General features: G+C 42.7%; 54 protein-coding genes and 1 other annotated feature (1 of these 55 running past the window's edge). Of the genes, 36 read left to right on the forward strand and 18 right to left on the reverse strand.

Annotation, left to right across the window (positions count from 1 at the left end):
• A partial coding sequence (locus ACGF63_RS13080) for a DNA translocase FtsK 4TM domain-containing protein (protein ID WP_387631307.1) occupies positions 1–1,711 on the reverse strand: 1,711 nt, incomplete at its 3' end.
• Positions 1,712–1,844: 133 nt separating this feature from the next.
• Positions 1,845–2,339: a leucine-responsive transcriptional regulator Lrp gene (gene lrp, locus ACGF63_RS13085; protein ID WP_011145896.1), complete on the reverse strand. Its 495-nt coding sequence runs from the start codon at positions 2,337–2,339 to the stop codon at positions 1,845–1,847.
• Positions 2,340–2,848: 509 nt separating this feature from the next.
• Between lrp and trxB the strand changes: the two genes are divergently transcribed.
• From trxB to infA, 5 genes are all read left to right on the forward strand, one after another.
• Positions 2,849–3,808 (forward strand): thioredoxin-disulfide reductase, encoded by a 960-nt coding sequence (trxB, locus tag ACGF63_RS13090; protein WP_152962823.1) that lies wholly within the window; start codon positions 2,849–2,851, stop codon positions 3,806–3,808.
• A gap of 105 nt (positions 3,809–3,913) precedes the next feature.
• Positions 3,914–5,683, forward strand: a complete 1,770-nt coding sequence (gene cydD / locus ACGF63_RS13095) for a cysteine/glutathione ABC transporter permease/ATP-binding protein CydD (RefSeq protein ID WP_387631310.1) — start codon at positions 3,914–3,916, stop codon at positions 5,681–5,683.
• A gap of 2 nt (positions 5,684–5,685) precedes the next feature.
• Positions 5,686–7,437, forward strand: coding sequence for a cysteine/glutathione ABC transporter ATP-binding protein/permease CydC (gene cydC / locus ACGF63_RS13100; protein ID WP_387631313.1), 1,752 nt, complete (start codon positions 5,686–5,688; stop codon positions 7,435–7,437).
• Between the two features lie 6 nt (positions 7,438–7,443).
• On the forward strand, positions 7,444–8,136 hold the full coding sequence (gene aat, locus ACGF63_RS13105; protein ID WP_036850962.1) for a leucyl/phenylalanyl-tRNA--protein transferase: 693 nt from the start codon (positions 7,444–7,446) through the stop codon (positions 8,134–8,136).
• A gap of 157 nt (positions 8,137–8,293) precedes the next feature.
• Positions 8,294–8,512: a translation initiation factor IF-1 gene (gene infA / locus ACGF63_RS13110; RefSeq protein WP_002211347.1), complete on the forward strand. Its 219-nt coding sequence runs from the start codon at positions 8,294–8,296 to the stop codon at positions 8,510–8,512.
• Between the two features lie 68 nt (positions 8,513–8,580).
• Here the strand turns inward: infA and clpA are convergent, their stop codons facing one another.
• Positions 8,581–10,857 carry an ATP-dependent Clp protease ATP-binding subunit ClpA gene (gene clpA, locus ACGF63_RS13115; protein WP_152962820.1) on the reverse strand — a complete coding sequence of 759 codons (2,277 nt, stop codon included), beginning with the start codon at positions 10,855–10,857 and terminating at the stop codon, positions 8,581–8,583.
• Positions 10,858–10,888: 31 nt separating this feature from the next.
• A complete protein-coding gene (gene clpS / locus ACGF63_RS13120; RefSeq protein WP_036850957.1) occupies positions 10,889–11,209 on the reverse strand; it encodes an ATP-dependent Clp protease adapter ClpS in 321 nt (106 codons plus the stop codon).
• A gap of 343 nt (positions 11,210–11,552) precedes the next feature.
• On the opposite strand from clpS, the gene cspD reads away from it, so the two are divergent.
• On the forward strand, positions 11,553–11,783 hold the full coding sequence (cspD, locus tag ACGF63_RS13125; protein WP_152962819.1) for a cold shock-like protein CspD: 231 nt from the start codon (positions 11,553–11,555) through the stop codon (positions 11,781–11,783).
• Between the two features lie 76 nt (positions 11,784–11,859).
• Here cspD and macB read toward each other — a convergent pair whose 3' ends face one another.
• Together macB and macA are read right to left on the reverse strand one after the other, a co-directional pair.
• Complete coding sequence (gene macB / locus ACGF63_RS13130; protein WP_132352145.1) at positions 11,860–13,803, reverse strand: macrolide ABC transporter ATP-binding protein/permease MacB; 1,944 nt, start codon at positions 13,801–13,803, stop codon at positions 11,860–11,862.
• Positions 13,803–14,915: a macrolide transporter subunit MacA gene (macA, locus tag ACGF63_RS13135; RefSeq protein WP_387631319.1), complete on the reverse strand. Its 1,113-nt coding sequence runs from the start codon at positions 14,913–14,915 to the stop codon at positions 13,803–13,805. Before macA ends, macB begins: the two co-directional genes overlap by 1 nt.
• Before the next feature lie 308 nt (positions 14,916–15,223).
• On the opposite strand from macA, the gene ACGF63_RS13140 reads away from it, so the two are divergent.
• From ACGF63_RS13140 to artM, 5 genes are all read left to right on the forward strand, one after another.
• Positions 15,224–16,123 carry a lysine exporter LysO family protein gene (locus ACGF63_RS13140; protein WP_387631322.1) on the forward strand — a complete coding sequence of 300 codons (900 nt, stop codon included), beginning with the start codon at positions 15,224–15,226 and terminating at the stop codon, positions 16,121–16,123.
• A gap of 269 nt (positions 16,124–16,392) precedes the next feature.
• A complete protein-coding gene (gene artP / locus ACGF63_RS13145) occupies positions 16,393–17,121 on the forward strand; it encodes an arginine ABC transporter ATP-binding protein ArtP (protein WP_387631324.1) in 729 nt (242 codons plus the stop codon).
• Positions 17,122–17,139: 18 nt separating this feature from the next.
• Entirely contained in the window at positions 17,140–17,874 is a 735-nt protein-coding gene (artJ, locus tag ACGF63_RS13150) for an arginine ABC transporter substrate-binding protein (protein WP_036850937.1), read from the forward strand.
• A gap of 13 nt (positions 17,875–17,887) precedes the next feature.
• Positions 17,888–18,604 (forward strand): arginine ABC transporter permease ArtQ, encoded by a 717-nt coding sequence (gene artQ, locus ACGF63_RS13155; RefSeq protein WP_036850933.1) that lies wholly within the window; start codon positions 17,888–17,890, stop codon positions 18,602–18,604.
• Positions 18,604–19,272, forward strand: a complete 669-nt coding sequence (artM, locus tag ACGF63_RS13160) for an arginine ABC transporter permease ArtM (protein ID WP_036850930.1) — start codon at positions 18,604–18,606, stop codon at positions 19,270–19,272. The genes artQ and artM overlap by 1 nt, the downstream gene beginning before the upstream one ends.
• 43 nt (positions 19,273–19,315) lie before the next feature.
• Here artM and rlmC read toward each other — a convergent pair whose 3' ends face one another.
• From rlmC to ACGF63_RS13175, 3 genes are all read right to left on the reverse strand, one after another.
• Positions 19,316–20,449, reverse strand: coding sequence for a 23S rRNA (uracil(747)-C(5))-methyltransferase RlmC (gene rlmC / locus ACGF63_RS13165; RefSeq protein ID WP_152962815.1), 1,134 nt, complete (start codon positions 20,447–20,449; stop codon positions 19,316–19,318).
• 24 nt (positions 20,450–20,473) lie between these two features.
• On the reverse strand, positions 20,474–20,986 hold the full coding sequence (locus tag ACGF63_RS13170; RefSeq protein ID WP_152962814.1) for a YbjN domain-containing protein: 513 nt from the start codon (positions 20,984–20,986) through the stop codon (positions 20,474–20,476).
• A gap of 85 nt (positions 20,987–21,071) precedes the next feature.
• The gene (locus ACGF63_RS13175) at positions 21,072–21,410 is read right to left on the reverse strand and encodes a YbjC family protein (RefSeq protein WP_239002427.1); all 339 of its coding nucleotides are present in this window, start codon (positions 21,408–21,410) and stop codon (positions 21,072–21,074) included.
• A gap of 157 nt (positions 21,411–21,567) precedes the next feature.
• On the opposite strand from ACGF63_RS13175, the gene ACGF63_RS13180 reads away from it, so the two are divergent.
• The 3 genes from ACGF63_RS13180 to ACGF63_RS13190 all read left to right on the forward strand — a co-directional run bounded on the left by ACGF63_RS13180 (position 21,568) and on the right by ACGF63_RS13190 (position 25,244).
• On the forward strand, positions 21,568–21,828 hold the full coding sequence (locus ACGF63_RS13180) for a GrxA family glutaredoxin (protein WP_152962813.1): 261 nt from the start codon (positions 21,568–21,570) through the stop codon (positions 21,826–21,828).
• Positions 21,829–22,381: 553 nt separating this feature from the next.
• Positions 22,382–22,978, forward strand: coding sequence for an undecaprenyl-diphosphate phosphatase (ybjG, locus tag ACGF63_RS13185; protein WP_036850915.1), 597 nt, complete (start codon positions 22,382–22,384; stop codon positions 22,976–22,978).
• Positions 22,979–23,945: 967 nt separating this feature from the next.
• On the forward strand, positions 23,946–25,244 hold the full coding sequence (locus ACGF63_RS13190) for an HAAAP family serine/threonine permease (RefSeq protein WP_387631330.1): 1,299 nt from the start codon (positions 23,946–23,948) through the stop codon (positions 25,242–25,244).
• A 106-nt stretch (positions 25,245–25,350) separates the two neighbouring features.
• On the opposite strand, the gene ACGF63_RS13195 is transcribed toward ACGF63_RS13190, so the two are convergent.
• Complete coding sequence (locus ACGF63_RS13195; protein ID WP_387631333.1) at positions 25,351–26,172, reverse strand: hypothetical protein; 822 nt, start codon at positions 26,170–26,172, stop codon at positions 25,351–25,353.
• A 905-nt stretch (positions 26,173–27,077) separates the two neighbouring features.
• On the opposite strand from ACGF63_RS13195, the gene ACGF63_RS13200 reads away from it, so the two are divergent.
• From ACGF63_RS13200 to ACGF63_RS13210, 3 genes are all read left to right on the forward strand, one after another.
• Complete coding sequence (locus ACGF63_RS13200) at positions 27,078–27,392, forward strand: hypothetical protein (protein WP_036850908.1); 315 nt, start codon at positions 27,078–27,080, stop codon at positions 27,390–27,392.
• 815 nt (positions 27,393–28,207) lie between these two features.
• Entirely contained in the window at positions 28,208–28,537 is a 330-nt protein-coding gene (locus ACGF63_RS13205; protein WP_387631336.1) for a hypothetical protein, read from the forward strand.
• Positions 28,538–29,097: 560 nt separating this feature from the next.
• Complete coding sequence (locus ACGF63_RS13210; protein WP_166285544.1) at positions 29,098–29,952, forward strand: hypothetical protein; 855 nt, start codon at positions 29,098–29,100, stop codon at positions 29,950–29,952.
• Positions 29,953–30,066: 114 nt separating this feature from the next.
• Here ACGF63_RS13210 and ACGF63_RS13215 read toward each other — a convergent pair whose 3' ends face one another.
• Positions 30,067–31,269 (reverse strand): serine hydrolase, encoded by a 1,203-nt coding sequence (locus tag ACGF63_RS13215; protein WP_387631339.1) that lies wholly within the window; start codon positions 31,267–31,269, stop codon positions 30,067–30,069.
• Positions 31,270–31,424: 155 nt separating this feature from the next.
• On the opposite strand from ACGF63_RS13215, the gene ACGF63_RS13220 reads away from it, so the two are divergent.
• Positions 31,425–32,045, forward strand: a complete 621-nt coding sequence (locus ACGF63_RS13220) for a glutathione S-transferase family protein (RefSeq protein WP_036850902.1) — start codon at positions 31,425–31,427, stop codon at positions 32,043–32,045.
• 6 nt (positions 32,046–32,051) lie between these two features.
• Here ACGF63_RS13220 and ACGF63_RS13225 read toward each other — a convergent pair whose 3' ends face one another.
• A complete protein-coding gene (locus tag ACGF63_RS13225; protein WP_387631407.1) occupies positions 32,052–32,879 on the reverse strand; it encodes an SDR family oxidoreductase in 828 nt (275 codons plus the stop codon).
• Between the two features lie 314 nt (positions 32,880–33,193).
• Positions 33,194–33,318: a sequence feature (His leader region), on the forward strand.
• A gap of 26 nt (positions 33,319–33,344) precedes the next feature.
• On the opposite strand from ACGF63_RS13225, the gene hisG reads away from it, so the two are divergent.
• From hisG to ACGF63_RS13270, 9 genes are read left to right on the forward strand one after another with little or no spacing between them, the layout of a single operon-like run.
• Positions 33,345–34,244, forward strand: a complete 900-nt coding sequence (gene hisG, locus ACGF63_RS13230) for an ATP phosphoribosyltransferase (RefSeq protein WP_387631342.1) — start codon at positions 33,345–33,347, stop codon at positions 34,242–34,244.
• A 5-nt stretch (positions 34,245–34,249) separates the two neighbouring features.
• Positions 34,250–35,569, forward strand: a complete 1,320-nt coding sequence (gene hisD, locus ACGF63_RS13235) for a histidinol dehydrogenase (protein ID WP_387631345.1) — start codon at positions 34,250–34,252, stop codon at positions 35,567–35,569.
• 2 nt (positions 35,570–35,571) lie between these two features.
• A complete protein-coding gene (gene hisC, locus ACGF63_RS13240) occupies positions 35,572–36,675 on the forward strand; it encodes a histidinol-phosphate transaminase (RefSeq protein WP_387631348.1) in 1,104 nt (367 codons plus the stop codon).
• Positions 36,675–37,742 carry a bifunctional histidinol-phosphatase/imidazoleglycerol-phosphate dehydratase HisB gene (gene hisB / locus ACGF63_RS13245; protein WP_387631350.1) on the forward strand — a complete coding sequence of 356 codons (1,068 nt, stop codon included), beginning with the start codon at positions 36,675–36,677 and terminating at the stop codon, positions 37,740–37,742. The genes hisC and hisB overlap by 1 nt, the downstream gene beginning before the upstream one ends.
• Positions 37,742–38,347, forward strand: a complete 606-nt coding sequence (gene hisH / locus ACGF63_RS13250; protein ID WP_036850887.1) for an imidazole glycerol phosphate synthase subunit HisH — start codon at positions 37,742–37,744, stop codon at positions 38,345–38,347. Before hisB ends, hisH begins: the two co-directional genes overlap by 1 nt.
• Positions 38,348–38,352: 5 nt before the next feature.
• Positions 38,353–39,090, forward strand: coding sequence for a 1-(5-phosphoribosyl)-5-[(5-phosphoribosylamino)methylideneamino]imidazole-4-carboxamide isomerase (hisA, locus tag ACGF63_RS13255; protein WP_387631353.1), 738 nt, complete (start codon positions 38,353–38,355; stop codon positions 39,088–39,090).
• The gene (gene hisF, locus ACGF63_RS13260) at positions 39,072–39,848 is read left to right on the forward strand and encodes an imidazole glycerol phosphate synthase subunit HisF (protein ID WP_387631356.1); all 777 of its coding nucleotides are present in this window, start codon (positions 39,072–39,074) and stop codon (positions 39,846–39,848) included. Before hisA ends, hisF begins: the two co-directional genes overlap by 19 nt.
• Positions 39,842–40,456, forward strand: coding sequence for a bifunctional phosphoribosyl-AMP cyclohydrolase/phosphoribosyl-ATP diphosphatase HisIE (gene hisIE, locus ACGF63_RS13265; RefSeq protein WP_152962804.1), 615 nt, complete (start codon positions 39,842–39,844; stop codon positions 40,454–40,456). The genes hisF and hisIE overlap by 7 nt, the downstream gene beginning before the upstream one ends.
• 2 nt (positions 40,457–40,458) lie before the next feature.
• On the forward strand, positions 40,459–40,602 hold the full coding sequence (locus tag ACGF63_RS13270) for a hypothetical protein (RefSeq protein ID WP_152962803.1): 144 nt from the start codon (positions 40,459–40,461) through the stop codon (positions 40,600–40,602).
• A 34-nt stretch (positions 40,603–40,636) separates the two neighbouring features.
• Here the strand turns inward: ACGF63_RS13270 and yiaY are convergent, their stop codons facing one another.
• Positions 40,637–41,788: an L-threonine dehydrogenase gene (gene yiaY, locus ACGF63_RS13275; RefSeq protein WP_387631359.1), complete on the reverse strand. Its 1,152-nt coding sequence runs from the start codon at positions 41,786–41,788 to the stop codon at positions 40,637–40,639.
• 418 nt (positions 41,789–42,206) lie between these two features.
• Between yiaY and ACGF63_RS13280 the strand changes: the two genes are divergently transcribed.
• The 3 genes from ACGF63_RS13280 to ACGF63_RS13290 all read left to right on the forward strand — a co-directional run bounded on the left by ACGF63_RS13280 (position 42,207) and on the right by ACGF63_RS13290 (position 44,494).
• Positions 42,207–42,698 (forward strand): YbaK/prolyl-tRNA synthetase associated domain-containing protein, encoded by a 492-nt coding sequence (locus ACGF63_RS13280; protein ID WP_387631361.1) that lies wholly within the window; start codon positions 42,207–42,209, stop codon positions 42,696–42,698.
• Between the two features lie 582 nt (positions 42,699–43,280).
• The gene (locus ACGF63_RS13285; protein WP_036850869.1) at positions 43,281–43,901 is read left to right on the forward strand and encodes a beta/gamma crystallin domain-containing protein; all 621 of its coding nucleotides are present in this window, start codon (positions 43,281–43,283) and stop codon (positions 43,899–43,901) included.
• A gap of 284 nt (positions 43,902–44,185) precedes the next feature.
• On the forward strand, positions 44,186–44,494 hold the full coding sequence (locus ACGF63_RS13290) for a hypothetical protein (RefSeq protein WP_239002424.1): 309 nt from the start codon (positions 44,186–44,188) through the stop codon (positions 44,492–44,494).
• Between the two features lie 98 nt (positions 44,495–44,592).
• Here the strand turns inward: ACGF63_RS13290 and gndA are convergent, their stop codons facing one another.
• Positions 44,593–45,999, reverse strand: coding sequence for an NADP-dependent phosphogluconate dehydrogenase (gene gndA / locus ACGF63_RS13295; protein ID WP_152962800.1), 1,407 nt, complete (start codon positions 45,997–45,999; stop codon positions 44,593–44,595).
• Positions 46,000–46,245: 246 nt separating this feature from the next.
• Between gndA and ACGF63_RS13300 the strand changes: the two genes are divergently transcribed.
• Positions 46,246–47,817: a TerC family protein gene (locus ACGF63_RS13300; RefSeq protein WP_152962799.1), complete on the forward strand. Its 1,572-nt coding sequence runs from the start codon at positions 46,246–46,248 to the stop codon at positions 47,815–47,817.
• Between the two features lie 109 nt (positions 47,818–47,926).
• Here ACGF63_RS13300 and asmA read toward each other — a convergent pair whose 3' ends face one another.
• The 4 genes from asmA to apbC form a co-directional block, all read right to left on the reverse strand.
• Positions 47,927–49,774 (reverse strand): outer membrane assembly protein AsmA, encoded by a 1,848-nt coding sequence (gene asmA / locus ACGF63_RS13305; protein ID WP_387631364.1) that lies wholly within the window; start codon positions 49,772–49,774, stop codon positions 47,927–47,929.
• 54 nt (positions 49,775–49,828) lie between these two features.
• Positions 49,829–50,410 (reverse strand): dCTP deaminase, encoded by a 582-nt coding sequence (gene dcd / locus ACGF63_RS13310; RefSeq protein WP_036850859.1) that lies wholly within the window; start codon positions 50,408–50,410, stop codon positions 49,829–49,831.
• Positions 50,411–50,465: 55 nt separating this feature from the next.
• The gene (gene udk, locus ACGF63_RS13315; protein ID WP_036850856.1) at positions 50,466–51,107 is read right to left on the reverse strand and encodes a uridine kinase; all 642 of its coding nucleotides are present in this window, start codon (positions 51,105–51,107) and stop codon (positions 50,466–50,468) included.
• Between the two features lie 245 nt (positions 51,108–51,352).
• On the reverse strand, positions 51,353–52,465 hold the full coding sequence (apbC, locus tag ACGF63_RS13320; RefSeq protein WP_036850853.1) for an iron-sulfur cluster carrier protein ApbC: 1,113 nt from the start codon (positions 52,463–52,465) through the stop codon (positions 51,353–51,355).
• Positions 52,466–52,687: 222 nt separating this feature from the next.
• Here apbC and metG point away from each other — a divergent pair, with 222 nt between their 5' ends.
• The 5 genes from metG to ACGF63_RS13345 form a co-directional block, all read left to right on the forward strand.
• Complete coding sequence (gene metG / locus ACGF63_RS13325) at positions 52,688–54,715, forward strand: methionine--tRNA ligase (RefSeq protein ID WP_387631368.1); 2,028 nt, start codon at positions 52,688–52,690, stop codon at positions 54,713–54,715.
• Between the two features lie 132 nt (positions 54,716–54,847).
• Positions 54,848–55,276, forward strand: a complete 429-nt coding sequence (locus tag ACGF63_RS13330; RefSeq protein ID WP_152962794.1) for a CidA/LrgA family protein — start codon at positions 54,848–54,850, stop codon at positions 55,274–55,276.
• Between the two features lie 2 nt (positions 55,277–55,278).
• Positions 55,279–55,974: a CidB/LrgB family autolysis modulator gene (locus ACGF63_RS13335; RefSeq protein ID WP_387631371.1), complete on the forward strand. Its 696-nt coding sequence runs from the start codon at positions 55,279–55,281 to the stop codon at positions 55,972–55,974.
• Between the two features lie 140 nt (positions 55,975–56,114).
• Entirely contained in the window at positions 56,115–56,999 is an 885-nt protein-coding gene (cdd, locus tag ACGF63_RS13340) for a cytidine deaminase (protein ID WP_036850846.1), read from the forward strand.
• 340 nt (positions 57,000–57,339) lie between these two features.
• On the forward strand, positions 57,340–57,671 hold the beginning of the coding sequence (locus tag ACGF63_RS13345) for an NAD-dependent malic enzyme (protein ID WP_152962792.1). It continues 1,366 nt past the right edge of the window; 332 of the gene's 1,698 nt are visible here — the first part of the coding sequence; the start codon lies at positions 57,340–57,342; its stop codon lies beyond the right edge, outside the window.

Here is a 57,671-nt window from a genome sequence, read left to right on the forward strand (position 1 = left end):
CAACATTGTGTACAGACGCTGGTGTAAAAGCAATTTCTGTGGGCTGTTCTGATAAACTTTCCGGCACTGATTGAACAGAAGGCGTAAACAGCGGCTCTGCCGGCTCTTTTGCAACTAAATCGTCAACCGGTGAGAAGTTATTCAAGATCGATAAACTTTCCAGAGTAGAGAGTTCTTTTTCCTGCTGGTAATCCTGCACTTGATAACGCTCACGTTGCCACGACGCAACCGCCTGTTTAACAACCTCTGTCTGAACCGGTTCTTCCACTGGAAGTTGATTTTCCGGTTCCGGTTGATTCTGTACTATCTGAGGCTGAGTTGGGGCCTGCTCTTCGATATCCGCAGTGATACGGTAACGCTCATGCTGCTGTTCAAGAAACTGCTGGCGCAACAGCTCTTCCTGCTGTTTATCAGACTCAGTATCATCACAACTATCTATCTGTTGTCTGGCCTCTTCTTCACGCTGTTGCTGTTCTGCAAGACGCTGTGAAGGAACTTTGATGCCATACAGTTCACGGCGGGTTGGCAAACGGACTGGGTTAGGACGGGGCAGTTCTGGCCCGATCCCCCGTTTCACCTGAGAATTGCCTGTGATAACCGTTGCAGAAGCTGCTGCCGCAATATCTTTTGGCTCTGTTTCAGGCGTGAAAGTGAAGGTATCACTGCTGTTTTGCCCGTTGCCAGCTAACTCAAATATTGGAGCCGTTTCAACAGCAAGTTCAGATTCAGGTTTAAAATTATATTCAGAAGGAATTTCAAACATGTAACTAGCAGGTTTGTCACTGTTTTTTTCATGTTCTTCTGTTAATGACTGAGACCATAAAGTGTCATCAGATATACTGACCTGAATTTCAGGTTCAGCGTCAATATCAGCCATATTAATGGTTGGAATATCAGATTGCTGTTTTCCTTCAGCTTCTGCTTTCACTGATTCTGGTTCATCCAGTTCAGCTTTTGCCAATTCCGCGGCTGAAGGTGCCGTAAACAACACATCATCATGATCAACCGCTGTAAATTCGGGTTCTGTTTTACCATTGGTGGAACTCTCCAGCTCAATAGCCGTTTCATCATATAAAGTATATTCTTGCTCATGACGGCTGCGGTTGGTAATAAATCCTATCGCTCCCAGAATCACTGCCCCGGTTTTTTCAGCAATCGTCAACCATGACCAACCCGTAAATAACGTAAACCCAATTGCCCAAACACACAGTAAGACCAGAGTCGCGCCCAATTCATTAAACCAGGGCAACATGGCACTGCCAAACAGACTGCCAATAATACCGCCAGAAGCAAAGTAATGGAGATCATCAACATTCAGCGCGGCTAATCCACATGAAGTCAGGACAATTGCCAATGCACCAATAACGCGCAAAGCAAGCACAAAAAAATCGACATATTCTCTGTCATCATGTTGTCTGAAAGCAGTCCAGCAACCCAATATCATTAGTGGTGGGATGGCATAAGCCAGTATACCGAATGCAGAAAACAGCGTATCGGCCAACCATGCACCAACACCACCACCCAAATTATGGACCGGTTCATGCCACGCAGTCTGAGACCAGCTGGGATCAGAAGGGTTAAAACTGACAAGTGCGACCATCAGATAAGCCGCTAGGATAACAATGACAAGCAACACAGCTTCCAACAGCCTGCGCCCACTACTCAGTCTCTTCAACCTAATATTTTTATCTTCTGTATATTCCTGGCTCAAGAAAGGCTCTCCAGGTTTCCTGTTGATTTAACGGAACAACGCCGAGATAGCTCAGCGTTGAAACTGTATGCATAAACAGGAGTGTACCTAAGTTCTTCCAGTTTTGCACCTGTACATTTTTTTTGACAAGATTTCAGCGAGTCTTAATGACCAAACGGTTACTCTGCTTCACTTCTTCCATCACAACATATGTGCGAGTGTCATTAACACCTGGCAGACGCAGCAAAGTTTCGCCCAATAACTTACGATACGCTGACATATCTGGTACGCGGGTTTTCAATAAGTAATCGAAATCACCGGAAACCAAATGACATTCCTGAATCTCTTCCAATTTCTGCACAGCAGCATTGAATTGTTCAAAAACATCTGGTGCCCCACGGTTTAGGGTGATTTCAACAAACACCAGCAACGACGCATCCAGGTAATGAGGATTCAACAATGCGGTGTAGCCAGTAATAAACCCTTGACGCTCCAGGCGACGCACACGCTCCAAACAAGGAGTCGGCGACAATCCTACCCGTTTAGACAGTTCTACGTTAGAAATTCGACCATCTTTCTGCAATTCATTGAGGATATTACGATCTATACGATCAAGATCTTTTCCCGGACGTTTTTTATTATCTATCATCTTTTGATCTCTCTTTATTTTCCTACACCCATAACATTTTCCCCTATCTCTCTTGAGTCTGAGCTGGAAAAGATGTCTTTTAAAGTTAGAGCCTCGCTCTATTCAGAGTAAAGCAGCTCACAGGCCATTTTCTTCGTGCTGCACAGAGAAGATTATCCGCATATCGATTTGTCGATTTTTATAGAAACGAATTTAGCGAGGTGGATAATTATCTCTTACAGTGATGTTTTCGCAAATGCACAGCCGATTGTCAAAGTAAATGAACAAAAATCAGAACAACCTGTGGAACAAATTTTCAGTTAATCGTTTCGATAGCTCACCATTGATTAAAAATGAGCAAATGAACACCAAACAGTACTAAAAGAACGCTTTTCTCAGGTTAAAGTCATTGCCAGTTAATATCTATCGGTAAAATCGTTAGTAACATGAGTCTTTTAGCTTTTTTTACTCTCCTATTTCTCCTACAATCGCTCAATATACGATATGCGATAAATGGAAATGAGGTATTCATGAGCACCGCCAAACACCATAAACTCATTATTCTTGGCTCCGGCCCGGCAGGCTATACGGCCGCAGTTTATGCAGCCCGGGCAAATTTAAATCCGGTTCTTATTACCGGAGTTGAAAAAGGCGGTCAGTTGACTACAACCACGGAAGTCGAAAACTGGCCCGGTGATCCTGAAGGTCTGACCGGCCCAAGGTTAATGGAACGTATGCACCAACATGCTGAAAAATTCCAGACCAAAATTATTTTTGATCATATTCAAAAAGTTGACCTGCAAAACCGTCCTTTCCGTCTTTATGGTGATGAACAAGAATATACCTGTGACGCACTGATTATCGCAACAGGCGCTTCTGCACGTTATTTGGGTCTGCCTTCCGAAGATGCATTCAAAGGCCGGGGTATTTCAGCCTGTGCAACCTGTGATGGCTTCTTTTATCGTAACCAGAAAGTTGCCGTTGTCGGCGGCGGTAATACCGCTGTAGAAGAGGCTTTATATCTGGCAAATATTGCAGCAGAAGTTCACCTGATTCATCGCCGTGATACATTCCGTTCAGAAAAAATCCTGATTGGCCGTCTGATGGATAAAGTTAAAAACGGCAATATCATTCTGCACACTAATCGTACTCTGGATGAAGTGCTCGGTGATGAGATGGGGGTTACGGGTGTCCGTCTGCGCGATACCCACAGCGGCACAACAGAAGAATTAGCTGTTACCGGTGCATTCATTGCTATCGGCCATACTCCTAACACCGCTATCTTTGCAGGACAATTGGAACTGGAGAATGGTTACATTAAAGTTCAGTCCGGTTTACAAGGTAACGCTACTCAAACCTCAATTCCCGGTGTATTCGCCGCCGGTGATGTAATGGACCACACCTACCGCCAGGCAATTACATCCGCTGGTACAGGTTGTATGGCAGCCCTTGATGCAGAACGTTTTCTGGATGGGCTGGCAGCGAAATAAACTCTTTTTCTTTCAAGACGCTATTTCGGTAGCGTCTTTTCGCATGTAACATATCGGCAGGATGCTGACACTAGTCCAGCCTTTTTGATAATCAGAATTTTTCCTATGGACAAAACAAGACAGTATGAATTGGTTCGCTGGTTGAAGCAGCAAAGTGCTCCGGCCCGGCGCTGGCTCCGCCTGTCCATGCTATTTGGCTTAATCAGTGGTTTGTTGATTATCACTCAAGCCTGGTTACTGGCCTCGATTCTGCAAGCTTTAATCATGGATAACATTCCCCGCGAGTACATCATGGATAAATTCTGGATGCTGACGACAACTTTCGCTCTGCGGGCAATAATCAGTGTTATCCGGGAACGGATCGGTTTTATTTGTGGCAAAATCGTGCGCCAGAAAATCCGCGCGATGGTATTGGATAAGCTTGAACAACTTGGCCCAGTATGGGTTAAGGGCAAACCGACAGGTAGCTGGGCCACGATTATTCTTGAGCAGATAGAGGATATGCAGGATTACTACTCTCGCTATCTGCCACAGATGTATCTCGCCGTAATGATTCCTATTCTTATCCTGATCACCCTATTTCCTGTTAACTGGGCTGCCGCGCTGATTTTGTTCGCGACTGCTCCGCTTATTCCCCTGTTTATGGCACTGGTTGGTTTAGGCGCCGCAGATGCCAACCGGCGAAACTTTGTCGCTTTGGGGCGGTTGAGCGGTAATTTCCTTGATCGTCTGCGCGGGCTGGAAACGTTGCGCCTGTTTTATCGTGGCAAGGCAGAAGTACAACAAATCAGCGAATCTACGGAGGATTTCCGCCGCAAGACAATGGAAGTTCTGAGAATGGCGTTCCTCTCTTCAGCGGTGCTGGAATTCTTTGCTGCTGTTTCTATTGCCGTCGTTGCCGTCTATTTTGGTTTCTCCTATTTGGGTGAGCTTAATTTTGGCAGTTACGGTATGGGCGTGACCCTGTTTGCTGGTTTTCTGGTATTAATCCTCGCCCCGGAATTTTTCCAACCACTGCGTGATCTTGGTACTTATTATCACGCCAAAGCACAGGCGATTGGCGCAGCCGAATCATTGGTGACTTTGCTAAACAGTGAGGGTGAACATGCACCTGCGAGTGGCGATAAAACGCTAAGTAGCCAAAGTTCGCCGGCGATAATCGCTAATAATCTGGAAATTCTGGCTCACGATGGCAACCTGCTAGCTGGCCCGCTGAATTTTACTATAGAGAAAAATCAACGGGTCGCATTAGTTGGACAAAGCGGAGCAGGTAAAAGCTCACTCTTGAATTTATTGTTAGGGTTCCTGCCCTATCGTGGCTCAATACAAATCAATGGCACTGAGCTGCGTGAGTTAGATCCACCGAAATGGCGTGATCAACTGAGCTGGGTTGGGCAAAATCCACACCTGCCTGAGCAGACTTTGCTTGATAATCTTCGCCTGAACCAACCGGATGCAAATCAACAACAAATCTATCAGGTTATGGAACAGGCATACGTCACCGAATTTGTTAATGATTTACCTGATGGGCTGAATACCATCATTGGTGATAATGCAGCACGACTATCCGTTGGTCAGGCCCAGCGTATCGCTGTTGCCCGCGCCTTATTGAAACCTTGCCAATTATTATTACTGGATGAGCCTGTCGCCAGCCTGGATGCTCACAGCGAACAACGGGTTATGCAAACACTGAATCAGGCATCTCATCACCAAACGACCCTGTTAGTTACCCACCAATTGGAAGAAACGCTGGAATATGATCAGATCTGGGTTATGGAAAAAGGGTTAATCATTGAACAGGGAGATTACCAGATACTGAGCCAATCTCAGGGAGCATTCGCCCGTCTGTTATCTCATCGGAGTGAGGAGCTTTAGTTATGCGGGTATTGCTTCCTTTTCTGGCGCTCTATCGCCGCCATTGGTTTCTTATCAGTTTAGGTATGGTTCTGGCGATTGTTACGTTACTTGCCAGCATAGGCTTACTGACGCTGTCTGGTTGGTTCCTTGCCGGCACCGCGCTGGCAGGTTTTGCCGGACTTAATACATTCAACTATATGCTACCGGCCGCAGGTGTCCGTGGTGCCGCTATTCTTCGTACTGCCGGACGCTATGCTGAACGGCTGGTCAGCCATGATGCAACTTTTCGTGTACTGGCACATTTGCGGGTATTTGCCTTTCAGAAAATTTTGCCACTTTCACCGGGAGGAATCGCCCGTTTTCGCCAGGGTGAATTACTCAACCGGTTAGTTGCTGATGTTGAAACGTTGGACCACCTCTATTTACGGGTAATTTCACCGATATTCGCAGCCGTTATCGTTATCATCGTCCTCACTTTCGGCCTCGGTTTTCTGGATCTCACATTAGCCTATACCCTTGGCAGTATTATGCTGACTCTGCTGATCCTGCTGCCATTTGTATTTTATCACGCAGGTAAACCCATCGGTCGCGATCTGACCATTCTGCGTGGTCAATACCGCACCCAACTCACGGCGATATTGCAGGGGCAAGCCGAATTGATGGTATTCGGCGCTCTTGGACGATTCCGGGAATCGATGGCGGATGTTGAATCACGTTGGCTAAAGCGTCAACAACAGCAAGCTAATCTGACCGGCTTGTCACAGGCAATTATGATTTTTGCCACCGGTATGACCGTCACATTAATCCTGTGGATAGCCGCTAATGGTGTGGGAGATAATAGTCATCCAGGCGCTTTGATTGCTCTGTTTGTCTTCTGTTCGCTTGCAGCTTTTGAAACCCTGGGTCCTGTCGCGGTTGCATTCCAACATCTGGGACAAGTCATTACCTCTGCAACCCACGTTTCCCAATTGATGCAACAAGAACCGGAAGTGACTTTTCCGGCGTCAGGGCCGGAAAGTTCAGAGCAAGTCAGTATTAACATTAAAAATCTCAGTTTCACTTACCCCGGTCAGCCATTACCTGTCCTGAAAAATATTTCTCTCTGTTTGAAAACAGGAGAACATATCGCTCTGTTAGGAAAAACAGGTTGTGGTAAATCTACGTTGCTACAGTTACTAACCCGTGCCTGGGATGCTGATTCAGGCACTATCTGTCTGAACCAACATCCTATTACTGTTTATGACGAACTGGCTCTACGCAGTATGATATCGGTTGTTCCACAACGTGTTCATGTATTCAGCCATACGTTGCGTGAAAATTTATTATTGGCAAAACCAAATGCCGCCGATAATGAGCTGAAAACTGTACTGAAACAGGTAGGTTTAAGCAATCTGCTGGAAACGGATGAGGGGCTTAACTGCTGGATGGGCGAAGGTGGTCGTCAGTTATCCGGCGGTGAACAGCGCCGTCTGGGCATTGCCAGAGCGTTACTGCACTCAGCGCCACTCATGTTACTGGATGAACCAACGGAAGGACTTGATGCGGATACTGAACAACAAATTCTGTCCCTACTGCGCCAACGTTGCCAGCATAAGACATTGATTATTGTTACCCACCGTCTGTACGGTCTTGACCATATGGACCGTATTTATGTCATGGATGAAGGTGCCATTATTGAACAAGGACAGCATAATGAGTTACTGGCTCGACAAAGCCGCTATTATCAGTTTTATCAGCGGCAATATCAGATTCGTCCTGAATCGGAGCTGTAATACACCATGCCAATAATTCAACTGGATGATGATCCATATGACTTCCCTCACCCAGCAGAGGCATTAATGGAACCGAACGGCCTGCTGGCAGTGGGCGGAGATTTATCCCCTGAGCGGTTAAGCGCAGCTTATCATCAAGGAATTTTCCCCTGGTTTTTACCAAGTGAAATACCGCTTTGGTGGTCGCCTGATCCACGTGCGATAATCATGCCGGGTGAATTGCATACTGGCCGGACATTACGCCGGTTTCTGCGCAATCATCCATACCGCATTACGGTGAATCACGCTTTTGAACAGGTGATTCATTACTGCGCTCAACGGCAGGAAGGAACCTGGATAGGCAGGGATATCCAACAAGGTTATCAGGAGTTACACCAGACAGGAAAGGCGCATTCGGTAGAGGTCTGGTATGGTGAACATATTGTCGGCGGCCTGTATGGCGTCAGCGTTGGCACTTTATTTTGCGGTGAATCTATGTTCAGCCGAATGGAGAATGCATCCAAATGCGCTTTCGTTGCTTTCTATCACCATTTTCTGCGATACGGTGGTGAACTGCTTGATTGCCAGGTGCTAAATCATCACACTGCTTCACTGGGAGCAAAGGAAATATCCAGGAAAGAGTTTATTCAGTATCTTTATCAATTCAGAAACCGGTCATTAAAACCTGGCTGCTGGTTACAACAAGTACTAGAATTATAATCAACATTTTACCAACCAATGTTGATTATGGCGGGAATGCAACCATGAGTTATTTGCAAATATAGTGGTTTAAAAGACAACATTCCTTTACATAATGAGGGTTTTTCGGCATTATCTTGCCGGTTAAAAACGATGGTTATTAAACTTAGAGGATTAGATGGCCAAAGAAGACAATATTGAAATGCAAGGTACCGTGCTGGACACGCTGCCAAATACTATGTTCCGCGTTGAATTAGAAAACGGGCACGTAGTCACTGCTCACATCTCCGGTAAAATGCGTAAAAATTACATCCGCATCCTGACAGGCGACAAGGTTACAGTTGAGCTGACCCCATATGACCTGAGCAAAGGCCGTATCGTCTTCCGTAGCCGCTGATTCATTACCGTTTCAGGTATTACACCACAGGTAATAGCAACTTTGTATTCACCTGTGGTGTGACCCTATCAGTGCACTACGTCTTCCGGTTTCTGCTTATAAGCATTGCTGAAATCGTAAGTCAGTGCCCGTTTTGCCTTATCCAGATCAATACGAACCGAACCACCGTGAACTAATGAACCAAACAATAGTTCGTTGGCCAACGGTTTCTTCAGACTATCCTGAATAACCCGGGCCATTGGGCGGGCACCCATCGCTTTGTCATAGCCTTTATCACATAACCATTGACGGGCATCCGCACTGACCTCCAGTGAAACGCCTTTTTCATCCAATTGTGCTTGCAGTGCGACAATGAACTTATCGACTACCTGTTGAATAACTTCAATAGAAAGCGCATTAAACCAGATGATACCATCAAGGCGGTTACGGAATTCCGGTGTAAACACCTTCTTAATCTCTTCCATCGCATCAGAGCTGTTATCCTGCTGCTTAAATCCAATGGATGTGCGCTGAGTTTCACGTACGCCAGCATTCGTTGTCATAACGACAATAACGTTACGGAAATCCGCTTTACGGCCGTTGTTATCGGTCAGAGTACCGTTATCCATGACTTGCAATAACAGGTTAAAGACATCTGGATGTGCTTTTTCAATCTCATCAAGCAACAACACTGAATGAGGATGTTTAATCACCGCATCCGTGAGCAATCCCCCCTGATCAAAACCAACATATCCCGGTGGCGCACCAATCAAGCGACTGACGGTGTGGCGCTCCATATATTCCGACATATCAAAGCGCAATAACTTGATATTCAGTGCCCTGGCAAGCTGTATAGTGACTTCTGTTTTACCCACCCCTGTCGGGCCGGCAAGCAGGAAAGAACCCACTGGTTTATTATCCTGCCCTAATCCCGCACGACTCATCTTGATTGCTTCGGTTAATGCTGCAATCGCTGTATCCTGACCAAATACCAGCATCTTCAGCCGATCATCCAGCGTCTTCAATACATCCTTATCACTAGCCGAAACTGTTTTTTCAGGAATACGTGCAATACGCGCAACAATAAATTCAATATCCGACACATTGATCGTTTTCTTACGCCGGCTGATCGGCACCAAACGAGTGCGCGCCCCCGCTTCATCAATAACATCAATGGCCTTGTCTGGTAAGTGACGATCGGTAATATATTTCACTGATAAATCAACCGCAGCGCGGATAGCTTTCGTGGTATAGCGTACATCATGGTGTGCCTCATATTTTGGCCGCAACCCTTTAATAATCTGTACCGTCTCTTCTGGTGAAGGCTCAACAATATCAATCTTCTGAAAACGACGAGCCAGCGCCCGGTCTTTTTCAAAAATATTACTGAACTCATGATATGTCGTAGAACCAATCACCCTGATACGCCCACTAGATAACAGAGGTTTAATCAGATTAGCCGCATCAACCTGCCCCCCTGACGCCGCACCAGCTCCGATAATGGTATGGATCTCATCGATGAATAGAATACTTTTTCTATCCTGCTCAAGGTTTTTTAACAAGGCTTTGAAGCGTTTCTCAAAATCACCGCGATATTTAGTGCCTGCCAGCAATGAACCAATATCCAGTGAATAAATCGTACAGTTAGCCATCACTTCCGGTACGTCTTTTTGTACAATCCGCCATGCCAACCCTTCTGCAATAGCTGTTTTACCTACCCCCGATTCCCCTACCAATAGTGGGTTATTTTTCCGGCGACGGCACAGTACCTGAATCGTTCTTTCCAGCTCATCCTGGCGGCCAATCAATGGATCAATCTGCCCTCTTTGAGCAAGTTGATTAAGATTAGTTGTAAAATTCTCCAACCGATCTTCACCAACAGGCTGTTCTTCCGCAGATTGAGCACCTATCCCCTGATGATCCGATTCACTGTCTTCTTTCTGCGTTCCATGAGAAATAAAATTAACCACATCCAAACGACTAACATCATGTTTACGCAGCAAATAAGCAGCCTGAGACTCCTGTTCGCTGAAGATAGCCACCAACACATTAGCACCGGAAACTTCTGAACGCCCAGAGGACTGAACATGAAATACCGCGCGCTGAAGAACTCGTTGGAAGCTCAAAGTTGGCTGAGTCTCCCGTTCATCATTCTCAGGCAGCAACGGTGTTGTTTGTAAAATAAAATTCTCTAGCTCCTTACGCAATTGAGCCAGATCGACCTTGCACGCTTCCAATGCTTCACGCGCTGATGAATTGCTTAACAATGCCAGCAATAGGTGCTCCACGGTCATAAACTCGTGTCTGTTATCCCGCGCTTTAGCAAAGGCAATATTAAGACTAAGTTCAAGCTCTTGATTGAGCATAGGCACCTCCCCCTAAAATCAGTATACTTGGTCAGATTTTTTCCAGCGTACAAAGTAATGGATGCCCGTGCTCCCTGGCATACATGTTTACCTGAGCCGCTTTAGTTTCTGCCACCTCTGCGGTATAAACCCCACAAATAGCTTTACCCTGATAATGGACATCCAACATTAATTGCGTTGCCCGTTCAACATCATAAGAAAAGAACTTTCGTAATACGTCAACTACAAACTCCATCGGAGTGTAATCATCATTGTTAAGAATGACCTGATACATTGATGGCGGTTGCAATTTTTGCTGTTGCTCATCCTTAACCAATTCTTTACTTTTCAAACTATTATGATACTCGCTCATTGTTTTTCCAACAGGATTAATCGCTAATACCAGCCACTGCCAGCAAATAAATTACGTTCCCATTTATCTTATCATTATCTGGGCAACTCCGTTTACCACAGGTTATTCCCCTATAAAACCCCGGTATAAAAGTGAATGAACGAAACTCATATCGTTATCTATATCAAACTTTAGTCATTCAAAACAACCAGACATTTGTTCTGTGCTTGACGAGAATTTGATTTTCACTACAGTATGTTTTGTGAACAAACATAGATAATGTAACTGGTTACATGTAATTGTTTACGAATGTTATATTAACGACTCATCTCAACCGACATGATTAAACGAGGGATGTAAAAGTATGGAGACAGGTACTGTTAAGTGGTTCAATAATACTAAGGGCTTTGGGTTTATTTGTCCGGCAAGCGGCGGAGAAGATATATTTGTTCATTACTCAACCATTCAGATGGAGGGTTACCGGACGCTGAAAGCAGGCCAGAAGGTGCATTTCAGCGTTCATCAAGGCCCAAAGGGAAATCATGCCAGCATTATTGTTCCTCTTGAAAACAATCCCAAAGGCCAGATAACCTGACCTATGGGTAATAACCAGGTGTTACCTTTACACACCGCAGGCAATTTTGCCTGCGGTGTGACATGACTTCCACTTTCTATTCTCTCGCCAAAGCGTCTATCGGATCAAGACGGGCAGCATTACGGGCCGGTAAAAATCCAAATATCACACCAATTGCGGTAGAACAAGCGAAAGCACTAAGTAAAGCCACTGGCTGGAAAACAAAACTCCAGCCAGGCAGTGCCAGTTGAGCAATAAATGCAATCGTATAAGACAGTGCTATTCCCAAAACACCGCCTACCAGACAAACCAAAATAGCTTCTATCAGAAACTGCTGCATAACATCGCTGGTTCTGGCCCCTACGGCCATACGGATGCCAATCTCTCTCGTGCGTTCAGTCACCGAAACCAACATAATATTCATGACCCCGATACCACCAACGATCAGTGAGATTACCGCCACCATTGTCAAAAACAGCTGTAAAGTACGGGTCGTTTTTTCCACCGTTTTTATCAGCATATCCGTGTTATAGGTGAAAATATCCTTTTTCCCGTGGCGTAAAGTCAGCAATCGAACAATCTTCTGTTCTACTTCCTTAGAGCTGTGACCATCCTTGATTCTGACAACAATTGAATCCAGATAATTCCGGTTGAGCAGGCGACTGGTCATCGTGCTATAAGGTAACCAGACATGTAATGAACTATCACTGCCTAATGCCGATTTTCTTTCAGCTATCACCCCGACAATAGTGGCAGGCATATTACCCATTAGAATGACTTCACCAATCACATTTTTTTGATGAGGAAATAATTTACGCTGGGTATTTTTATCAATAACCACAACTTGCCCCTGACGGCGTACCATATCCGATGTAAAACTCATTCCCTGAGCAAAGTACAAAGCATAAACCTGAAAATATTCATCACCAATGCCGGAGACTCTCGCAGCAACATCAATGTTTCCTTTACGAAGGCGCGTCCCTCCCTCAATATCCGGTGAAACCGCCAGAATATAGGGTTGTGCTCTGATAGCGTCTACATCCGCGATTTTCAGCGCTTGCTTACTGACCGGATCGTCGCTGCCAAAATCTTCTCCCGGATAAATACTAATGGTATTCGTTGCAATCTCTTTAATATCGGATAACACCAATGCCTTGGCGGCATCGCCAATAACCAAAATAGTCACTACAGACGCGATACCAATAATAATCCCTAACATCGTCAACAAGGTCCGCATCTTGTTGACGACCATCGCCCGCCATGCCATCAATAAAGCTTCATTAAATCGGCCAAAAATCTGACGTATTGATGATATTTTTGATGTTATCGGTGGGGCTTCCGTCACGGTTTTACTCAATTGCGAGCCCGAGTCATTCATAATGTGACCGTCTTTGATCTCAATAATCCGCTGTGCCTGCGCTGCGATTTTTGGATCATGCGTGACAATAATAACGGTATGCCCCTGTTCACACAGTTGTTTGAGGATAGCCATCACCTCTTCACCAGAATGGCTATCCAGCGCCCCTGTTGGCTCATCAGCCAAAATAACCTGACCACCATTCATCAACGCCCTGGCGATACTGACCCTCTGCTGCTGTCCACCAGAGAGCTGCCCTGGCCGATAGTTGACTCTCTCGTCAAGCCCCAGACGACCAAGCAACTCTATTGCTCTCTGTCTGCGTACAGTTTTAGCCGCCCCGGCGTAAATCGCAGGAATTTCTACATTCTGTTCAGCAGTCAAATGGGTCAGCAAATGATAACGCTGAAAAATAAACCCAAAATGCTCCCGTCTCAGTGCCGCCAGTTCATCATTATTCAGTTCAGCAACATTCTGCCCCGCGACCCGGTATTCACCACGACTGGGTTTATCAAGACAGCCAAGGATATTCATCAGTGTCGATTTACCAGACCCGGAAGCGCCAATAATCGCAACCATCTCACCGGAGTGAATAGACAAGGTGACATCATCAAGTACTTTTATCTGTTGCTCGCCAGCGGAATAGCTGCGCTCTATGCCTCTCAGCTCAAGTAACGCATTCATTACTCATCCCCTGTTTCACCACGACCGGTAATCACCTGCTCATGTTCTTTCAAACCGGACAAAATCTGTACATTCACATCATTACGTACACCAATAACCACTTCCTGTTTCTCTTCTTTCCCCCCCTTCAGGATATCCACCTCATAGCGGGTTGGGGTAATCTGTTTACCCAGAGCAGAAAGCGGGAGCATTAACACGCCACGATGGGAATCGAGCTGGACTTTTACTTGAGCCGTCATTTGTAAACGCAAAAGTTGCTTAGGGTTAGGCACCTCAAAACGGGCATAAAAGAAAATTGCATCATTAATCTTTTCTGGCGTCGGCAAGATATCTTTCAACACACCAGTGAAATTTTTATCAGGTGCGCCTAATACGGTAAACGAAGCTTTCTGACCGGGTTTCAGGTCAATCACATCCGCCTCTGAAACTTCTGCTTTTACCAGCATCGTGCCAAGATCAGCCAATGTCAGAATAGTCGGGGCTTCCTGTGCCGCAATGACCGTTTGCCCCTGGAGTGTTTTAATATTGACAACAATACCCTCCATCGGCGCGGTAATACGGGTGTATTGTAAATTAGCCCGGGCAGTATCAAGGCTGGCCTGATTTTTACTGATTTGCGCCAGCAAAGTTTCTACCTTCGCTCTTTTCACTTCAACATCCGTTTTAACCTGATCCAATTCCTGGTGAGAGACTGCCTGCACTTTTGCCAGATTGTTCTGACGTTGTAATGTCAGCTGCGCCAGTTTCAATTGCGCCCTGGCCTCCATCAGATTAGCGTTTAATTCTTTAATCGTCGCTTCAACTTCTTTTACTTGGTTTTGAGCCGGTTTAGGATCGATCAATGCCAGTAATTGGCCTTTTGTCACCTTATCACCCACTTCAACATACAAGTTCTGCAACTGACCACTAACCTGTGCCCCTACATCTACTTTTCTGACAGCATCCAGCTTCCCTGTGGCCAGGACATTTTTCTCCAAATCGCCTTTAATAACAGATACAGTCTGATATTTAACCGTTTCTGGCCCATGCAGAAAATACCCCAGAAGCAATGCGATAACTGCCACAATAGCTAACAACCCCACCCATCGACGTTTCGAACGAATAAAATTCATTTAAATATCACCATCTTAAGCATTGGATAAAAGAAATGATAAAAAACAATGTTTCCTGTAATGCTACGAATAACCAGAAACTTCCACTCAATCCCAGAAAGATGTAGTCCCCATTCGATTTTTATACCCACTGAAAGTTCACCCACCTTAAGAATAAAAAATTCTTTGAGCAACAACATACTTCACCCTATCCTGGCTATTCTCTTAATGTAAAAAAATTGTTATCTTTATTTTTGTGGCCTTTAAGGCTGATTTTTATACGAAACTTGGATAAATAAAGACGTTAACCGTTTTAAAGGATGTTAATTATGTATTCTGGGCTGCTGATCATTCTTTTGCCGTTAACTCTAGGTTATCTTATCCGTTTGAATAATCAAACAGGGTTAAATGCTGTTCATCGTCTCCTTAATGCGATGGTCTATGTCATTCTGTTTTTAATGGGAATAAGTTTAGCTTTACTGGAAGATTTAAGCCGTAACCTCTTCTCTATTTTTCAATATGCCACTGTATTTTTCTTATGTATTTTCGCAGCCAATATGCTGGCATTATTCCTACTGGAAAAACGCGATCCTTGGATTACTAACTCGCATAAACAGGAAAAACCCCCTTCCCGTTTACATATGATTTTTGAATCACTGAAATTATGTGGTGTCCTGATTTTAGGTTTCCTGATTGGGCTTACCGGCTGGTCATGGTTACATTTCGCCAGTCGTGCCAGTGAAATTGCTCTGGTTGTTTTGCTGTTATTGGTAGGTATTCAATTACGTAACGGCGGTATGAACCTGAAACAGATATTACTAAACCGCCGGGGCACAACTATTGCGCTTGTTGTTGCGGTCAGTGCGCTCGCCGGTGGTGTGGTTGCAGCGCTTATTCTTGGGCTGCCAGTGAAAACTGGTTTAGCGTTGGCTTCCGGCTACGGCTGGTATTCTCTCTCTGGTATCTTACTTTCCGATGCTTACGGCCCCGTCATCGGCAGTGCCGCGTTCTTTAATGATCTGGCGCGTGAACTTGCAGCAATTATGCTCATTCCGGTTCTGGTCAATCGGTATCGGTCAAGCGCAATAGGGCTAAGCGGTGCAACTTCTATGGATTTCACTCTGCCGGTATTACAACGATGTGGTGGAGTCGGTATTGTTCCGGCAGCTATTGTTCACGGTTTTTTGTTGAGCTTACTGGCCCCTTTACTGATCGCATTCTTTACTTAATCAGAATTTAAGCCACAATGACACTTGATATTATTGATGATAATCTGAGCGCTTAATTACTAAGAAGTAAGCAATAACTATTCATCTCCCGCTGTATGGAAACAGAATAAGTAAGCTTTTGTTAACGAATTGTACAAAGCGCGAGTAGAACAGATTAATCAGACATGTAATTGAAATATCAATTAATAATATTCTATGCGTAAGATATTGCATAATTATGCCAACGGGTTTAGCATCGAGATAAACCACTGACTATTCAGAATTAAAGCATGAGTATTCAATTAAAAAGCATTGATTGCTATTACGGCGCACATCAGGCACTGTTTGATATTAATCTTAAGTGTTCTTCAGGGGAAACGATGGTTTTGCTAGGGCCAAGTGGCGCAGGTAAAAGCACGTTGTTGCGGGTATTAAACCTGCTGGAAATACCGCGATCCGGCCAGTTGACTGTTGCTAATCATCAATTCGATTTTTCACAAACACCAGGAATAAAGGAGATTCGTTCTCTACGCCAGAATGTCGGTATGGTTTTTCAGCAATATAATTTGTGGCCTCACCTCACTGTTATGGATAACCTGATCGAGGCACCTTGTCGTGTGCTCGGTTTATCCAAACAACAGGCTCAGGAAAAGGCGGATAAGCTACTTTCCCGTTTGCGCCTGGAAGATTTTGCTGGTCGCTTTCCACAACATTTATCCGGTGGGCAACAGCAGCGGGTCGCTATTGCACGGGCATTGATGATGGAACCACAGGTTTTATTATTTGATGAACCAACGGCAGCACTGGACCCGGAAATCACCGCCCAAGTGGTGAATATTATCCATGAATTATCCGCAACAGGTATTACACAGATTATCGTTACCCATGAAGTGGAAATCGCCCGTAAGGCCGCTAGCCATGTCGTCTATATGGAAAACGGCCGCATTATAGAACAAGGTGATATCAGCCATTTTACCCAACCACAAACCAAAGCCTTTGCTAATTATCTGTCACACTAACTATTATAGGATATAGCGATGAAAAAATTACTCCTTGCCGCCCTCCTGGGGACCGTTACTTTATCTGCAACCGCCACGGGAAAAGAAACCCTTCGTTTTGCCACGGAAGCCACTTATCCTCCTTTTGAATTCATTGATGCAAATAATAAAATTCAGGGTTTTGATATCGATCTGGCCAATGCTATCTGTGAGCAAATTAATGCGACATGTACTTTCACTAACCAATCATTTGACAGCCTGATCCCAAGCCTGAAATTCCGTCGCTTCGACGCTTTAGTGGCAGGTATGGATATCACCCCTGAACGCCAGAAACAGGTTGATTTTACTGACACTTATTACGATAACTCAGCGATATTTATCACAGTTAAAGACAAGGTTTCCAGCATCGCTGAACTGAAAGGCAAACAAGTGGGTATCCAGAATGGTACAACTCACCAAAAGTACCTGATGGAACAACGAAAAGAGATTAAAACCGTTCCCTATGACAGCTATCAGAATGCCATTCTGGATCTGAAAAATGGCCGTCTGGAAGCTGTCTTCGGTGACACCGCCGTTGTCAACGAGTGGCTGAAAAAAAATGAAAACCTAAGTACTGTGGGTAATAAAGTCACTGACAAAAATTACTTTGGTATCGGTTTAGGGATTGCAGTGCGTAAAGGCAACAAAGAGCTACAGGATAAACTGAACAAAGCACTGGCTGAAATCAAACGAGATGGCACTTATGACATCATCTATAAAAAATGGTTTGAATAATAACTGAATCTCAATGAATGAATTTCAATCTCTAGCAAGTGCCGCCGGCATCACCGTCGGCCTTGCCGTTTCTGCGTTAGTTCTAGGTCTGATTTTAGCCATGCTATTTGCTGCCTGGGAATCCGCGCGATGGAAACCTTTTGCCATGCTCGGCACCTGCTGGGTCACCCTTTTCCGGGGATTGCCCGAAATTTTAGTAGTGCTGTTCGTCTACTTCGGCGCATCACAACTTCTGATGACACTGGCGGACGGCTTTGATGTTTATCTTATCTTCTGGCATCCCAGAATTCAGATAGATATTCAGGATTTTTATGTCAGCCCATTCCTTTGTGGTGTCATTGCGCTTTCCCTGCTCTACTCTGCCTATGCATCCCAGACACTTCGGGGCGCGATAAAAGCCATTCCTGCCGGCCAATGGGAAGCGGGTCAGGCATTAGGTCTCGGCCGCACTGAAATATTTTTCCGCCTGATAATGCCTCAGATGTGGCGACATGCTCTGCCAGGGCTCGGTAACCAATGGCTGGTTTTACTGAAAGACACCGCATTGGTATCGCTTATCAGTGTTAATGATCTGATGCTGCAAACCAAAAGTATTGCGACACGAACTCAGGAGCCCTTTACCTGGTATATGATCGTGGCGCTTATCTATCTGATTATCACCCTGATCAGTCAGTTTATTCTGAAGAAAATTGAGATGCATACCACACGCTTTGATCGGAGTGCTTCCTGATGCTTGAGTATATTCAACAAATTCTGTCAGGGCTGCAAACCAGTCTGAGCCTGACCGTTGCGGCTCTTTTTACCGCTTTCATAATGTCCGTGCTGTTCACTATGGTTCTGACCATCAAATTACCGGTACTGACACAGCTGGTAAAAACCTACATTACTCTGTTTACTGGTACGCCTTTACTGGTGCAGTTCTTTCTGGTTTATTACGGGCCTGGGCAATTTCCATCGTTAAAAGAGTATCCGTGGCTTTGGCATTTACTGTCTGAACCCTGGCTGTGTGCAATGGTAACACTGGCGCTCAACAGTGCAGCCTATTCTACGCTGCTATTCTACGGCGCAGTAAAAGCCATTCCCGTAGGTCAGTGGCAATCCTGTCAGGCGCTGGGAATGTCTAAAGCGCAATCCATGCGGATCCTGCTGCCATATGCCTTCAAACGGGCGTTGTCTTCCTATTCCAACGAAGTTGTGTTGATTTTCAAGAGTACTTCTCTTGCAAGTACGATAACTTTGCTGGAGGTAATGGGATACAGTCAGCTTCTGTTTGGCCGTAATTATGATGTGATGGTTTTTGTTGCCGCAGGTATGATTTATCTGTGTGTTAACGGTATCCTGACTTTGCTGATGCGGATGATTGAACGCCGCGCGCTGGCTTTTGAGCATCGTAATTAAAAGGGATAGGCGTTCCTACCGGAATCCCAGGCACGTCTATCATTCAGTTTTGATTTAACACCAATAACGTCAACACTTCGTAATGCTCAGTATGAGGGAACATATCAAACAACTGCGTTTTTTCCACACGGTAGTTGACCAACTCACTGATATCTTTCGCCATTGTCTGAGCATTGCAGCTTGAATAAAGAATATAATCCGGTGCCATTCTACTGAGATAATCACACAGCTCTTTACCAATTCCCCGACGAGGTGGATTGACCAGAACCAATTGAGGAATGTGATCTTTTGCTACAGCAAAGTGCGTTGAATCCAAAGCCTGGAACTCAATGTTTTCCAAACCCAATGTTTTGGCCGAATCAGCGGCACAATCAATCGCTTCAGAGCTGATTTCAATTCCAGTTAAACGGGTATTTTTACCCGCACAATGAAGGCCAAAACCACCAACGCCACAGAACAGATCCCACATACTGCTGATTTTCAGTTCACGAACCCAACGCCCTGCCGTCGCATACAACTCAGAAGCAATTTCCGGGTTAGTCTGGAAAAAACTGCGTGGCCGAATATAAAGAGGAACGCCATTAAATTCTTCTTTTAGTGCTTTTTGCTCAGTAAACAGGATCTCCTTTTCACCTTCCAGGATCGCCATATGGATTGGCTGAATATTGGCAGAGATAACCTTAAGCTGTGGCAATTGCTCCCACAACCGGGGCAAAGCACGTTCCAGTTGAGCAATTTTCGTTTCAGAACGCAGTACAAAACGCAGCATCATTTCACCGCTATGACGGCTTTCCGTCAGTAACAGGTATTTCAGCTCACCCCGTTTACGGGCAACGTTATATGGCGTCAATCCAGCACAAGCAATGAAAGATTTAACGACATCAAATACAGGCTGAAAATGCGCTGGATAGAGAGGACAGTTACACAGATCAACAGCAATCCCATCGCGATGCAACATGCCCAGCAATGGACGCTCTACACTGCCACTGACGACCATTTTAGCTTTATTACGAAAGGCGTTTTGTTGACTGGCAATCGGAGGCAACCATTGATTCACGATGGTTTGGCAAAATAACTGTTTTAAATTCTGCTGCTTATCTTCTAACTGCTGAAAATAGGGTTTTTCGAGCCACTGACAGGAGTGACAATGCCCAGCGGAATACTGCGTACATTGCATTGTTGAATGACCGTGTTGGAAATATTAGTGCAAAGTAAAAGTCGGTGTTTTAACGGAAGTCTGTGACTCTTCTTCCTCTTCAATCTCACCCTCGATTTCGATATCACTGTTAATATACAACAAATTATTACTGTGAATTTCAAAAATCACACCCGCAACCTGTTCTTCGCTCTGCTGCAAAAAATGAGAAAATTGGGAAAAAGTCAGCCCGGCTGAAACAAGGAAAGATTGACATACCACTAACTTCGGTAAGTTTTCATCCTGAATATCAAGAAAAGCCTTAATCGTCAGCGAACTCGAGTTAATCTGACTTAGATTAGCCATCAGAGGAATAATTGCTGTTGGCTTCACCTCAGCCAAAGCAGAGAACAAAATTACATTGTCCAACAGATCAATTTTAGCATCGAATAAACCATCAATATTCTGCATATGAGGTAGATGCAATGCCAGGCATGAATCGCACTCAAAGTAGGAAATTTTGAGCTGATCCAACCACTCACGCAATACTGATAAGTCAGGAATGACAAGTGAACCCATCTAACAACCCCATACAACGGAAAATGAAAAAGCGCTATAGCTTACGAAATAATTCTTTATCGCGCTATCACCAATAGCTGATAAATTATTTTTCTTTACCGTTATCGCTCCCCTTTGTCTTATTTTTGCTCTCTTTTTTATCATCGATTCCCAAAAAAGAGAGGCAATATACTGCACGCCAGATAATGTTGACCGCAGCAGGAACCAAACAACCAATACCAACGAAAATCATAACAATATGCGCTACTGGCGTCATTAGTAGATCCGTTAAGATGACAATATCATTAACAGTCAAATATGCCAGTATCAGCCACCCGATGCCGATAATTTCCAGCAAGATAACCTGTTTTGGCATATCTACCAATGAACTCATACGGTCTTTATGACTCTTCATTGCACCCTCACTGACGACATTGTATTGCATTATACTACCGAAAGCCCGCAGCCAAAATTGGTATGATTAATTAAAACAAAAGGCAATTCCTGCTTTTTTTTGCTCATCTATACAGGCATAGTAGCGATAAACGAACATGAGCAATACAGCAAACAACACTATTTTAAGATAACCAAAAGGAGTTTATATGTTTACTGTGATTTTCGGCCGTCCTGGCTGCCCATACTGTGTCCACGCAAAAGAACTGGCTGAACGACTGAAAGAACAACGTGATGACTTTGACTTCCGTTATGTTGATATTCACGCAGAAGGCATCACTAAAGCGGATCTGGAAAAAACAGTCGGCAAACCCGTAGAAACTGTTCCACAGATTTTTGTTGATGAAAAACATATCGGTGGTTGCACAGATTTCGAAGCGTATGTAAAAAAACACCAACTGTTGCAATAATCAAACTTCACGCTTTACTTTGTTGCTGTAAAAATAACGCGGGATTATTAATAACCATTGACCAGGTTGACTTGTGCAAAAAATGTCATTTTCATCAAATCGAAAAAAAATTTGTCTTTTTTTCTTAATCACGAAGAACTTTTCTGCCAAATCGTAGTCTGACTTAATGCCACTGCTTTTCTTTGATATCCCCATATTGAGGAACCCGATAGTTCATCCATTTTGGTTCAAGACTATCGGGTTTTTTTATTGCCTGAAAAATATGACCTTCATCAACACATCACCATTCTACTGATGCTCAAGCTATCAGGCATGAGTACTATCACAGGGCCAAACCAGAGTATAATCTTATATATATCAATAAATTGATGATTTTTTATCATTATTACCACCTGATATTTTCTTGATGGAAATATAAACCAAAAATAAATAACACACATAATCAAGACAATTATTCTTTACTCACAAGCCAAGCAATTTTACTCTCTTGCGTCCAGCTGTCGTGATGTACATAAATAAATGACCATATGTGAGGCCCGATTTGTTAGAGCAAATGAACCATAATCTGTTTACTTTTTTCAATGCTACGCCTGAATCATCACCTGTCATGATTGCAACGGCTATTTTCATTGCGAAATACCTGGTTCTTATTTTCCCTCTGACATTGGCTGGTTTCTGGTTTTGGGGTTCAGAGCGCGCTCTTCCCCATCATCGGATTATCGTCAGTAAAACCACCATGTCTTCCTGTTTTGCGATGCTAGCCTCATACTGTATCGGTTTACTCTGTCCTCACGATCGCCCTTTCGTCGAAGGTTTTGGTTACAATTTTCTTCTCCACGCGCCAACAACCTCATTCCCAAGTGATCATGGGACAATTGTCTTCACTTTCGCTTTATCCTTTCTGTTCTGGTACAGAATCTTACCTAGCCTAGGTCTGATGACAACTGCACTGGCTATCGCATGGGCCAGAGTCTATTTAGGCGTTCATTGGCCGATGGATATGGTTGGGGCATTTCTCGTCAGCCTGATGGGGTGTGCTTTTACACAAATGGTATGGACTCTGTTCGGCGAAAATTTGCAAAAAAAATTACACAGCCTGTATCAGCGCAGCTGCTCTTTTCCTATCCGGAAAGGTTGGATAAAAAGCTAGCAACACACTGCCAATAAAAACCCAGGCTCACAAAAGTGCAGGTTTTTATGCCAGTACCGTGTTTTCAACAGACAATATACATGCAACTTAATTATCCCAGATAAGCAGATTTCCGTCTTAATCAAAATCTTTTTATTAGAAATTATTGGCTAATTTCATACGCAAAAATGAACATTAGTTAAACAACAGGATAATATCCCACATTCTATTTAACATTTATTTGCCTTTAAACTCAGCTCAACTCTTTCCATAAATCAAGAAAATCTGTACAAATCACTATGTAAATAAATACATAACGAAAGAGATTATTAAAACCTGATCAAAGAATGAATAGTACATATTTCATGCATATTATTGATGCTATCAATCTGATATTCTTATTTTATATATATTTTTCACAAAGATACAAACATCACACAAGATATACCTATTTTCATATCTGGTAACGAATTGATATTTATCAATTTATTAACTATTACTTCTATTTGTCGCTTGCATTTATTAATATGTAAACACAAGATAGAAAATAGCAAAAACATAAGAGAATAATGAGAGTTGAGTAATAGATAAATTGAGGTTATAATTTGACCTTATTAAAATTGGCAATATTCAGGTAACAATTACATTAAATTTCGTAACATGATGACTTTTCGGGATATATTACGCATTTGAGATGATGATCACAGTACTATTCACTAAAAATCGCTATCTTGCCGAAATCAAAATTTTAGCTTTAACATTCCCAAACTTTCTTTCAAAAGAGAAAGTAAAGCGAAAATTCTGGCTGACTAATTTAAAGTCTAATTTTCGACCAAGATGTTAATGTGGTAATAAAAACGTTTAAATAAAAACCAGAGATATTTAAAGAAATTATATTTATAAAGAAAGAGTTAGACCACACGCATTTACATGCCTGCGGCATTGTAGTTTTGTTTTTTAATTTACCGCGTTATTCTCGGAGATAACTATGGATATGACTCAAACAGGTACGATCGCTTCCCCGGCTACCAGCCCAAGCGATTATAAAACCTGGCGTAAATCAGATACAGTATGGATGCTTGGCTTATATGGTACCGCGATTGGTGCTGGTGTGCTGTTTCTACCCATCAACGCAGGTATTGGTGGTCTGCTGCCACTGCTGGTGATGGCACTACTGGCTTTCCCAATGACATTCTTTGCTCACCGAGGAATGTGTCGTTTCGTTCTGTCCGGCAAGAATCCAGGTGAAGATATTACCGAGGTGGTAGAAGAACACTTTGGCAACTTGGCAGGTAAATTGATCACCCTGCTCTACTTTTTCGCTATCTATCCGATTCTGCTGGTTTACAGTGTTGCGATTACCAACACCGTAGACAGTTTTATTGTTCATCAATTACATCTGCCCTCACCACCTCGTGCCTTGCTGGCTCTGATCTTAATTGTCGGTATAATGAGCATCGTTCGTTTCGGTGAACAAGCTATCGTTAAGGCGATGAGCGTACTGGTATTCCCATTTGCTGCAGTTTTGATGCTATTGGCGTTTTACCTGATCCCTAACTGGAACACCGCTATCTTCGAAAACATCACTGTTTCTACCGCGGGTGCAAGCCATGGACTGCTGATTACTCTGTGGCTAGCGATTCCAGTCATGGTGTTCTCCTTCAATCACTCACCAATCATCTCCGCGTTCGCGGTAGCAAAACGTGGAGAGTATGGCGAAAACGCTGAGAAAAAATGCTCCCGCATTCTGGCATACGCGCACATCATGATGGTTGCGACCGTCATGTTCTTCGTATTCAGTTGCGTATTGAGTCTGTCTTCAGAGAACCTGGCAGAAGCCAAAGCACAAAATATTTCTATTCTGTCTTATCTGGCTAATCACTTTAATACACCAGTGATTGCCTACATTGCTCCGTTTATTGCATTCATCGCAATTACCAAGTCTTTCCTTGGTCATTATTTGGGGGCTCGTGAAGGTTTTAACGGTATGGTTGTTAAGACACTGCGCGACCAGGGCAAAACCATTGAGCCTAAAAAGCTGAATCGTATCACGTCCATTTTCATGTTAGTAACCACATGGATAGTGGCTACCCTGAACCCAAGTATCCTGGAAATGATCGAAAGATTGGGTGGCCCGGTTATCGCAATGTTGCTGTTCATTATGCCAATGTATGCAATCCGTAAAGTACCTGCTATGCGCAAATATAGCGGCAAACTGAGCAACATATTTATCTTCTTCATGGGGCTGGTTGCTATCTCCGCCGTCCTTTACTCGCTATTTGCATAATAAACACCCGGTTGCTGCTCTCTTCTACGGGCAGCAACCGAATAATGACATGGGCCTCTGACTCTCAGTATCAGAACACCTGGATCAGCTAACGGAAAAATTTAAGCTATACCTCCCACTTCACCCAATCTCCTTTTTGTTCATCGTATTGCCATAGGTCATCTTCGTCAAAATGTCCGCGCTCTTCTATCGGTACCCCTTGCTGTTCCTCCTCTTCCCATTGTTGCCGCAACTTATCTGTTAAAATATAAGGCGTCTTGGTGACAACTTCTCCAGTAAAAGGAAATCTATTTCCGGTTTCCTCCAAGCGGATAAACTTGGCACCAGTGGGAATATTCGAGATGACCACAGCCTTAGTCGCTGAAGGGAAAAGAATATAACCATTAATCAAAGGGAAATATCGCGGTAAACCAGGCTTATGCGGTGGTGGAATGATATCAACGGCATTCCATGAAAGAAGGTAATCCAATCCCTCATCTTTATTAGGCCCCATTGGATAACCCTGGTAAAAATAACGATTTTGAACTGAATAACTACCCGTCAATACATATGCAATATAAAAATAGTAACTAACCAGATCTATTTCTTCTGTTCTGAACGTACCGAATATTGAATGCAAAGGAAACGTTCCCATGCCACCAAGGAGGCCAAGAACCTCAAACTGTTCATCGTGACCATACTGATCAATATATTTTCCCGTATTGATTTTCGATACCTGCATATCCGTCAAAATATTGTCGTGTCCATTACTTGAATTGAATCTATATCGACCGTAAAGAAAATGCAGGCTATCCTCATAAATGTAAGTGAATTGCTCTTGGTTAAGAGTACGGAGAGGATCGGGTTTATCTGTCCATCGCTTATCAGCGCCCAAATTATTGCGATTTCCGAAACGGATAGAAAGCTCTAGCGGATCAAGATATGACATATAACCACCTTTTCATCACAGAATAGTGGGCACATACGCCCATTAAAAAAACGATAATTATTACATTAACAAAAATTTAACTATATATTGTTATTAAAATTTACAACCTCCTGATCTGTATTATTATTACCCCCAAATGTATTACTGCAAAAGTGTTAAATAAATGTATCAATTATCTCCCAAAAACAAACAACCCACTGTCCTATCCAAAAAATGATGAATGATAATTATTTCATTCTTAAGAATATTAATTATTTGATAAATATAAAAATAACCTAAAATCGTTTAGCCTTAATATTGAAATAGTTAATCATATCTCTATTTTATACGCTAATAAGTTTTTTTAAGAATAGACGAACAATTCACAAAGAAAAGGATTTTTTGTAAAAAAAACATACGACATCTCATTTACATCAATATTTACATAAATTTCAAACAAATAAAGTAACTATATTTACTTACAATAATTAAAAATATAATCTGTATTTTTAATTACCAAACTAATCATTCCAAACAAATACATTATCAATAATATTTTAATTTCGTCTAATTATACACAATGTAGAAAATAACAATTATTTTATATTTTTATCATTGACAATATATTCTCTAATCTTTTAAGAAGATAACTCTGCATATCAATTAATTACATTATTTTTTGAAATTTATTTGACAACATCTAAATGGCACCTATAGTTATATGTGTTAGACAAAATGTTATATGCCAATTAAAACCATTAACTGTCCTATATTTTTAGTGCTAAAAAAATTTCTTATGTAGATTGCTTTTATAGTAGAAGTACCAACCACCTTATATTTCCCAAGAGAACATCTTCTCGTTCTTTACTTTGGGACAATATAAGTTAATTTATCAATTCATTAGATTATATTTTGGAGTTTATATTATGATTAACGACATGCATCCTTCTTTAATCAAAGATAAAGATATGGTAGACGATATGCTCTTACGCGGCTGTAAAATCATTTGCATGAGAGTTATGCCAGATAAAGCTATGCAAGTTATGGTGACAGTATTATTCCATGGTGGCGTATCTGAAGAAATGCTGTTGAAATGGAATCTTATGGACAATAGAGGCATGGCTATTTATAAGGTTCTTATGGAAGCTCTTTGCGCTAAGAAAGATGTGAAGATAGGAATTGTAGGAAAAGTCGGACCTCTCGGCTGCGATTATATTAATTGCGTAGAAATCTCCATGTAAAATGATCGTTTGTTGTTAAATGCTTGGGCTAAATAATAATTCCTAATAGAAAATCGATCTGATTGAAGCGATTTAATGAATCGCAAAATACAATACTGTTGCAATAGGATATTTAGCACAACATTTTCCAGGTAGAATAATGCCGATTTTACAAAGGCGTATTCTATCAAATTCAAGGCAGAACGTAATATTAACGTTCTGCCTGCCATTGTTATATTTAACGCTATTTAATAGAGAAGCGAAAATTTATCATTAAATTAATATTAATTCATCTTACTATATATCTTCCGAACAGAAAATTAAAAAATAATTACTCAAATTTTAATTCTTTCTAATTTCACAACAAAATAATACCCATCAAAAACCACCTGAAAAATAACACACATCATCAAATAAAGCTTTGCAAACAACATAGTATAACATTTTCATTTTTATGCGCCGTTAATATTTCATTACGAAATATAATTATACAAACAATATTTTTATATTGTAATTATTAACAATAATATCCTACACCAATCGCATTATATTTAAAATGGATTATTAACTTTATCCTTTCAAAGAAACAGAAATAAATATCAATGTTATTTTTTGATTATCGTTATACCTTTGATTATTATAACTCTAACCCTTTAGAGGAAATATATTATTGGCGACATTTTAACTGCATCAATAATTATATAACACGGATAAACTTTTAATATAGATCACAATTACCAATTACCTTATATTTCTTCGGCGGCCAAATTATTGGTCTGCACATTTGAGTAATAAGAATTTATTTTTCAACTACATTAAACTATAGGATTAATACAATGAACTTTGCACATCCTTCTGCAACTGGTGAAGTGGTAACAGAAAATAAAACTGATCAAGCTCCTAATTACTATTTCGCTGTTGGTACTGTAACTTCTGTTCAAGCGGCACCTGATCAAAACCAATTGCAGGTTACTGTGACTATGCAATTCCCTAACGGTAAATTTAACTACATCTTATGGTGGAATACTCAAGACTACAGAGGCGTAGCACTGTACCATCTTCTTCTGAACGCTTGCAGCAATAACAAACGTGTAAATATAACCTCTTCATCAGTTGTTTCTCCTGGTGGTTACAATTATATCTACAACGCAACATTACTGGCTTAATATAAAGTTATAAGCCAATAAGTAACTGCACCAAATACCACATTGTTACAATAATATTTGGCGCAGTATTTCTCTGGTAGAATAAGATTTATATTTATTCAAAGCCAAAAGAAATTTGTTACCAAATACTCCTTTCTCCAGGCAGAACCGAGAGATCAACGTTCTGCCTGTTCTGTCATTATTTCTTAAAATTCATCGTAATAAATAATGCCTTATTTTTCAATAATGACAATTTTAATTTCTTAGTTCAACATTTACTTAATTTAAATATTATGTAAAATAAAAACAATAACAGATAACAAACTAATTCCAATATATTTATTCACCATATATTTAATAACGCTAACAACAGTATATTACTGTAATTTCATTAGATCTATTTTACAACTCAGATATTTTAATTTATTAATAATTAATTTCACATCTGACTCCATCTATAAAAGAATAAAAAAATTTAAATCTGTTTTCTTGACAAACATCAATAATACTTACTACTATTTTTAGTGCATGAGTATCTATTTTCCTTTTGTTTATTACCCTTTATAATAATAGGTGATTACATGTCAAAAGAAAATCAACGCATTAAAAAACCATCTTCAGGTTATGCAACAGATCATTTCTATGATGGAGCATGGCACAGAGCCGTCAAATTCGTTGAAGGCAGTGTTGAATTTTTTGATGTTTACGACGTCATTTTTGAAGGAATTACTCACCAATCCCCACCGATATTAGTTTCTGAGAATATTATTATTATTCCCTTAGAAAAAGATGAAGTTGCATGGAACAGTAAAATAGAAATATATGGTGCTATTGGCACCGGAGAAAGCGAGAAAATTTTTTCTGATGGTGATGCCATCCGACCTTTTGCCGGTGAACTTGATACTTCAAATCCTCATGAACCACTGGTCATTTTCGAAGGAGGCAACGTTAGCCGTTTTTCCAATTACATAGCCAGTGTCAATGGAGTTGAATATGGCGGCTTGATTATAGATCCACAGAGAAATTCAATATCACTATTGCGTGCTCTTGAGGCTGGGAAATTGCACGTATTTGGTAAAACTGAAACTGGCAAAAATGTCACAGTCTTTGAAAAAGATACTGAAGGTGAAAATAAACCGCTTAATGGATGGGTAGAGCTCCATGATGTAGCGACATGTATTCTATTCAGAAGTGGCGATTTGACTGAATTTGCTGATAGTTATGAACTCAGATATGAAGGAACATCAACCCACGATTATCGCGGTTTATCACCTACGCATATTCGATATCAGAATATTGGTCATCATGTTAAAACTGAAGTTGAATTATGGGCTTACTGGAAAGAGAAGCCTAATGGAGTTTTATTATTCAAAGGCCGATATAACGGTTCTTTTGTAAAAAGCAGCGAGCATTGCTCTCTGGAAAAAGATAAATAAATGTAAAATGTGCGCGGCAAAAATGCCGCGCCCTGAACTAACCAGGAAGGATATATCTGCTGCATGTTGACGATCGAACTCACCTTCCCATATAAATCATACACTTAAATTAAATCAACCAAAAATAGCACTAAACCAACCGCTAACTTTCATGACAACCAAATCCCAAATACGGCTGAAAAAACCCCCTTTCTCAACAGCGTCTTTAACAACTAAAGGTCGCTGCTCAATGACTTTATCGCCTAATTGGAAATTAATAACACCGACAACCTGGTTTTTTGTCAAAGGCGCTTCCAATGGTGTTTGATTCAACGTGTAACTGGCTTTCAGATTTTTCAACTGACCACGAGGAATCGTGATCGCTGCGTCTTTTTCCACCCCAAGAGCAACATCTGAGCGATCACCATACCAAACCTTTTCTGAAACAAACGGTTCACTGGCTTTAATTGGTGTCACCGTTTCATAAAAACGGAATCCCCATAAGAGTAATTTTTCGCTTTCAGCGAAACGAACCCGATCACTTGGCGCACCCAGCACAACGGAAATAAGCCGCATTGGCCCCTCTGTCGCTGAAGCAACCAAATTATGACCAGCGCCGCTGGTATAGCCTGTTTTTACACCATCCACATTCATATTCTTATTCCACAACAACCGGTTACGGTTAGGCTGTCGGATGTTATTAAAGGTGAACTCTTTCTCTTTATGAAGGGCGTACTCATCAGGAACATCACGGATCATTGCTTGACTCAACACCGCCATATCATGAGCGGTACTGAATTGACCTTCAGCATCCAATCCATGAACAGTACGAAAATGGGTATTAGTCAACCCAAGTGCCTTTGCATAATTATTCATCAGACTGACAAATGCATCCTGACTACCTGCCACATGATCAGCTAAAGCAATGCTGGCATCATTACCAGACTGAATAACAACGCCTCGATTCAGATCGATCACTTTTACCCTGTCACCGGGTTTAAGAAACATCAGAGAAGAACCTTTCAGTATCGGATTACCCGTCGCCCAGGCATCCTTTCCTACCGTAACCATATCTTCCAGTGTGATTTTTCCGGCTTTTATCGCCTGACCGACCACATAGCTGGTCATAATTTTTGTCAGACTGGCTGGATCAAGCTGCTCATCAGGATTACCAGAAGCCAGAATTTTACCGCTAGCATAATCCATCAACACATAAGCTTTAGCCTCCACCGGAGGAACAACAGGTTCATCCGATGCATAAGCACTAGTATTTACGACTAATATAGCTGACAGCACCGCAGTAACACACTTCATCGTCATAGCCAAACTGTTCTTCATCACCCTTCTCCCTTTTACTTACAAGAAAAATGTCAGATTTCTATTAATATAAGATGTTGTATGACAAGAAACCAATGTAATAGTGCAAAGATTGTTCTTACCATTAGTTTTAATTTAAGTGACTGTTTAATCCCCCTGGATACAAGGAGAAACCCATGCTGACCGTTTGGGGCCGTAAAAACTCTTCCAATGTAAAGAAAGTGCTCTGGTGCCTGAAAGAGCTGAATGTGCCGTACCACCAGATAGACGTTGGCGGTAAATTTAGCAAACTGGATGACCCGCAATATCTGAAAATGAACCCAAATGGACAAATTCCCTGTTTACAAGAAGGTGATTTTATCCTGTGGGAATCTAACGCCATTGTCCGTTATCTTGCGGCGAAATTTGGTGAACAGGTACTTTATCCACAAGATCTGCAAGAAAGAGCGAATGCAGATAAATGGATGGATTGGGTCGGTTCACATTTATTTCCCTGTATCAGACAGCTAGTGTTAGGTTTTATTCGCACACCTGAAGCCGAACGGGATCAAAAACAGATAGAACAAACACTGACTGAAATCGCAAAACTGATGAAAATAGTAGACAACACCTTGGCAGAACAAGAATTTCTTTCCGGAGACAAATTTGGCATAGCTGATATTGCATTCGGCCCCATGATTTATCCTTGGCTTAATGCTCCCATCCAACGTCCATCTCTGCCAAATATTGAACGCTGGTACCAACTGATGGCAGCAAGACCCGCGTTCAAAGAAATCGTCATGATTGAATTAAATTGATAAAAATCAGCTCATTGGCATCCATCTGGGATCTGGATATTGATACTCAAACCCTAACTGCTTACAAATACGGCTGCCATCAACAATCCTACTCTCCACCTGAGTTCCTTCTCTGGCAAACTCAGGTGGAATTAAGTCAAGCTGATTGCTGGCTTTAGGGTAAAACTCAGCTTTGATTGGATGAACAGGCGCACATAAATTATAGATATGACCACCTTCAGTCCGCTGAATTAACAAATTAATGGCGGAAATAACATCATCCTGATGAACCAGATTTACCGGCTGATCTCCTCCTTTGACTTCCTTTTTCCCCGCCAGAAAACGCCCAGCATGACGGCCACTCCCCACCAACCCAGCCAAACGCAAAATATCAACGGAAATATTTGGCAGTTTATGCAACCAATTCTCTAATTCAACCAATGCCTGAGCCGAAGGTGTTTCAGGGCAAAAAGGAGCATCTTCATTCAGGTTACCGGCAACAAAACCATAAACAGAAGTAGAACTGGTGAAAATAATCCTTGGTACAGAATATGATAGGGCAGTATCGACAATTAACTGAACTGCCCTAACATAGTTATAACTGCCCCCCGCAGTGTGGCTTGTCGGTAAAGTGATAATCAGCACATCGGCCACCATCAACTGTTCCAAATCATCAAGCGCACAATTAATCTGGGGTTCCAGTTGTAACAAATAGCATTCGATGCCAGACATACGCGCAGCCTCTACACCATCTGACGTCGTTTTACTGCCAACAACCTGCATACCACTACGGCTCAATGCCTTGGCTAATGGCATCCCCAACCAACCCAGACCGATAATGGAAACTTTTTTCATCATCACCCCTTCTTTTGCCTGATATTATCTTGATTATGCTGACAATCTGAACATTAAGCCACTGTTATTATTAATACTGTATTTTTCTTATGGAAAACAATATCTCAAGTAAAAACAAGATATTATTGCAATATAAATTTATCGCTAAAAAAATAGATTGCTTTTAGCCTGTCAAATCGTATAGGTTGAATAGCAAGCAGAAAATTTAATCACTGCGGGTTAGCCAACCAAAGCAACCAGCAGCAAATGGTAAATAATAGAAATAATCAATATAGAAAAAGAGAAGCCATTATGATCCGCATTCAATTCAACCATTATCATCACCATCATCCTGATTAGTCTTTCAGGCGGTTGTGTACTGGAAGACGTTTAGCGGGTCTTCCGGTGGCATGAATGCAATACAAAACCCTCGGAAGAATCCTTCCGGGGGTTTTTTTATGTGTCCAATTTTAAATAGGGATAAAAATGTTAGATAAATCACGTTTACGTATAGCGATGCAAAAATCAGGCCGATTAAGCGAAGATTCACGAGAGTTACTGGCCCGCTGCGGGATTAAAATCAATCTGCAACAACAACGTCTGATTGCATTCGCGGAGAATATGCCAATTGATATCCTGCGGGTACGTGATGACGATATCCCTGGGCTGGTTATGGATGGCGTCGTTGATCTGGGCATTATTGGTGAAAATGTGCTGGAAGAAGAGCTGTTAAATCGTCGTGCTCAGGGAGAAGATCCACGTTATTTCACTTTACGCCGTCTTGATTTCGGCGCTTGTCGTCTTTCACTGGCCGCACCTCTGGATTACAACTATACCGGCATCGAATGTCTGCAAGATGCCCGTATCGCAACCTCTTACCCTCACCTGCTAAAACGTTATCTTGATCAGAAAAAAATCCACTTTAAATCCTGTCTGCTAAATGGCTCAGTAGAAGTTGCGCCCCGGGCCGGTTTGGCAGATGCCATCTGTGATCTGGTTTCAACCGGTGCAACTCTGGAAGCAAATGGCCTGCGGGAAGTAGAAGTCATCTACCGTTCAAAAGCTTGTCTTATCCAACGTGATGGCGAAATGCCCGCCGAAAAACAGCAACTGATTGATAAGTTAATGACCCGTATTCAAGGGGTGATTCAGGCTCGTGAATCCAAGTACATCATGTTGCACGCACCAAGCGAAAGACTCGAAGAGGTCATTTCTCTGCTACCGGGCGCAGAACGTCCAACTATCTTACCGCTGGCGGGTGATCAGAGCCGCGTTGCCATGCACATGGTGAGCAGTGAAACCCTGTTTTGGGAAACGATGGAGAAACTTAAATCTCTTGGTGCCAGTTCTATTTTAGTTTTGCCGATTGAAAAAATGATGGAGTAAACAAGATGACTACCCGTTTCGAAACCTTGATTCGTTGGCAGGAATGTAATGCTGAACAGCAAAACGCTTTGCTGACACGCCCTGCTGTCGCGGCTTCAGAAGAAATTTCCCGCACAGTGGAACAAATTCTGAATGCAGTCAAAACGGATGGTGATAATACCCTGCGGGAACTCAGCCAGCGTTTCGACAAAACCGTGATTGAAAATATCCGTATCTCGTCGGAAGAGATAGAAGCCGCAGAGATCCGCCTGAATAATGAAATTAAACAGGCAATGCAGCAAGCAATGAATAATATCCGTATTTTCCACGAAGCTCAGAAACCTGTGGAGATAAAAGTGGAAACTCAGCCTGGAGTCCATTGCCGACAAATAACACTCCCCATTGATTCTGTCGGGCTGTATATCCCCGGTGGTTCTGCGCCATTACCTTCTACCGTTTTGATGCTCGGAACGCCTGCCAAAATAGCGGGTTGCCGTAAAGTGGTACTTTGTTCTCCACCCCCTATTGCCGATGAAATTCTCTATGCAGCCAAATTGTGCGGAATGACGGAAATATTCCAGATTGGCGGAGCGCAGGCCATTGCCGCTATGGCATTCGGAACAGAATCCGTACCCAAAATAGATAAGGTTTTTGGTCCAGGTAACGCTTATGTCACTGAGGCCAAAAGACAAATTAGTCAGCGAATGGATGGTGCCGCTATTGATATGCCTGCCGGCCCATCGGAAGTGCTTATTATTGCTGATGAGGGTGCAAATCCTGTATTTGCTGCCGCCGATTTACTCTCACAAGCAGAACATGGCCCGGATTCACAAGTCATATTGGTCACGCCTAATGAGAATCTAGCCAAAAAAGTTATAGCAGAAATCGAAAAACAGCTTACCCTGCTCCCCCGAAAACAGATTGCCGCCAAAGCACTGGAACACAGCCGCATTATTGTGACAAAAAACCTGCAACAGTGTATGGAAATCAGTAACCGCTATGGCCCTGAACACCTGATTATTCAAACTTGTCAACCAGAACAGCTGGTTGACAAAATCACCAGTGCCGGTTCGGTTTTCCTTGGTGACTGGTCGCCGGAATCTGCGGGAGATTACGCCTCAGGAACCAATCACGTCTTACCAACCTATGGTTACACTTCAACTTATTCCAGCCTTGGTTTGGCTGATTTCCTAAAACGTATGACGATTCAGCAATTAACTCCACAAGGGCTACTGAACTTATCCCATACCATTGAAATACTGGCTCAGGCAGAACAACTAACTGCTCACAAAAACGCGGTTACTTTACGCGTGGCTTCACTAAATATTGCAGATGATAAGGAATGAACATGAATCACGTTTTTGATGCCAATCTATTAGCACGAGAAAATATCCGCAAATTAATACCTTATATGTCCGCCCGCCGCCTCGGTGGCAATGGCGATGTTTGGTTGAATGCCAATGAATACCCATTGGCACCTGATTTCCAATTCACCGGGCAGACACTGAACCGTTATCCTGACTGCCAGCCTGCATCAGTTATCTGCCGTTATGCAGCCTATGCCGGTTTACAACCTGAGCAGGTGCTGGCCTGTCGTGGTGCGGATGAATCCATTGAGCTGCTGATCCGTGTATTTTGTGAACCTGGACAAGATGCTGTGCTGTTCTGCCCTCCGACTTATGGTATGTACAGTGTCAGCGCGGAAGCTTTCGGGGTCGAACAAAAGAAAATTGCCGCACTGAAAAATTGGCAACTGGATATCGAAGCGATCGAAAATAACCTCGACCGGGTAAAGCTAATCTATATCTGTAGCCCTAATAATCCAACAGGGAACTCGATTAACTCTGATTCACTGCGTAAAGTTCTGGAACTGGCAGCTAATCGCGCAATTGTCACTATTGATGAAGCCTATATTGAGTTCTGCCCGGAAAATAGTATCGCAAGCTGGCTAAAAAACTATCCGAATTTAGTCATTTTGCGAACCCTCTCGAAAGCTTTTGCTTTAGCGGGTTTGCGCTGTGGATTTACTCTCGCCTCTGTGGATATCATCACTCTGTTGTTAAAAGTCATTGCGCCTTATCCGCTTTCCACTCCTGTTGCGAATATTGCAGCACAGGCACTGACAGCAGAAGGTATCGCCGTTATGCAAAAACGGGTCGTTGAAATCAGGGAGAACCGCGACTACTTGCAGCAAGCTCTGAATAAATTGACCATCGTTGAAAAAGTATTCCCCAGTGAAACCAACTATATACTGGTGAAATTCTATGATGCCGAAACCGTTTTCAGGACACTATGGCATCAGGGCATTATCCTGCGCGACCAGCGCAAACAGCCTGGATTGGATGGGTGCCTGCGGATCACCATAGGCACCCGTAAAGAGTGTGAGCAGGTGGTTGCAGCCATCAGCCCCCTTTCCACTAAAAATGAACAACAAAAGGAAACAACACGCTGATGAACCAGAAATTCCTTTTTATTGACCGGGATGGCACGCTGATCACTGAACCATTAACAGATTTTCAGGTTGATCGCCTGGACAAACTGGCATTGGAAGCTAATGTTATTCCTGCTCTGCTTGCCCTGCAAAAATCAGGTTTCAGGCTGATTATGATCACTAATCAGGATGGCCTTGGTACCAATAGCTTTCCATTGGAACAATTTGAACCACCACACAACCTGATGATGCAGATTTTTAGTTCTCAAGGGATCAGCTTTGATGAAGTTTTAATTTGCCCACACAAGCCAGAAGATAACTGCAATTGCCGTAAGCCAAAAATAAAATTAGTGGAAAAATATCTGGCGGAAGGCTTGATGGATACGACTAACAGCTATGTTATTGGTGACCGGGAAACAGATCTGCAACTAGCTGAAAATATGGGGATTCAGGGGTTACGTTACCATCCGGAAAACTTTGGCTGGCGAACCATAAGTGAACAACTCACCCGTAAAGATCGCCACGCTCACGTTCAGCGAGTAACGAAAGAGACCTCCATCAATATTGACGTTTGGCTTGATCATGGAGGTGGCAGCAAAATCAATACTGGTGTCGGATTCTTCGACCATATGCTGGATCAGATTGCTACCCAAGGTGGTTTCCGTATGCATGTCCAGGTTAAAGGCGACCTCTGTATTGATGATCACCACACTGTTGAGGATACCGGTTTGGCTCTCGGCGAAGCGTTAAAGCTGGCTCTGGGAGATAAACGGGGCATCTGCCGCTTCGGTTTTGTGTTACCAATGGATGAATGCCTTGCTCGCTGTGCCCTTGATATCTCTGGTCGCCCTCATCTTGAATATAAAGCCGAATTCAAATATCAGCGAGTGGGTGATCTGAGTACCGAAATGGTTGAGCATTTCTTCCGCTCGCTCTCTTATGCCATGGCCTGCACACTGCACCTGAAAACAAAAGGCAGCAATGATCACCACAGAGCAGAAAGTCTGTTCAAAGTCTTTGGCCGGACGCTACGTCAGGCGATTCGGATAGAAGGCGATACATTGCCAAGTTCAAAAGGGGTTCTGTGATGAAAGTCGTCATTCTTGATACTGGCTGCGCCAATCTGTCATCGGTAACTTATGCCATCCGAAAATTAGGTTATGAACCTGAAATCAGTCTGGATGCCACAGCGGTCCTGGCCGCAGATAAATTACTTCTGCCCGGCGTTGGCACAGCTGGTGCAGCAATGGATCAACTGAAACAACGGGAACTTATCCCGTTAATTAAAAGACTGAACCAACCTGTGTTAGGTATTTGTCTTGGCATGCAATTATTCGCCGCCACCAGCGAAGAAAACGATCATGTCACAGGTGATAACGTCACCCTGCTTGAACTTATTGACTCTCCGGTCAAAAAAATGGCTACCAATGGGCTGCCGTTGCCTCATATGGGCTGGAATCAGGTTCTGCCAAAAGCCGGGTATCCTCTGTTCCGCGGCATTAAAGACAATAGCTATTTTTATTTCGTCCATAGTTACGCGATCCCAGTGAATACATACACAATCGCTCAAACTGAATATAGCGATACTTTCAGCAGTGCAATCGCCAAAGATAACTTCTTTGGGGTGCAGTTTCACCCTGAACGTTCCGGTGCCGCCGGAGCCAGGCTATTAAAGAATTTTCTGGAGATGTAAACGCAATGATTATACCAGCATTAGATTTGATTGATGGCCAGGTCGTAAGGCTACATCAGGGAAATTATGATCAACAGCGGGATTATAAACATGATCCTCTGTCCCATTTTCAGCAATATGCTCAACAGGGAGCAAAACTGCTCCATCTGGTCGATCTGACTGGTGCTAAAGATCCATCAGCCCGCCAGACTCCTTTACTGCGCAAGTTACTTTCGGCTGTTTCCGTGCCTGTTCAGGTTGGTGGCGGCATCCGTACAGAAGAAGATATAAAAACATTGCTTGATGCAGGGGCCAACCGGGTCGTCATTGGTTCTACCGCCATAAAACAACCGGCATTAGTTACGCAATGGTTTGAACGTTATGGTGCAGAAGCCATTGTGCTGGCACTGGATGTACGCATCAATGACGCAGGAATGAAACAGGTTGCTATCAACGGCTGGCAGGAGAATTCAGCGGTCACTCTGGAACAGGTTGTTGAACAATATCTGCCTTTGGGACTGAAATATGTACTGTGTACCGACATCTCCCGCGATGGCACGCTGAATGGCTCGAACATCGAACTATATCGGGAAATTTGCCAATGCTATCCGCAAATTGCGTTTCAGGCTTCAGGTGGTATTGGCACGTTAAATGATATCGCCTCTCTGCCTGCCAGCGGTGTAGCCGGAGTGATTATTGGTCGTGCATTACTCGACGGAAAATTTACACTAACGGAGGCAATTCAATGCTGGCAAAACGCATAATTCCTTGTCTTGATGTTCGTGATGAGCAAGTGGTTAAAGGTGTTCAGTTTCGTCACCACGAAATCATCGGTGATATTGTTCCACTGGCTCAACGCTATGCAAAAGAAGGTGCCGACGAACTGGTTTTCTACGATATTACCGCCTCATGTGATGGACGGGTGGTAGATAAAAGTTGGGTAGCCAGAGTCGCAGAAGTGATTGATATCCCTTTCTGTGTTGCGGGTGGTATTAAAACGGTCGAAGATGCGGGGAAAATCCTCTCATTTGGGGCAGATAAAATCTCCATCAACTCCCCTGCACTTGCTGACCCAACTTTAATTACACGTTTGGCAGATCGTTATGGCGTTCAATGTATCGTCGTAGGGATTGATAGCTGGTTTGATGAAAGCACCGGCTGCTATCAGGTTTATCAGTTTACCGGGAATGAAAAACGGACAACAGCGACTCAATGGCAAACCCTCGATTGGGTAAAAGAAGTACAACACCGTGGCGCGGGAGAAATCGTGCTGAATATGATGAACCAGGATGGTGTCCGCAATGGCTACGATCTGACGCAACTAAAACAGGTACGCGACGTCTGTCATGTCCCTCTCATTGCCTCCGGTGGTGCCGGGGCACCAGAACATTTCCTTAACGCCTTTAAACAGGCAAACGTTGATGGCGCACTAGCCGCATCAGTATTCCATAAACATATTATTAATATTGGTGAATTGAAACAGTACCTTACACAACAAAATGTGGAGATAAGAACTTGCTGACCGAACAACAAATCGAAAAACTGGATTGGGAAAAAGTCGCTTATATGATGCCGGTTATCGTGCAACATGCAATATCCGGTGATGTCCTCATGATGGGCTATATGAACAAAGCAGCACTTAATACCACGATCAATTCGGGTAAAATCACTTTCTTTTCCCGTAGCAAACAGCGTCTATGGACCAAAGGTGAAAGTTCCGGCCATTTTCTTAATTTGGTCAATATCTATCCTGACTGTGACAATGATGCCCTGTTAGCTCTTGCTGACCCAATCGGCCCCACCTGCCATTTTGGTACAAACAGCTGCTTTGCTCCGGCACAAACTGAGTGGGGGTTTCTCTATCAGCTTGAAAAATTGCTGGCTGGTCGTAAAACAGCAGACCCTGACCACTCATACACCGCAAAATTATATGCCAGCGGTACCAAACGAATCGCTCAGAAAGTCGGTGAAGAAGGGGTAGAAACCGCTTTGGCGGCCACGGTTAATAACAGAGAAGAGCTAACAAATGAAGCGGCGGACCTGATGTATCACCTGATGGTTCTTCTCCAAGACCAAAATCTGGATCTCAGTTGTGTCATTCGCCAACTACGGGAAAGAACAGAAAAATGAATGTGTCTGAAGAAAATTCGCCACTGAGTTTACCCGACATACCACCGAAGAAAGCCTTAACCGGGCCAGTATTGCTGTCAGAAGACTCAGCAAAGGAACTGACCCGGTTAGCCGCAAATATTTTGAGTCAGTTCGACAATATGTAGATACCTATGTCCACACGAGATGAGGGTTTACAAATCACATGGCAGCTTTGAAGATTGCAACGATTTCTTCATGGGTAGCCTGAGCTGGATTAGTTAAACAACAGATATCTTTCAGGGCATTCGTTGCCATCATTGGCAGATCTTCTGGTTTGACATTCAGTTCAGCCAAACCAGCTGGAATGCCAATATCTTTTGACAACTTACGAATTTCAGCAATACATGCCGCCGCCCCTTGCTGATCATTCATATCTCTTACATCTACCCCCATCGCAGCCGCAATGTCTTTCAAACGACTAGCAGACCCTTTGGCATTGAATTCTTGAACGTGCGGCAACAAAACTGCATTACATACACCGTGTGGTAAATCATAGGAACCACCCAACTGATGAGACATTGCATGGACATATCCGAGTAATGCGCTATTAAACGCCATACCTGCCAAAAATTGTGCATAAGCCATGTTCTCACGGGCCTTTATGTTACTCCCATCTTCTACCGCGTGACGCAGAGATTGGCTAATCATAGTGATCGCTTTCAATGCACAAGCATCCGTTATTGGGTTAGCCCCAACAGAGACATAGGCTTCAACCGCATGAGCCATTGCATCCATTCCGGTCGCTGCGGTTAAACTTTTCGGCATTCCTACCATCAATTCCGGATCGTTCACGGACATAATAGGTGTGATCTTTTTATCCGCAATAACCATTTTAATATGGCTATCCACATCAGTAATGACACAGAAACGCGTCATTTCTGATGCGGTTCCCGCAGTAGTATTAATAGCAATCAACGGCAAATGTGGCTTAGATGAACGATCAGTTCCTACGTAATCTTGAATATCTCCGCCGTTAGCTGCCAGCAGCATAATAGCTTTCGCACAATCATGTGGCGAACCACCACCTAAAGAAATAATGCAATCGCTATTATGCTGACGCAAAACATCCAAACCTTCAGAAACGTTAACCGTCGTCGGATTCGGATGGGTACCATCGTAGACCGCACTCTCAATACCCACATCAGCCAGCAAAGATTGAACTTTTGCTACTATTCCAATTTCATTTAAAATGCGGTCAGTCACAATCAAGGCTTTCTTGTAACCGTAATCTTTCATCGAACCTATCGCCTCAATCAGACAGCCCACTCCCATCATATTTACCGATGGCATAAAAAAAGTCTTAGTCATCATTAGCAAATCCTTAATATTAAAATAGTTTCAACATAAAAATATATAATAAATTTAAAAAGTTACTTCATGGAAATATAAACAATCCTCTTGCAATAAATATAAATAATAGCTCTATTTAAGTCATGCTACTTAAAAAATATAAACATATACCTCGATATAATCAGATGATATCTACTCAAATACCGACTTTATAATATTTTTGGTTGGTAATATGTCTTGATATAAATATAATAAACTCAATAATTGAAAGAGATCATATACCTAATAGATTTCGAGTGGCAGCGCGGCGGCAAGTGAACGAATCCCCAGGAGCATAGATAACTCTGTGACTGGGGTGAGTGAAAGCAGCCAACAAAGCAGCAACTTGAAAGATGAAGGGGATATATCAATTCATTACACTATTGCTTAGGAGCTTATTGTGCCCTCTAACGAAATATTTAACCGCCTGACTACATTACTGGATGATAATCATGCCCGTTATCGAGTAATGAAACATCCAACCGCTGGACGTTCTGAAGAGGTTGCAAAAATCCGTGGCACACAACTTGGTCAAGGGGCCAAAGGATTAGTTTGTCATGTTAAAGGGGAAGGGTTCCGCCAATATGTACTTGCTGTACTCCCTGCGGATCAACAAGCTGATCTCTCTGTACTGGCAAAACAGATCGGTGGTACCCGTGCATCCTTGGCAAGTCCTAAAGAAGTTTCTGAACTGACTCAATGTGTATTCGGCTCAATTCCACCTTTCAGTTTTCACCCTGATCTAAAGCTGGTTGCAGACCCGTTATTGTTTGAACGCTTTGATGAACTGGCTTTTAATGCCGGTAGCCTTGAATGCTCTGTCATTCTCAACACCAAAGATTATCACCGGATTGCGCAACCTGAACTGGTAAACTTTCGGCGGACCAAATAAATACAATTGCAGAAAATTAAAGTGATAATAGGCAGATTGAAGAGATGTCATGAATAAATTTCATTGCTAACTTGAGGTAAACAAACAACTCTCAATTCAATAACGAAAAATTAATTAAATAGTCTATAGAAATAGGCTATTTAAGATAATATTTAAAGAATTTTTATTTAAATCAGTAACTATCCCCTCCCGCAAACTCATATTATTAGACGAAATTATCGCTATTGCTACATTATATAAACATTAAACAAGCAGATATAATTATCAAATACCATGAATATCTAATTATTCACTGTTTAGTCATATACAAAAAGTCATCAATTACACTAGGGGATAATTCCCTACCCAAACAAGGGTGTTTCTTGATAGGAATTTTCAATTATTTTAATTTCAGAATCTTTATTTCGAACATCGGCCACAAAATGACATGTCAATTATATTAGCGTTATATTGACAACAATTTAATATATCTGTTCATTATATTTTATTAAATACAAAAACCCCATACTCATTGTATTCTAAATCCGCTTTCAGAAAGAAAGATTACATTTTTCCAAAATAAGTTTTTAAGGAGTAAAGAATATGACTAATAAATTAGTTACAGGTGCAACTTTTTTCGATAGAAAATACTTTCTAGGCGAAGGGCATCATTATCCAGAAAATGATAGCATTATTCCACTGCCTTATGATCTCAACGATAGATATCGTTCAGTGAAAATTGGAACGCTATCAAAAGTCTATGCGTGGCGTCATTATAGTAATTGCGAACCAGGCCAACGCTATCGTGAATGGGAATATGATCATCCCGATATTGATAGAGAAATTAAAGGATTATCTAAATTTAAAGTCGCACCAAAAGATACATGCCTGGTTGCATTAAGAGTCATTGATGACACCAATTCAGGTATAAGATTCTCCATGTTCACAAACACAGTCTGTGTAGGACCAGTTGAAACGACGACTGATGATGATTATGCGCTCGTTGGCATACTCCCATATAATATAGAGTTAGTCACTGCTATTGCGATAAGGAATACCAGCACTGGAGTATACATTAATAACGGATCATTCTATTTTCATCGTGATTCAAATGGTGTTGTTACTATTGATGAGAAGGCTAATTTCCCTAAAAATCTGAGAATAGTCAACGCAGGTAATAACCGTTTTGATATTCATATCATCAGTACCGACTTTTCGTTCTAATCCAGGTATGATGTAACAATAATTAACTCTTGTTTCCAGAAAGGCTACGTTCTGAAAATTTAAGTAACACCGTTGCGGATTATTATTAACAACCGCAACGGTGTATTGTAATTTTTTAAAAAGACATGAGACTCAGCCATATTAGCGATAATTAAGAACTCTATTTCCATTCAGAAAAATATTTATCTAACGATTCTCTTATGAATTATCAACAAATCCAACCATTCTACTACCATATATCTATTTATAGGTATTTTCGTAATATTATTAATGTAAAATTTTCTATGACCGTTAAGATATTTAACGGAGAAAAGCAGGAAAAAGTCGAGGTTAACACGATAACTGGTGATAATTATGCTGTCGTTGATGAACTACTTATGCAGAAAGAGATAGTCACTTCAATATACGTAAGAAACACCAACACCAGAGAATATATTGGCAACGGATCATTCTATTTTTCTTATGATGCACATGGCGTTGCGATCACTGATGAAGGTCTCAATTTTCCTAAGAATCTGAAACTGGTTCATGCAGGAAATAACCGTTTTGATTTTCACATTATTAGAGCCACGCCGTTGCGGCACACCAGTTAAAAAACCGCAACGGCGCATTCCAGAATTATCGCGAAAGCTAACTACATCATACCTGATACAAGCACTTCACTCTCCTGGTCAAGCGGAAATAACAGGATCTACTCCATCCACTCAGTATGGAAAACACCCTCTTTATCAGTACGCTTATAAGTATGAGCACCGAAGTAGTCACGTTGTGCCTGAATCAAGTTAGCGGGTAATACAGCCGAACGATAACTGTCGTAATAAGAAATAGCCGCGGAAAAAGTCGGTGTTGGGATACCATTCTGCACACCATAAGAGACGACATCACGCAACGCCTGCTGATATTCATCAGCAATTTTCTTGAAGTAAGGTGCCAGTAACAGGTTAGCAATATCTGCATTTTCGTTATACGCATCAGTAATTTTTTGCAGAAATTGAGCGCGAATGATGCAACCGGCGCGGAAAATTCCAGCAATCTCACCGTAATTCAAGTTCCATTGGTATTCATCAGATACCGCTTTTAATTGCTGAAAGCCCTGAGCATATGAAACAATTTTACCCAAATAAAGTGCACGGCGCACTTTCTCAACAAATTCAACTTTATCACCTTTAAATGGCTGTGCTTGCGGCCCACTCAAAACTTTAGCGGCGGCAACTCGCTGATCTTTCAGAGAAGAGAGATAACGTGCAAATACAGATTCAGTGATCAGTGTCAATGGAATACCCAAATCGAGAGAGCTCTGGCTGGTCCACTTACCGGTCCCTTTGTTTGCTGCTTCGTCCAAAATCACATCAACCAAATATTGACCTGCTTCATCTTTCTTACGGAAAATATCAGCCGTGATTTCAATCAAATAGCTACTCAGTTCACCATTATTCCAATCAGTGAAAATCTCGTATAGCTCTTCATTGCCCAGATTCAAGGCGTTTTTCAGTAAGGAATAAGCTTCAGCAATAAGCTGCATGTCACCGTATTCAATCCCGTTGTGAACCATTTTCACATAATGACCGGCACCATCTGGGCCAATATATGCCACACAAGGTTCACCTTCAGCTTTAGCCGCGATCTCTTGCAGAATTGGCGCAACCAACTCATACGCCTCTTTCTGACCACCCGGCATGATCGATGGCCCCTTCAATGCACCCTCTTCACCACCGGAAACGCCTGTACCGATAAAATTAAAGCCTTGAGCAGAAAGCTCCCGGTTACGGCGGATAGTATCCTGAAAATAGGTATTACCACCATCAATCAAAATGTCACCTTTATCCAGATGCGGAGTCAGTGAAGCGATAGTTTTATCGGTTGCTTCGCCAGCCTTAACCATAAGCAGAATACGGCGCGGTTTTTCCAGTGAATCGACAAATTCTTCGATAGTGTAGCTTGGGACTAATTTTTTCCCTGGATTTTCGGCAATCACTTCGTCAGTTTTATCACTTGAACGATTAAATATAGATACGGAATAACCACGGCTTTCAATATTCAGTGCCAGGTTACGCCCCATCACCGCCATACCGACAACACCAATCTGCTGCTTGGACATGAATAACTCCTGTCTGATGATAATACTTGCACACTAATTATCATTAGTATGCAATTTGTTAATGTGATCACATGTTAACTCAGGATTAGGCTCAGTGGATAGTTATTGCTGCTATCAATACCGCCATAACTTATTTTTTAAAAAAAACTTCCTCAGATGAAAAATCAACTATTGAAATTTGATGAGTCAATGCCCATTATTCATTATTCGGCATGAGCCGTCATATTAAAAGGTAAAACAAACTGTATGGAATGGATCGCAGATCCGACGATATGGGCTGGACTGGTTACTCTTATCGTTCTAGAAATTGTCCTCGGAATCGACAATCTGGTCTTTATTGCCATTCTGGCAGATAAACTTCCTGAAAAACTAAGAGACAAAGCGCGTATCACAGGGTTGACTTGTGCACTACTGATGCGTGTCGTGTTGCTTTTTAGTCTCTCCTGGCTGATAACGTTAACTAATCCATTAATTACGCTCTGGGAACATCCATTCAGTGCCCGTGACTTGATTATGTTGGTAGGTGGCCTTTTCTTATTATTCAAAGCGACGATGGAGCTAAACGAGCGACTGGAAGGCAAGGATGCACACTCAGGGCAACAACGCAAAACGTCTAAATTTTGGACAGTTGTCGCACAGATAATTGTCCTTGATGCCGTCTTCTCTCTGGACTCAGTGATTACTGCTGTCGGTATAGTTGATAACATCGGTATCATGATCGCAGCAGTAACCATCGCGATGTTCCTAATGATACTGGCAAGTAAGCCATTAACAACCTTCGTCAATGCTCATCCAACCATCGTTATTCTCTGTCTGAGCTTCTTGCTGATGATCGGTTTCAGTCTAGTCGCCGAAGGTTTTGGTTATCACATACCAAAAGGTTACTTGTACGCCGCTATCGGCTTCTCAATTATGATTGAATCCCTGAATCAATTCGCTCAGTTTAACCGCCGCAGATTTCTTACTGCTTCCCGATCACTGCGTGAAAGAACAGCGGAGGCCGTTTTGCGTATCCTCAGTGGCAAACATGAAAAGGCAGAATTGGATAACCATACATCTAATCTGATTTCTGATAATCAGGAAGTGTTTGATCCACAAGAACGCCAAATGATTGCCAGAGTTCTGGGCATGGCGCAGCGTAACGTCAACAGTATCATGACCTCACGCCACGACGTGGAATACCTTGATATCAATGCACCGGCAGAAAATCTGACGCAAATACTGAGTAAAAGCCCTCACACACGCATTGTCGTGACAGATGAAAATGTCAGTGACGAACCATTAGGTGTTGTCCATGTTATTGATTTACTGAATCAACAACTCAACCAACAGCCTTTTGATTTGCATTCGTTGATAAAACAACCGTTGATTTTCCCTGAGCAGCTCTCACTGCTTCAGGCATTGGAGCAGTTCCGCCAGGCGCAGACTCACTTCGCATTTGTCGTCGATGAATTTGGTTCTGTGGAAGGTGTTGTTACTCTGACCGATGTCATGGAAACTATCGCGGGTAATCTGCCGGTAGATGGCGAAGAAACTGATGCCCGTCATGACATTCAAGCGACTGAAAATGGCTGCTGGATTGCCAATGGTTATATGCCGCTGGATGATTTGATCCTTTATGTTCCTTTGCAACTGGATGAGAAGCGTGAATATCAAACCTTAGCAGGTTTATTGATGGAACATTCACAACATATTCCACAGCAAGGTGAACAATTGCAGATTGATAATTATCTATTTGAACCACTGGAAGTCACTAGTCACCGAATTAATAAGGTAAAAATTACGCCATTGGTTTCAGAAGAAGAGAATAAAGAATAACTCAGTGCGGTGTTGATCACTGAGTGCTTATTTCCCTCTGGAAACAAGATAAAGCCCCGGTCAGCTAATTAAGGCTGTACCGGGCTGGCACATCAGGTAAGTTTCTAATCTACTGATGTTCTTTGCTGCTACTATTACGGGCACTCCAATCATTGATGATCTGTTTTGCTTTATTCTCCAGCTCATTACGCAGCAATTGCTCAATATCAAGGTTGTATTTCAGATTGCTCCAACTACCATAAACCCGCAGCGGTACTTTCAGTTTGCTCAAACGGCGCACCCATTCATCATCTGCATCCCATCCTTGAGTTACCTGCACTTTTAAAGCGACATCAACATCTTGTTTAAGCAGGTTGGCCTCACCCTGACCATCAATATTTAACAGCTCGGATACGGCATGAAGCTGACTGATTTTTACATCACCCCGATTAAGTACTGCTTTAATATCAAGCCTTTTGGCACGGGTAAAGTTACCCATATCATCAGGGATATTCACTTTATTCGTTGCACGGGCAACGGATTGCTGGATCAATTGGGAGATATTCAATCCATGCATTTTGGCATTAACTAAACTGAAATTAAGATCACCATGCCAAATATGCGCAATAGCATAACCATCATATCCTTTACCAGAAAGATCGCCATTCAGATTGAATTTACCACTAAATGCCTGTGGTAAAGAAAATGCTTTGAGTATTGGTTCCAGTTCTATATCTTGCAGTAAGGGCTTGATATGTAATTTAAGTTGATTACCTGTTGCATCCAGAATGGTTGGAATAGAGAAATGACCGCCAAATAATTTCCCACTCAGAACAGAAATTTCGGCAATACCATCATTACTCGCTGCTTTGAATATCAGGTCATCGATCTCCATTCCCCGATAAATAAATTTGTTCGCATTAACAGTAACACTGGCATTAAAATCATTCAGAAATGCAGCGCTGTAATCAGGCTGCACTGAGCTCGAAACCGCAATCACCGGTTTAGCTGAACTATTCTCTATCCGGTAATGGCGTTTAGCTTCTGAACTATCTTCAGGAAGCAAATCCCATCCCACCAGATTATCTAAATTCAATTTTTGGGAAGATAAATTTATCTGATAATCAGGGTGAGCACCTAATATTGCCTTTATACTGCCATGCAGCTCACTCTCATTAGCCGTGAAACTCAGTGCCTGTAGAGAGATTGTTTGTGGTTCATCTGTCGTTTTTTCCTGATAAACAGCATTCACTTTTCCCGAACCACTAATCCCTCCCGTGGGTATACCTACCCCCTGAAGCTGATAATCGAAAGCATCAATATTACCGGCAACACGATATGGATGACCCGAAATGTCTACATTTGCATTAAGATTAAAAGCCAGTTCTTGCTGATTCTTACTGACCTTACTGCTCAATTCCACACTGATATGGTTTTGATCCCCCCGTTTCATTAGCAGATTAATATCGCGGACATTCAACTGAGCGTGATCATCTCTTTGCCAGATAAGTAAACTGTCAGCGACTTTAATTCTGGCAATATCAAGTTTCCAGCGTTCCCCTTTGGCGACAGGATTTGCTGTATTCCCTTTCGGTGCAACAGGGGCATTCTCTTTTTCCTGAACTTTGCTTTCCGGGGTTAATCGCAACACCGCCCCCTTTAACATCACCTCTTTAACTGCAAGCTGATGAGAAAGAAGTGGCCACAACTCCACATCCAGGCGCATATTTTCTGCCGTCACTGCCGGTTGCGCCGCTCCCGGTGCAGTCAATGACATACGCCCGGTAATAATGCTGAGTTTTGGCCAAACATGCCAACGCATACCGTCTTGCAGAACAAGCTGATAGCCACTCTTTTTTTGCACCTGCTTAACCATATAAGCACGAAAGTCATTCGGGTTCACTAACATGACTAATGCCGCTAAACCGGTAATAATCACGACCAGTAAAATAACCAGTGCCGTCAGTAATCTTTTCATGACTTCCTCAGCTTTATTAAAGCGGTAAATGCGACTCAGTAGCCGATAAAAACATTAATCTTCATCAATACGGCTACTCACCGCACCTTGCTGATTTTTATATTTTGCATCTTGACGACGATTATATGGACGATCAGCCGGGCCAGATAACGGTTCAAAACTCAAAGCACCGATCACCATACCCGGACGCAACGCCAGAGGCAATTTACCAGAATTATAGAATTCGAGAACAATCTGACCATGCCAGCCCGGATCGATGCGGTGCGCCGTCACATGCACCATCAATCCAAGACGGGCAAGAGAAGAGCGTCCGTCAAGCCAGCCCACCAAATCATCAGGCAACGTGACGGATTCCAGAGTGACAGCCAGTGCCAACTCTCCAGGGTGGAGGAAAAAAACCTCATCGTCAGGCAGGATAATTTCATCGCTCATCACACGATCAAGAGCAGCACTGACTTCATCTTTTGGGCCACTCAAATCAATATACGCGGCAGTATGGCCACGGAAAACACGAAACTGATTTCCAAGGCGCACATCAGCCGTTGCCCCGTTAATTCGTTCAATCGGCGGACGTGGAGAAATGACCAATTTACCTTCATCAAGCCATTTAATAATGTCACGGTCACAGAGTCGCACTATTTTCCCTCTCAAATACGATGATGCTTATCAATGCCTGACAAGCAAAGTTTTATTATTCGCAGAACTGACCAATTTTGGCTTTCAGCACATCAATCGCTACGCGGTTTTTACCCCCGCGTGGCACAATAATATCTGCATATTGTTTTGATGGCTCAATAAATTGCAGAAACATTGGACGTACAGTTTTATGATATTGCTCAATAACAGAATCCAGAGAACGTCCTCGGTCATTAACATCCCGTTTAATACGACGCATAAGACAAATATCCAACGGTGTATCAATGAAAATAGAGAAGTCCATCTCCTGGCGCAAGCGCTTATCCGTCAATAGCAGAATACCTTCCAGAATAATAACTCTTTTCGGCGCAAAATAAATCGCTTCTGACTTGCGGGTATGAGCGGCATAATCATACTGTGGTAATTCAATCGATTTACCGGCTTTCAGATCTTGCAGATGAGAAAAGAGCAGATTGTGATCCATGGAACTTGGGTGGTCATAATTGGTCTTATAACGCTCTTCCATTGATAGATCGCTTTGGTCTTTATAGTAACAATCTTCTGGGATAATACCGATGTTGTGATCACCAACCTGAGCGCGTAATTCACGGTAAAGTGTATTCGCAATGAGACTTTTACCTGAGGCAGATGCACCGGAAATTCCTACAATTGTGCACTGATGTGCTTCGTCAGCCATAATAGAGATTAACCTGATTCTAGAAAAAATGGGGAACAAAGCACCTAAGAGTGCTAAGTCGGGCAAGATTATAGGGAGTTAATGATATCTGTTCCAGTGTAAACAAGATTAAGTCTCATTTTTTTCGAAGCGTTTCGCATAAAAACCATGCAACAGAGATGAATCTGAAAAGAATTCTTTCTTCGATACGCAAAAAACGGGTTATAAAAATATCATAACCCGTTACTACTCATCGAATATGGATATTAAACAGCGCGGAACGAAATCTCCGTCGGTATCTTCTCACCCTGCCAGTACATCTGCGCAGAAATATTCGCGGCAATTTCCCGGTAAATATCCGTGAATTCACTATCAGGATTGCTGATAACGGTTGGCTCTCCACGGTCAAGATCTTCACGTAACGAAATATGCAGAGGAATTTGTCCCAACAGTTTGCAATGATATTTAGCGGCCAGTTTTTCCGCCCCGCCAGTACCAAAAATAGGCTCCAGGTGACCACAGTTGCCGCAAATATGTGCACTCATGTTTTCAACGATACCCAGTACAGGAACTTTCACTTTTTGGAACATGACAATGCCTTTCATCGCATCAATTAAGGCGATATCTTGAGGCGTTGTCACCACCAGCGCCCCCGTGACCGGGATGTTTTGTGACAACGTCAGCTGAATATCACCGGTCCCCGGTGGCATATCAATAACCAGATAATCAAGATCCGGCCATAATGTATCCTGTAACATCTGCATCAATGCCTTACTGGCCATCGGGCCACGCCATACCATTGCATTGTCATCTGTCACCAGATAACCAATGGAGTTAGTGGCAAGGCCATGAGTCATAATAGGCGCCATATGCTGACCATCCGGGGAAGTTGGGCGTTCTTTGGCAGTTCCCAACATACTCGGAACAGAAGGACCGTAGATATCCGCATCCAGAATACCCACTTTTGCCCCTTCCTGAACCAACGCCAACGCCAGGTTTACCGCGGTGCTGGATTTACCCACGCCACCTTTACCTGAGCTGACAGCCAAAATATTACGAACACCATTAATTCCCGACAAATCGTTAGCGCGGCGTAATGTGCTGATATCATGGTTCAATTTCCACGCAACAGATTTTGCGCCGGTCACTGACTGCAATTTTTGCGTTGTCGCCTCTTTCAGAGTTTCAAAACCACGCCGCCAGACAAACGGCATGATCAATTCAATGTGCAGAACATCATCAAGCATCGTACAGTGATGCAGGGCTTTCAGAACTGTCAGATCGTGTTCTAGTGTCGGGTGTGTAAAAGTAGCAAGTATTTTTGTTACCTGAGATTTCAGCAGGTCAGGATTGGTCTGCTCGGGGGATTTTGCGCTCATCCCGGCTCCTTTGATTATCATGATTAACTATAAAAGCCATCTTTTCATCATAACAGAACCCAATGAGTTCGGATAAGGTCAGCAACAAAAACCCACTTCTCAATCACTGATTCAATTTTTATCCAACAAAACCCGCGAAGATCAAGAGTTACCCTAGCGACAATTTTTTTGATCAGGTAACATCAAACTCCCTTTTCATTTATTGGAAGTCAGATCCTTACTATGTCTCAAGTCGCAAAAAAATTATTGGTGACGTGTGCGTTGCCATATGCTAACGGTCCAATCCATCTTGGTCACATGCTGGAACATATCCAGGCAGATATTTGGGTCCGTTTTCAGCGAATGCGCGGCAAAGAGGTTCACTTTATCTGCGCCGATGACGCTCACGGAACACCAATCATGCTGAAAGCACAGCAAATGGGTATTGCTCCCGAAGAGATGATCGCCGCCGTGAACCAGGAGCATCATCAGGATTTTACTGGCTTTTCAATCGGCTATGATAACTATCACTCTACGCACAGCAGAGAGAACCAGGAATTATCAACTGAAATCTATTTGGAGCTGAAAAAGAACGGCTACATTAAGAACCGCACTATTTCTCAGTTATACGATCCTGAGAAAGGGATGTTTCTACCTGACCGCTTTGTAAAAGGCTCCTGCCCGAAATGTAAGGCAGAAGATCAGTATGGTGATAACTGTGAGATTTGCGGTTCAACTTACAGCCCAACGGAACTGATTAACCCACGTTCTGCTGTCTCCGGTGCAACGCCAGAACTGCGTGAATCCGAGCACTTTTTCTTCGATTTACCTGTATTCAGTGACATGTTACAAGCATGGACCCGTTCCGGTGCATTACAAGAACAGGTTGCTAACAAGATGCAGGAATGGTTTGAATCCGGCTTACAGCAGTGGGATATCACCCGTGATGCCCCCTACTTTGGTTTTGAAATTCCTGATGCACCGGGCAAATATTTCTATGTCTGGTTGGATGCGCCTATTGGCTATATGGGTTCTTTCCAAAACCTGTGTGACAAACGCGGAAATCTGAGCTTTGATGAGTTCTGGGCAAAAGATTCCACCGCCGATCTTTATCACTTTATTGGTAAAGACATTGTCTATTTCCACAGCCTATTCTGGCCGGCCATGCTGGAAGGCAGCGGTTACCGCAAACCAACAAATCTGTTTGTTCACGGCTACGTCACCGTCAACGGCACGAAAATGTCCAAATCCCGTGGTACCTTTATCAAGGCCAGCACTTATCTGGATCATCTGGATGCAGACTGCCTGCGTTATTACTATGCGGCCAAACTCTCTTCCCGTATTGATGATATCGACCTGAACCTGGAAGACTTTGTCCAGCGTGTTAACAGCGATATCGTTAACAAAGTTGTTAACCTGGCTTCCCGTAACGCGGGTTTCATTAATAAACGCTTTAGTGGCAAGCTAGCGGATAAACTGGCTGATCCAGCGCTTTACCAGAAGTTTATTGATGGCGCGAAAGTGATTGAAGAAGAGTTCAACAACCGCGAATTCAGTAAAGCAATCCGTGAAATCATGGCATTGGCTGATTTGGCAAACCGTTATGTGGATGAGCAGGCTCCATGGGTTGTGGCAAAAGAAGAAGGCCGCGATGCAGATCTGCAAGCTATCTGTTCAATGGGCATCAACCTGTTCCGCGTTCTGATGACTTTCCTGAAACCCGTTTTACCCAGTCTGGCAGAACGCGCAGAAGCTTTCCTGAATACAGAACTGACCTGGAATGGTATTGAACAGCCTCTGCTGGATCATCAGGTTTCCACCTTTAAGGCCCTGTTTAACCGCATTGATATGGATAAAGTCAATGCGATGGTTACTGCGTCTAAAGAAAGCATCAGCGCACCACAAAAAGTCAGCGGCCCACTGGCAGAAGATCCGATTCAGGATATGATCACTTTTGATGATTTCGCCAAAGTTGATATGCGCGTCGCCCTTATCAAACAGGCTGATTCTGTAGAAGGCTCAGATAAACTGCTGAAACTGACTCTGGATCTTGGTGGCGAAACCCGCCAGGTATTTTCCGGTATCCGCTCCAGCTATCCCGATCCAAAAGCACTGGAAGGCCGTTTAACCATCATGGTTGCCAACCTGGCTCCGCGTAAAATGCGCTTCGGCATTTCTGAAGGAATGGTAATGGCTGCTGGGCCTGGCGGAAAAGATATCTTCCTACTCAGTCCTGACAGTGGCGCACAACCGGGTATGCAGGTGAAATAACAACCAATTTATTGCAAATATATCTTACATGCGGGGATCAGCGATGGTCCCCGCTTTTTTTGAATGTGATCTATAGCACATTCCCAAGGTTAATTGTATGATGAATTCCTCATTGGAATAAGGAATTTTGTTATGTCGTTTCGTGAAGTACTGATTATAGGTTGGCAGTACCTGCGAGCATTTGTACTGATTTATCTGTGTTTGTTGGCAGGCAATGCCATCTCTGCTCTGTTACCCATCGCAGTTCCCGGCAGTATTATCGGTATGTTGATATTGTTCGTCTTATTGGCTTTCCAATTGATCCCTGCCCACTGGGCAAAACCAGGTTGCAGTCTATTACTGAGAAATATGACCCTGCTGTTTCTGCCTATCGGTGTAGGCGTTATGAATTATTACGATCAACTCAGCCAACAGATACTACCGATTGTCCTTTCATGCCTGATCAGCACCGCAATTGTTATGATTATTGTTGCTTACAGTTCCCATTATGTTCACCGCGCACGTCCAATTATCGGCTCTGTATCAGAAGTTAAGACTGAACAAGAAAAACAAGAGAAATAAATATGTTAAGTCACATTTGGTGGTCACTGCCATTAACATTGATTGTATTCTACGCCGCAAGAAAACTTTCACTAAAATTCAAAATTCCTATTCTGAATCCCTTATTGGTTTCTATCGCTGTACTGATTCCAATACTGTTAATAACCAATACCCCTTATGAACACTATTTCGCCGGCAGCCAAATTCTTAATGATCTGCTTCAGCCCGCCGTGGTTGCGCTGGCATTTCCTTTATATGAACAGTTGCACCAGATCCGCGCCCAATGGAAGTCCATTATCAGTATCTGTTTTATCGGCAGTATTGTCGCTATGGTTACAGGTACTGCTATTGCATTATGGACGGGCGCAACACCTGAAATGGCTGCCTCAATACTGCCTAAATCAGTCACTACACCAATAGCAATGGCAGTCGCAGATGCTATCGGCGGTATTCCGGCAATCAGTGCCGCTTGCGTCATTTTTGTCGGCATTCTTGGGGCAATATTTGGTCATAACCTGTTCGATCTCTTACAAGTGAAAACCAAAGCATCCCGCGGTTTGGCAATGGGAACAGCATCACATGCTTTAGGCACCGCCCGTTGTACAGAAGTCAACTTTGTTGAAGGAGCATACAGTTCATTAGCACTGATGACCTGCGGTATCATTACTTCACTGACTGCCCCTTTTATATTCCCAGTGCTGCTATATCTATTTGGCTAATTACCAGTTGAAAAATTTGACATAAATCTCTCAATTAACAACTTCAATTACATAATTTTCATTATTTATGTGATACATATCACATTATAAATCTGATCAGAGCGTCTAGAATGATCTTAAGTTAATTTGGAGATCATTCTATGCAAGCTCGCTTTCGCTCTATCTGGGCACAATTGCCATCTAAGCTACAAGATGCACTTTTGCCCTATGCAGGAAACGACAACTTCCCTGCCATGCTTACGGCTGCACAAGCTAAATCTGTCAAGAAAACCTGTGGCTTCGACGATAATACGTTGGCTATCGCCCTGTTGCCACTCGCAGCGGCATGTTCCCTGGCTCCGATATCACATTTTAATGTCGGTGCAATTGCCCGTGGTGAAAGCGGAAATCTCTATTTTGGGGCCAACATGGAATTTACCAATGTGCCATTACAGCAAACGGTTCATGCTGAACAATGTGCTATTACTCACGCCTGGTTACGCGGTGAGAAAAAACTGGTATCTATCACGGTTAATTACTCTCCATGCGGTCACTGCCGCCAGTTTATGAATGAACTTAATAGTGGCACACAATTAGAGATCCTCTTGCCAAAACAAGAGCCTTCAACATTAGGTGACTATTTGCCAGGCTCCTTTGGTCCAAACGATCTGGGTATCACAACCCTGTTGATGGATCCAATTAATCATGGTTATAAACTAGAAACCACTGATGAACTTGTACTGACCGCACTGGACGCAGCAAACCGAAGCCATGCTCCATACAGCAATTCATACAGTGGTATAGCACTGCTGGGAAAAGATGGAAAAATCTATCCTGGGCGCTATGCAGAAAATGCCGCATTTAATCCAAGCTTACCCCCATTGCAAGCTGCCCTGATCCTGATGAATATTTCTGGTGGTGATTGTCTGGCTATCGAAAGAGCCGTATTAGTTGAGGGAAAAAACAGCGAGTTGTCCCAACAAAGTGCAACTCAATCCACACTTGCTGCACTAGGCTGTAGTAAATTTGAGTACCACACGTTCTAAATTCAGTGAAAAATGCGCTTTCCCTCTATTCAGATTATATATATCAATTAATGGGGAACACTATGGATACTATTACGGTAGAACTGCAACCATGCGTATACGAAATTGGTATCGACGGCTTTGCCGGGCATCACGCCCGGCCATAGGAAGTCAAATACACAATGAAAGATTTTCTCCTACAAAAATAGTTAACGTAACATTTTATTAGCTAAATCTGGATGTTATCTCTCATTTTTACTCATAATACCTCTAATTAAGTAACATTTGCTGTACATATTTTTCCTATCTCTTAGGATCTATAACTGACCTTGTTATCCATTTAGTTCAAAGAGTAAGATTCATGGAACTGGAACACGAAAGTAAACGTCCATTATATATTCCCTATTCTGGCCCCATCCTGTTGGAATTTCCCCTGCTGAATAAAGGCAGTGCCTTTACTGAAGCAGAACGCGGCAACTTTAACCTTCATGGCTTATTACCGGAAACAGTTGAAACCATCGAAGAACAAGCTGAACGCGCCTATCGGCAGTATCTTGATTTCAAAAATGATGCAGATAAACACATTTATTTGCGAAATATTCAAGACACTAACGAAACTCTGTTCTACCGCCTGCTGGATGCACATTTGAGCGAAATGATGCCAATCATTTATACCCCAACGGTTGGTGAAGC

The organism is Photorhabdus sp. RM322S (genome assembly GCF_042879395.1).
Lineage (GTDB): Bacteria > Pseudomonadota > Gammaproteobacteria > Enterobacterales > Enterobacteriaceae > Photorhabdus > Photorhabdus khanii.

Bases quoted from the DNA above. Each gene is read 5' to 3' on its own strand.
- lrp (WP_011145896.1), bottom strand. From the start codon at position 2,339: ATGATAGATAATAAAAAACGTCCGGGAAAAGATCTTGATCGTATAGAT.
- trxB (WP_152962823.1), top strand. From the start codon at position 2,849: ATGAGCACCGCCAAACACCATAAACTCATTATTCTTGGCTCCGGCCCG.
- cydD (WP_387631310.1), top strand. From the start codon at position 3,914: ATGGACAAAACAAGACAGTATGAATTGGTTCGCTGGTTGAAGCAGCAA.
- cydC (WP_387631313.1), top strand. From the start codon at position 5,686: ATGCGGGTATTGCTTCCTTTTCTGGCGCTCTATCGCCGCCATTGGTTT.
- aat (WP_036850962.1), top strand. From the start codon at position 7,444: ATGCCAATAATTCAACTGGATGATGATCCATATGACTTCCCTCACCCA.
- infA (WP_002211347.1), top strand. From the start codon at position 8,294: ATGGCCAAAGAAGACAATATTGAAATGCAAGGTACCGTGCTGGACACG.
- clpA (WP_152962820.1), bottom strand. From the start codon at position 10,857: ATGCTCAATCAAGAGCTTGAACTTAGTCTTAATATTGCCTTTGCTAAA.
- clpS (WP_036850957.1), bottom strand. From the start codon at position 11,209: ATGAGCGAGTATCATAATAGTTTGAAAAGTAAAGAATTGGTTAAGGAT.
- cspD (WP_152962819.1), top strand. From the start codon at position 11,553: ATGGAGACAGGTACTGTTAAGTGGTTCAATAATACTAAGGGCTTTGGG.
- macB (WP_132352145.1), bottom strand. From the start codon at position 13,803: ATGAATGCGTTACTTGAGCTGAGAGGCATAGAGCGCAGCTATTCCGCT.
- macA (WP_387631319.1), bottom strand. From the start codon at position 14,915: ATGAATTTTATTCGTTCGAAACGTCGATGGGTGGGGTTGTTAGCTATT.
- ACGF63_RS13140 (WP_387631322.1), top strand. From the start codon at position 15,224: ATGTATTCTGGGCTGCTGATCATTCTTTTGCCGTTAACTCTAGGTTAT.
- artP (WP_387631324.1), top strand. From the start codon at position 16,393: ATGAGTATTCAATTAAAAAGCATTGATTGCTATTACGGCGCACATCAG.
- artJ (WP_036850937.1), top strand. From the start codon at position 17,140: ATGAAAAAATTACTCCTTGCCGCCCTCCTGGGGACCGTTACTTTATCT.
- artQ (WP_036850933.1), top strand. From the start codon at position 17,888: ATGAATGAATTTCAATCTCTAGCAAGTGCCGCCGGCATCACCGTCGGC.
- artM (WP_036850930.1), top strand. From the start codon at position 18,604: ATGCTTGAGTATATTCAACAAATTCTGTCAGGGCTGCAAACCAGTCTG.
- rlmC (WP_152962815.1), bottom strand. From the start codon at position 20,449: ATGCAATGTACGCAGTATTCCGCTGGGCATTGTCACTCCTGTCAGTGG.
- ACGF63_RS13170 (WP_152962814.1), bottom strand. From the start codon at position 20,986: ATGGGTTCACTTGTCATTCCTGACTTATCAGTATTGCGTGAGTGGTTG.
- ACGF63_RS13175 (WP_239002427.1), bottom strand. From the start codon at position 21,410: ATGCAATACAATGTCGTCAGTGAGGGTGCAATGAAGAGTCATAAAGAC.
- ACGF63_RS13180 (WP_152962813.1), top strand. From the start codon at position 21,568: ATGTTTACTGTGATTTTCGGCCGTCCTGGCTGCCCATACTGTGTCCAC.
- ybjG (WP_036850915.1), top strand. From the start codon at position 22,382: ATGAACCATAATCTGTTTACTTTTTTCAATGCTACGCCTGAATCATCA.
- ACGF63_RS13190 (WP_387631330.1), top strand. From the start codon at position 23,946: ATGGATATGACTCAAACAGGTACGATCGCTTCCCCGGCTACCAGCCCA.
- ACGF63_RS13195 (WP_387631333.1), bottom strand. From the start codon at position 26,172: ATGTCATATCTTGATCCGCTAGAGCTTTCTATCCGTTTCGGAAATCGC.
- ACGF63_RS13200 (WP_036850908.1), top strand. From the start codon at position 27,078: ATGATTAACGACATGCATCCTTCTTTAATCAAAGATAAAGATATGGTA.
- ACGF63_RS13205 (WP_387631336.1), top strand. From the start codon at position 28,208: ATGAACTTTGCACATCCTTCTGCAACTGGTGAAGTGGTAACAGAAAAT.
- ACGF63_RS13210 (WP_166285544.1), top strand. From the start codon at position 29,098: ATGTCAAAAGAAAATCAACGCATTAAAAAACCATCTTCAGGTTATGCA.
- ACGF63_RS13215 (WP_387631339.1), bottom strand. From the start codon at position 31,269: ATGAAGAACAGTTTGGCTATGACGATGAAGTGTGTTACTGCGGTGCTG.
- ACGF63_RS13220 (WP_036850902.1), top strand. From the start codon at position 31,425: ATGCTGACCGTTTGGGGCCGTAAAAACTCTTCCAATGTAAAGAAAGTG.
- ACGF63_RS13225 (WP_387631407.1), bottom strand. From the start codon at position 32,879: ATGAAAAAAGTTTCCATTATCGGTCTGGGTTGGTTGGGGATGCCATTA.
- hisG (WP_387631342.1), top strand. From the start codon at position 33,345: ATGTTAGATAAATCACGTTTACGTATAGCGATGCAAAAATCAGGCCGA.
- hisD (WP_387631345.1), top strand. From the start codon at position 34,250: ATGACTACCCGTTTCGAAACCTTGATTCGTTGGCAGGAATGTAATGCT.
- hisC (WP_387631348.1), top strand. From the start codon at position 35,572: ATGAATCACGTTTTTGATGCCAATCTATTAGCACGAGAAAATATCCGC.
- hisB (WP_387631350.1), top strand. From the start codon at position 36,675: ATGAACCAGAAATTCCTTTTTATTGACCGGGATGGCACGCTGATCACT.
- hisH (WP_036850887.1), top strand. From the start codon at position 37,742: ATGAAAGTCGTCATTCTTGATACTGGCTGCGCCAATCTGTCATCGGTA.
- hisA (WP_387631353.1), top strand. From the start codon at position 38,353: ATGATTATACCAGCATTAGATTTGATTGATGGCCAGGTCGTAAGGCTA.
- hisF (WP_387631356.1), top strand. From the start codon at position 39,072: ATGCTGGCAAAACGCATAATTCCTTGTCTTGATGTTCGTGATGAGCAA.
- yiaY (WP_387631359.1), bottom strand. From the start codon at position 41,788: ATGATGACTAAGACTTTTTTTATGCCATCGGTAAATATGATGGGAGTG.
- ACGF63_RS13285 (WP_036850869.1), top strand. From the start codon at position 43,281: ATGACTAATAAATTAGTTACAGGTGCAACTTTTTTCGATAGAAAATAC.
- ACGF63_RS13290 (WP_239002424.1), top strand. From the start codon at position 44,186: ATGACCGTTAAGATATTTAACGGAGAAAAGCAGGAAAAAGTCGAGGTT.
- gndA (WP_152962800.1), bottom strand. From the start codon at position 45,999: ATGTCCAAGCAGCAGATTGGTGTTGTCGGTATGGCGGTGATGGGGCGT.
- ACGF63_RS13300 (WP_152962799.1), top strand. From the start codon at position 46,246: ATGGAATGGATCGCAGATCCGACGATATGGGCTGGACTGGTTACTCTT.
- asmA (WP_387631364.1), bottom strand. From the start codon at position 49,774: ATGAAAAGATTACTGACGGCACTGGTTATTTTACTGGTCGTGATTATT.
- udk (WP_036850856.1), bottom strand. From the start codon at position 51,107: ATGGCTGACGAAGCACATCAGTGCACAATTGTAGGAATTTCCGGTGCA.
- apbC (WP_036850853.1), bottom strand. From the start codon at position 52,465: ATGAGCGCAAAATCCCCCGAGCAGACCAATCCTGACCTGCTGAAATCT.
- metG (WP_387631368.1), top strand. From the start codon at position 52,688: ATGTCTCAAGTCGCAAAAAAATTATTGGTGACGTGTGCGTTGCCATAT.
- ACGF63_RS13330 (WP_152962794.1), top strand. From the start codon at position 54,848: ATGTCGTTTCGTGAAGTACTGATTATAGGTTGGCAGTACCTGCGAGCA.
- ACGF63_RS13335 (WP_387631371.1), top strand. From the start codon at position 55,279: ATGTTAAGTCACATTTGGTGGTCACTGCCATTAACATTGATTGTATTC.
- cdd (WP_036850846.1), top strand. From the start codon at position 56,115: ATGCAAGCTCGCTTTCGCTCTATCTGGGCACAATTGCCATCTAAGCTA.